A 53,606-nucleotide genomic window follows, 5' to 3' on the forward strand; every position below is an offset into this window, starting at 1 on the left:
TGGCCGGTGCCACCGACGACGCCGTAGAAGGCGGCCGCGACGGCCAGCCAGACCAGGCCCTTGGTGAGCGTCGACTTCTTCTCGGCCGCCGTCAGCGGCTTCGGGACGACGCTGCTCTTCGGGTCCAGGTGACGGGTGCCCCACAGGAAGAACGCCAGGCCGATCGCCATGCCGACGGCGGCGATGGTGAAGCCCAGGTGCCAGTTGACCTTCTGGCCGACGGTGCCGATGACCAGCGGGGAGAAGAAGGCGCCGAGGTTGATGCCCATGTAGAAGACGGTGAAGCCACCGTCACGGCGCGGGTCCTTCGGGCCGTCGTAGAGGTGGCCGACCATCGTCGAGATGTTGGCCTTCAGCAGACCGGAACCGAGTGCGACGAGCGCCAGACCCGCGAAGAACGAGGGCTTGCCGGGGATCGCCAGCGCCAGGTGGCCGACCATGATGGTGACGGCCGCGATGGTGACGGTCTTGCGCGGACCCCAGACGCGGTCGCCGAACCAGCCGCCGGGCATGGCGAGCAGGTACACCATCGCCACGTAGACGGAGTAGATCGCCACCGCGTTGGCCTCGGGCATCGCCAGACCGCCGCCCTGGCTGTCGGGCTTGGCGTCGGGGCCGCCGGCGATCAGATAGACGACGAGGAGGGCGCGCATTCCGTAGTAGCTGAAGCGCTCCCACATCTCCGTCATGAAGAGGGGGGCCAGGCCGCGGGGGTGGCCGAAGAACGTCTTGCCGGAGCCCGGAGAGGTCTTCTCCTGCTCGGCCGTGTCCTTCGTCAGGCTGGACGCCATGGTCAGTCCTTGTGTGCTCGGGACGCGCGTCGAGCTGCTGCGCGCCCGGGTGGGGGTTGGCCGGCACCGGGCACCGCACTGTCCGCCCCCACGCCCCAGGGGTTCGACGCACCTCTGTTGAGGACATCGGCAGGACAGCCGTGCACCGGGATCCACGCCCCCGCGCACCTTCGCGCGGCGGACCCGGCCGTCAGGTCATTCTCCGTGACGGGACTGGTGGCCCAGTCCCGCGCACAGCAGAGACCTCCGGCGTGTTGGACATGCCGAAGGCCCCCGGTAGTGCTACAGACTTCCCGTCACCATACGTCACACCCCGCCCGCAAAAGGAAGGAGTTGAGACATGGATCACAGGCGGGTGTGGAACTGTTTGCCCACATTCAATGGTCCAGACCGGGCGGCGGTGTTGTTGCCGCAGGTAGCCCCATCCCCCTCCTGACATGCGGTCGAGCGGACTACCATCACCCCATGACCCGAGTACTGCTCGCCGAGGATGACGCTTCGATCTCGGAGCCGCTCGCACGCGCGCTGCGCCGCGAGGGGTACGAGGTGGAGGTGCGAGAAGACGGCCCCACGGCGCTCGATGCCGGCCTCAAGGGAGGGGTGGACCTCCTCGTTCTCGACCTCGGCCTGCCCGGCATGGACGGCCTGGAGGTCTGCCGCCGGCTGCGCACGGAGGGTCACGGCTTCCCGGTGCTCGTGCTCACCGCCCGGGCCGACGAGGTGGACACCGTGGTCGGCCTGGACGCCGGCGCCGACGACTACGTCACCAAACCGTTCCGGCTGGCCGAGCTGCTCGCGCGGGTGCGGGCCCTGCTGCGCCGCGGCACGGTCGAGGCCCCGCAGCAGCCGCCCACCACCCACGGCGTGCGGATCGACGTCGAGTCGCACCGTGCCTGGATGGGTGACGACGAACTCCAGCTCACGGCGAAGGAGTTCGACCTGCTCCGGGTGCTCGTCCGGGACGCGGGCCGGGTCGTCACCCGCGACCAGCTGATGCGCGAGGTCTGGGACACCACTTGGTGGTCGTCCACCAAGACGCTCGACATGCACATCTCCTGGCTTCGCAAGAAGCTCGGGGACGACGCCGCGAACCCGCGTTACATCGCCACCGTCCGAGGCGTCGGCTTCCGCTTCGAAAAGAGCTGACCGGCCTCCGCCGGGCTGCGTTCGTACCACCCCGCCCGGAGGGCACCGTGCGCCGCCGACTGATCAACTCCACCCTCGCCGTCGTGCTCGTCGTGATCGCCGTGTTCGGGATCTCGCTCGTCATCGTCGAGACCCGCACGATCGAGAGCGGCGCGCGGGAGAGCGTGCAGTCCGAGGCCGTCCGGCTGGTGAGCATCCTCGACAGCCGCCTGATCGGCGGCGAGCGCGTGGAGTCGGGGGTGCTGAGCGAGCAGATCACCCCTGACCGGTACGCGCGGGTCGACATCCCCGGCCGGGCCGCCATCGAGATCGGCGAGCGCCCCGAGGGCGACGTCATCGCCTCGACGGAGCGGGGTGAGCAGGGCGAGACCGTACGGGTCGAGGAGTCCCGCTCCGCGATCAGCAGGGAGCTCGGCCGCACCCTGATGGTGATCCTCGCGGTGGCGCTGCTGGCCGTGATCGCGGCCGTCTTCCTCGCCGTGCGCCAGGCGAACCGGCTCACCGCGCCGCTGACCGACCTCGCCGAGACGGCCGAGCGGCTCGGCTCCGGCGACCCCCGCCCGCGCCACCGCCGCTACGGGGTGCCCGAGCTGGACCGGGTCGCGGACGTCCTGGACGCGAGCGCCGAGCGGATCGCCCGGATGCTCACCGCCGAGCGGCGCCTCGCCGCCGACGCCTCGCACCAGCTGCGCACGCCGCTGACCGCGCTGTCGATGCGGCTGGAGGAGATCACGCTGACCGACGACCCCGAGACGGTCAAGGACGAGGCGACGATCGCCCTCACCCAGGTGGAGCGGCTCACCGACGTCGTCCAGCGGCTGCTGACCAATTCCCGTGACCCGCAGTCGGGCTCGGCGGTCACCTTCGACCTCGACGAGGTCATCAAGCAGCAGCTCGAGGAATGGCGGCCCGCCACCCGCAGCGAGGGCCGGGCCCTGGTCCGCTCCGGCAAGCAGGGGCTGCGTGCCGTCGGCACGCCCGGGGCGGTCGCGCAGGTGCTCGCCACCCTCATCGAGAACTCGCTGATGCACGGCGACGGCACGGTCGCCCTGCGCACCCGCGTCACCGGCAACCAGGCGGTCGTGGAGGTCACCGACGAGGGGCCGGGGGTCTCGCCGGACCTCGGGTCCCGCGTCTTCGAGCGGACCGTCAGCGGCCGGAACTCCACGGGTCTGGGGCTGGCGGTCGCCCGTGACCTGGCCGAGGCGGACGGCGGGCGGCTCGAACTCCTCCAGCCGTATCCGCCGGTCTTCGCGCTGTTCCTGAGCCGCGAGGCGGGCGACCACGGGGAGTCCCCGGAGGACTGAGCGGAAGCCTCCGGCGGGCAGGGAGGTTTACCGGCTTGCTTCGCCGGCCCCGGCCCGCTGCGGCCGGTCGTCCAGGAACGATTCAGCAGTCTCCACGGCCTCGCGGGCGGGCAGCGCCCGGAACACCCAGGTGCGGTAGGACCAGAAGCGGAAGACCGTGCCGATGCCGAGGCCGACGACGTTCTTGGCGACGTTGTCCGCCAGCGGCGAGGTGAGCCCGAAGCCGTAGTGCGAGAGCGCCAGGATGCCGTTCTCGATCACGAGACCGACGCCGCTGAACAGAAGGAACAGGGTCAGCTCGCGGCTGCGCCGGTTCTTGTCGCCGCCCCGGTAGGTCCAGTAGCGGTTGCCCACGTAATTGGTGCCGATCGCGACGCCGGTCGCTATGACGCCCGAGCGCACCACCGCGAGGCCGAAGCCGTGCACGCAGATGTTGAAGACGATGAAGTTGACCACGAAGCCGACGGCGCCCACCGCCCCGAACTTCGCGATTTCGCGGGCCAGCCGCTCCAGCCGGGCGCGCACTGCGGACCGTTGACTCATAGTGATCGTCAGGCTCCGATGCTGGGCGAAACTGGGCGTAGGGCAGCCTTCATGCTAACCAGCGGGTCCCGTCCCCAACCGCGGACTCCGGTGAACGGCCGGCGAACGCGCTCCCTTCCGGCCGCCGGCTCGGACGCCCCGGAGTTTTGGATGATCCTCCAGGCGCGGTCGGAACGGTTCGTACGTACGGATACCCTGGGAGCGTGACGTTCCCGGTAGTCGGCATGGTCGGCGGCGGCCAGCTCGCCCGTATGACCCACGAGGCGGGCATCCCCCTCGGCATCAAGTTCAAGCTGCTCAGCGATACCCCGCAGGACTCGGCGGCTCAGGCGGTCGGGGAAGTCGTCATCGGCGACTACCGCGACCTGGACACCCTTCGTGCTTTCGCACAAGGCTGTGACGTGATCACCTTCGATCACGAGCATGTCCCCACCGAGCACCTACGGGCCCTGGAGGCAGACGGCATTCCCGTCCGCCCCGGGCCCGACGCGTTGGTGCACGCCCAGGACAAGGGCGTGATGCGAGCCAAGCTCATGGAGATCGGAGTGCCGTGTCCCCGGCACCGCATCGTGGAGGACCCCGCCGACGTGGCGCGGTTCGCGGAGGAGGGCGACGGTTTCCCCGTCGTGCTCAAGACGGTGCGCGGCGGCTACGACGGCAAGGGGGTGTGGATCGTCCGCAGCGCGGAAGAGGCGAGTGAGCCCTTCCACGCCGGCGTGCCCGTGCTGGCGGAGGAGAAGGTCGCCTTCACCCGCGAGCTGGCCGCCAACGTCGTCCGCTCCCCGCACGGCCAGGCCGTCTCGTACCCGGTCGTCGAGTCCATCCAGGTCGACGGGGTCTGCGACACCGTCATCGCCCCCGCGCCCGGCCTCTCCGCCGAGCTCTCCGCCCACGCGCAGCGGCTCGCCCTCAAGGTGGCCGCGGAGCTGGGCGTGGTCGGACACCTCGCCGTGGAGCTCTTCGAGATCCGCAAGGCCGACGGCTCCTTCGAGGTGCTCGTCAACGAGCTGGCGATGCGCCCGCACAACTCCGGCCACTGGACCCAGGACGGCGCGATCACCTCGCAGTTCGCCAACCACGTACGGGCGGTGCTGGACCTGCCGCTCGGCGACCCGCGCCCGCGCGCCAAGTGGACCGTCATGGCCAATGTGCTCGGCGGCGACTATCCGGACATGTATTCCGCGTACCTCCATTGCATGGCACGCGATCCGGGGTTGAAGATCCACATGTACGGCAAGGACGTCAAGCCCGGTCGCAAGGTCGGACACGTCAACACTTACGGCGACGACCTGGACGACGTGCGCGAGCGCGCCGCCCACGCCGCCGGATACCTGCGAGGAACGATCACGGAATGACTTCTCCTCTCATTGGCATCGTCATGGGCTCGGACTCCGACTGGTCCGTCATGGAGGCCGCGGCCCAGGCCCTGGACGAGTTCGAGGTCCCCTACGAGGTCGACGTGGTCTCCGCGCACCGCATGCCGCGCGAGATGATCGCGTACGGCGAGCAGGCCGCCGACCGTGGTCTCAAGGCGGTCATCGCGGGCGCGGGCGGCGCGGCCCACCTGCCCGGAATGCTGGCGTCCGTCACGCCGCTGCCGGTCATCGGCGTGCCCGTGCCGCTGAAGTACCTCGACGGCATGGACTCCCTGCTGTCCATCGTGCAGATGCCCGCCGGCGTGCCCGTCGCCACCGTCTCCGTCGCGGGCGCCCGCAACGCCGGGCTGCTCGCCGTCCGGATGCTCGCCGCCCACGACACCGAGCTGCTGGCCCGGATGCGGCACTTCCAGGACGAGCTGAACGAGCAGGCCACGGACAAGGGCAAGCGCCTGCGCGCCAAGGCCATGGGCACGGCCCACTTCGGGTTCGGGAAGTGACCGTGACCGCCACCACGGCTGCCGGTCACCTCGCCCGCGCTCACGAGCTGCTCGCCGCCCACCCCGTCGTCGACGGTCACAACGACCTCCCCTGGGCCCTGCGCCAGCAGGTCCGCTACGACCTGGACCGGCGCGACATCGCCACCGACCAGAGCGGCGCCGGCCTCCACACCGACCTGCCCCGGCTGCGGGCCGGCGGGGTCGGGGCCCAGTTCTGGTCCGTGTACGTACGCACCGACATGGCCGGCGACGAGGCGGTCAGTGCGACGCTCGAACAGATCGACGTCGTGCGGCAGCTGGTGAATCGTTACCCCGCCGAGCTGCGGCTCGCGCTCACCGCCGACGACATGGAGGCCGCCCGCGCCGAGGGCCGCATCGCCTCCCTGATGGGCGCCGAGGGCGGCCACAGCATCAACTGCTCCCTCGCCACCCTGCGCGCCCTGCACCGCCTCGGCGTCCGCTACATGACGCTGACCCACAACGACAACGTCCCGTGGGCGGACTCGGCGACCGACGAGCCCGTGGCGAACGGCCTGACCCGCTTCGGCGAGGAGGTCGTCCGCGAGATGAACCGCCTCGGCATGCTGGTCGACCTCTCGCACGTCTCGGCCGACACGATGCGGGACGCGCTGCGGGTCACCGAGGCGCCGGTGATCTTCTCGCACTCCTCCGCGCGCACCGTCTGCGACCACCCGCGCAACATCCCCGACGACGTGCTCGGCTCCCTCGCCGCGAACGGGGGCGTGGCCATGGCGACGTTCGTGCCGAAGTTCGTCCTGCCCGCCGCCGTCGAGTGGACCCGGCAGGCGGACGAGAACATGCGCGCCAACGGCCTGCACCACCTCGACACCACCCCCGCCGGGATGGCGGTGCACCGCGCCTTCGAGGAATCCCACCCCCGTCCGCTCGCCACGGCGGCCACGGTCGCCGACCACCTCGACCACATGCGCGAGGTCGCGGGCATCGACCACATCGGCATCGGCGGCGACTTCGACGGCACGGCGTTCACCCCGGAAGACCTCGCGGACGTGGCCGGCTATCCGAACCTGATCGCGGAACTCCTGCGCCGCGGCTGGTCGGACTCCGACCTCGCGAAGCTGACCTGGCAGAACGCGGTGCGGGTGCTGAGGGCTGCGGAGGACGCTGCGCGTCGGCTCCAGACGGTCCGTGCCCCGTCGATCGCGACGCTGGACCAGCTCGACGGCTGAGGTCCCTGTGTCCTCAATCGCCGGACGGGCTGGAAAATCCAGCCCGTCCGGCGTTTGAGGACAAATCTTTGACCAGCTGGGTGCCGCCGTCCGCGCACCTGCTGCCCAGGCGCGAAGAAGTTCTGGGCGCTTCACCAGAGGACGTCTTCGACGCGATGGGCCCGGGCGATGTTCTCCACCGTGTCAGTCGCGGAAGGCCAGTGCCGCGCCGAGGCTGACCAGGACTACCCCGGAGACCCCGGTGATGCCGCGCTCGACACGGCGGCGGCGCAGCAGGGTCTGGATGCGGCCGAGGACAGTGACGACTACGGCGTACCAGAGCAGGGCGAGTGCCCAGAAGAGGCCGGCCAGGACGATGTGCTGGGTGAGGGCGGGCATGCCCGGCAGGGCGAACTGCGGGAAGAGGGAGAGGTAGAAGGCGGCCACCTTGGGGTTGAGCAGGTTGCTGACCAGGCCTTGGCGGAAGGCCTTGGCGGTGGGGCGGTTCTGGTGGTCGGCGGACGCCAACGTTGGCTGTGCTGCCGGGGTGGGGGCGTCGCTGTGCTGCCTGTGGTGGCGGAAGAAGTCGATCAGGGCGCGTACGCCGAGGTAGGCGAGGTAGACGGCGCCGGCGGCGCGGATGGTTGTGTAGAGCATCTGGGAGCTGGTGAGCAGGGCGGTCAGGCCGGCCACCGCGGCGGCTGCCAGGACGGCGTTGCCGAGCATGATGCCGGCGGCGGTGGCTCCCGCGCCGCGGCGGCCGGCTGTCGCGGCGTTGCGCAGCAGCAATACGAGGTCGGGGCCGGGGACCACGATGATGGCGAGTGATGCGGCTATGAAGCCCATGAGCTGAGTGGTCATAGCACTTCATGATGTCACCGGTAAGGGCGAGTTGCGCCTGCGGGATGTTCAATCCCCGTGGCGCGTATACGTGTTGAGGCATCGCCTGTGGCTGATCTTCGTGGGTTGCGCAGATCACATTCTGTTCTCTCTGTGCTGCGATTGCCCTGGTTTACCCGGAAGGCGTCGGCAGTCGCGTTCGCGGCTGTTCGGAAACCGGATGCATGTCGGCTGATTTCCAGCACGTGATCAAGCCAAAGGGCCGGTGCAACAAAAATTTAATTTTTGACTCTTCGATATTCGATCCGTGTATCTTCAATGCAGTCGCTCGATCCGACTTGGATGACATGCGAACACTTAGCCGCTCGAAGGAGAGTTGACTGACGTGAAGTCTCGCCTCGACCGCTACGAAGAGTTTATCGAGAAGGAATACCGCGCCGGACTGACTAAGCCGGACGAATACTCTCTGGAGGCCATCACTCCAAAGCTCCGGTCCCGTTTCGCCAATGGGGAGTTCAAGCGTATCGTCTTTACCGGCATGGGCTGCTCCGCCATCGTCTCCGACATTGTCCGCGGATATTTCGCGGAAATCGGTTCGCCAATCGAAGTGCACGTCCTCAACGACTACGACTTCCGGTTTCTCGCCCCCTCGTCCGTCCTCGACGACGAGGGGACGCTGTACATCATCAGCTCCTACAGCGGTCATTCCCAGGAGCCCGTCCTCGCCTATCAGGGGCTCAAGTCCAAGCAGGACCGTGTTCTGCTGCTGACTTCCGGCGGCAAGCTCGCCGGGCTCGGCCAGGCAGACGGTGTATCGATCGCCTACTGGCGGCTGCGCGAGCCCGACCGCGAGTACCCGCTGTTCCACGTCTCCCAGTACTTCGCCATCCTGATGGACATGTTCCATAAGCTGGGCCTGCTCGACGACAACCATCACACACGGCTCGCCGAGCTGTCGGCCGAGCTGGAGGCGGACTACGACAACACGCGACGCGAGCTCGTCGAACGGGTCGCTCACGACAGCCAGGACGCGAACGTGATCATGATCGCGTCGCCGAAGTGGCACGAGAGCCTGCTCAAGCTCGCCAAGATGCACTTCAATGAGATGTCCATGGTGCCCGCTGCCCGGAACTACTTCCACGAGTTCTGCCACAGCGAGGTCGCCACCCTCTCGGACCCGGACCGGAAGCACAGCGTGATCTGGTTCGCCGACCCGGACGATGATGACTACACAATCGCCAAGGGTGAGAATCTGGTCCGGCTGCTCACCGAAGAGCGGCCCGAGAACCTCAATGTGCGGATTTCGCGGGTCGATCTCGGCGAGGGTGACTTCCTGCGCAAGTACTTCAACGCCCTGAATATCGTCCAGCACACCGCGCTCGCGCTCGGCCGGTACCACGAGACGAACTCCCGGGATCTGATTTCAGAATCAGCCGGAAACCCCTGGTATCACAGCACCACCATCGAGTCGGAACTGGCTGGCGCATAAACAACGGTGAAAGAATGAGCGGATATGAGTGACGAGAATCCGCTGCACCTGTTCGACCTCACAGGGAAGGTGGCTCTGGTGACCGGAGCCACCCGCGGGCTGGGCCGGGCGATCGCCGCCGGCCTGGCCCGCGCCGGGGCCCATGTGGTGGTCGCGGGCCGCAGCAAGGAAACCGCCGAAAAGGTCGCGGCCGAACTGGCCGCAGACGGGACGCGCACCTCCGCCCTCGAACTGGACGTCACGCGCCCGGAACAGGCCCGGCGCGCGCTCGTCCGGACAGCGGGGCAGCACGGCAGCCTCGACATCCTGGTGAACAACGCCGGTGTCATCGAACGTCACCCCGCCGAGGCGTACCCCGCGGACGCCTGGCACAAAGTGATCGACACCAACGTCAACGGCACCTTCTTCCTCACGCAGGAAGCAGGATCCCTCATGCTCACCCAGGGGCACGGACGCATCGTCAACATCGCCTCCGTGCTCGCCTACAGCGGCGGCCGTAATGTCGTCGCCTATGCAGCAAGCAAGGGCGCACTGGTCCAGGTGACCCGGGCGCTTGCTGCCGAATGGGCCGGGCGGGGCGTGCACGTCAACGCGATCGCGGCCGGGTACTTCGCCACCGACCTGACCCAGGACCTGCGCGACGACACCACCCGCAGCCAGGCCCTGCTGAGCCGGGTGCCCGCCGGACGGTTCGGCCGCCCCGAGGAACTCATCGGCGCGGTGATCTTCTTCGCCTCCCCGGCCGCTGACTACGTACACGGAGCCCTGCTCGAAGTCGACGGCGGCTGGACCGCCGCCTGACCCCGGACCACGAGCCACACAAGCCGCCGGGAGCGAACATGGAGAACGACAAGTGATCGCAAACGCACGCCGACTCGACGGAAAGCAGCAGTCCACCATCCGCGCCATGACCGAACGCTGCGTGGCCGTGGGCGGCATCAACCTGGGGCAGGGCCTCTCCCGTACGCCGCCGCCCGCCTCGCTCCTCGACACCGGCGCCGCCCACTTCAAGACGGCGGACCACTCCTACAGCCTCGCCCAGGGCGACCCGGCCCTACGCAAGGCCATCGCCCGCAAGCTGACCGCGTACAACGGCATCGACATCGACCCCGACGACGGCATCGTCGCCACCATCGGCGCATCCGGCGCGTACAACGCGGTCCTGCTCGCCTACCTGAACCCCGGGGACGGGATCCTGCTCCCCGAGCCGTTCTACGGCTACCACCGCGCCGCAGCCGAACTGTACGGGGTAATGCCGGAGCCGATCGGGCTCACAGCCCCCGAATTCCGCCTGACCAAGCAGGCGCTGGAGGCCTCGGCCTCCGAGCGCACCCGCGCCATCGTGCTGTGCACCCCCAACAACCCCTCCGGCCGACGCCTCACCGCTGACGAAATCACCGCGGTCGCACAGTTCGCGGAGGAGCGCGATCTGCTCGTCATCACCGACGAAATCTACGAGTACATCTACTACACCCCGGGCCGGCACCTGTCCCCAGCCGCCTTCACCCCCCTCACACACCGGACCATCACCATCTCCGGCCTGTCCAAGACCTACAGCATCCCCGGCTGGCGGATCGGATACGCCGCAGGGCCCGGCCACCTGATCCAGCCGGTACGCACAGCCGCCGACATCCTGTCCGTGTGCGCGCCCACACCACTTCAGCAACTGGCCGTCGATGCCCTGGAGCTGCCGGAAGCCTTCTACACCGGAATGCGCGACCAGTACCGCACCCAGCGCGACCGCGTGGCCTCCGCCTTCCGGTCGGCGGGCCTCGAACCCAACCATCCCGAGGGCGCCTACTACCTCCTGATCGACTGCTCGTCCCTTAGAGTCCAAGACGGCTTCGAAGCCGCCGAAGCGATCCTCACCACGGCCGGTGTCGCCACCATCCCCGGCGAAGCCTTCCACCACAACAAGCCGCCCTACACCTACGTCCGGGCCTGTTTCGCGGTATCCCAGGAGGACATCAGCCGTACGGAGAAGCAGTTGGCCACGGCTGACTTCTCAACGCTGATGGGGACGGGCGCCACCATCTGAGCCGCGACAGGGCGGTGCGCAGGCCGTGGACAGAAGACGCCGGCGAAGTCCCCTTGGCCGACACCGCGTAGCCCGGACCGGTCACCATGAACGCGCAGACGGGGGGGGCGGGCGACGGGCACGTGCCGGAAGGGACGCCGACACCGCAGATCTAGGCCGTTTCTTTTGGACCAGCGTGCTGACCAGAGGAAAATGCCTGCAAGGTGGAGTCCGGCCGGGACCGCATCCGGCCTGATGCGGGGTCTTCCGACGGGCCGTGGCACCCGGACCTTGGCCATGACCTGCTCGAAGGCGGGGGCGTCACCGGCCTGTCCGGGCGTGAGGACGAAGCACAGAGGGCGGCAGCGGCCGTCGGCGGCCAGGTGGATCTTGGTCGTCAGTCCGCCGCGGGACCGCCCGAGGGCATGATCGACTGGTTCGCCGGCCGGGTCCCCTTTTTGCGGGCCCCGGCCGCGTGCTGGTGCGCGCGCACGATGGTCGAGTCGACCGCGACCACCCACTCCAGGTCCTCATCCGCGTCGGGCTGGGCGAGCAGAGCGGTGAAGACACGTTCCCAGGTGCCGTTGATCGCCCAGTTCCGTAGCCGCGTGTAAGCGCCCTTCCACGAGCCGTACTTCTCCGGCAGATGGACTCACTGTGACCCGGTCTGGAACTTCCAGGCGATCGCGTCAATCACCTCACGATGATCACGCCACCGACCACCCCTCTTCGGCGCCCGGTCCGGCAGCAACGGCTCGATCCGCGCCCACTGCGCGTCCGTCAACGGCACACCAGACCAACGATCAGATGATCCGAAAGAAACGGCCTAGGCCTGGGGCCGTCCCATGGCCCGGTAGGACCATCCAGCCGACCGCCAAGCGCCGGCGTCAAGCGCATTGCGCCCGTCCAGTATCCGCCGCTCCGTCACGACCGCGGCCAGTGCCGCCGGGTCCAGCTCGCGGAACTCGCCCCACTCCGTGAGGTGCAGCACCACGTGCGCCCCCTGGCACGCCTCGAGCGCGGTCGGCGCGTAGCCGAGGGTCGGGAAGAGGCGGCGGGCGTTGTCCATGCCCTTGGGGTCGTAGACGGTGACCTGGCCGCCCTGGAGGTGGATCTGCCCGGCGACGTTCAGCGCGGGCGAGTCCCGTACGTCGTCGGAGTCCGGCTTGAAGGTCGCGCCCAGCACCGCCACGCGCTGCCCCAGGAAGCTGCCGCCCACCGTCTCGCGGGCCAGCTCGACCATGTGGCCGCGGCGGCGCATGTTGATGGAGTCGACCTCGCGGAGGAAGGTCAGCGCCTGGTCCGCGCCCAGCTCACCGGCGCGGGCCATGAAGGCGCGGATGTCCTTGGGCAGACAACCGCCGCCGAAGCCGATGCCGGCCCGCAGGAACTTCTTCCCGATCCGGTCGTCGTGGCCGATCGCCTCCGCCAGCTTCGCCACGTCGCCGTCGGCGGCCTCGCAGACCTCGGCCATGGCGTTGATGAAGGAGATCTTCGTGGCGAGGAAGGAGTTGGCGGCCGTCTTGACCAGCTCGGCCGTCGGATAGTCGGCGACGACGAACGGCGACCCCTCGCCGATCGGCGTCGCGTACACCTCGCGCAGCAGCTTCTCGCCGCGCTCGCCGGCGACGCCCACCACGATGCGGTCCGGGTGCAGGGTGTCCTGGACGGCGAAGCCCTCGCGCAGGAACTCCGGGTTCCAGGCCAGCTCGACGTCGGTGCCCGCCGGGGCCAGCTCGGTGAGCCGGGCCGCGAGCCGGGCCGCGCTGCCGACCGGGACGGTGGACTTGCCGACGACCAGCGCCGGGCGGTGCAGATGCGGGGCCAGGGCGTCGAAGGCGCTCTCGACGTAACTCATGTCGCACGCGTACTCGCCGTGCTTCTGCGGGGTGTTCACACAGACGAAGTGGACGTCGCCGAACTCGCCGGCCTCTTCCCACGACATCGTGAAGCGCAGCCGGCCGGTCGAGCCCTCGATCCCGGCGACGTGGCGGCGGAGCAGTTCCTCCAGCCCCGGCTCGTACATCGGTACCTTGCCGCGCCCGAGCATCTCGATCTTCTCGGGCACCACATCCAGGCCGAGCACCTCGAACCCGAGCTCGGCCATGGCCGCGGCGTGGGTGGCACCGAGGTAGCCGGTGCCGATCACGGTGATCTTGGGGGCCATGCGTGCTCCATGTGCTGACGGGCTGGACTGCGCCGAGCATAGTCGGGGCCCGGAGCGGGAAGGCCCCGGGGAGATCCCGGTGCCGTCCGGGCGCTGTCGGCAAGCTCACGTATCCCCGTGCGGGGGGCCGCCCCTAGAATCGGGTTACTAAACGGTAGTTAACTCTTTGGGGAGTGAATCCACCTTGGCGGGATCAAAGGACTTCGACCTGTACCGGCCGTCCGAGGAGCACGACGAGCTCCGCAAGGTCGTGCGCTCGCTCGCCGAGGCGAAGATCGCGCCGTTCGCCGCCGAGGTGGATGAGGAGGGCCGCTTCCCGCAGGAGGCGCTCGACGCGCTGGTCGCCTCCGACCTGCACGCGATCCACGTGCCCGAGGAGTTCGGCGGCGCCGGCGCCGACGCGCTCGCCACCGTCATCGTCATCGAAGAGGTCGCGCGGGTGTGCGCGTCCTCCTCCCTGATCCCGGCGGTCAACAAGCTCGGTTCGCTGCCGGTCGTGCTGTCCGGCTCCGAGGAGCTGAAGAAGCGCTACCTGGGCCCGCTCGCCAAGGGCGACGCGATGTTCTCGTACGCCCTCTCCGAGCCCGACGCGGGCTCGGACGCGGCCGGCATGAAGACCAAGGCCGTGCGCGACGGCGACTTCTGGGTCCTCAACGGCGTCAAGCGCTGGATCACCAACGCGGGCGTCAGCGAGTACTACACGGTCATGGCCGTCACCGACCCCGAGAAGCGCTCCAAGGGCATCTCGGCGTTCGTCGTCGAGAAGTCCGACGAGGGCGTCTCCTTCGGTGCCCCGGAGCGCAAGCTCGGCATCAAGGGCTCCCCGACGCGCGAGGTCTACCTCGACAACGTCCGCATCCCCGCCGACCGCATGATCGGCGAGGAGGGGACCGGCTTCGCCACGGCGATGAAGACCCTCGACCACACCCGCATCACCATCGCCGCCCAGGCGCTCGGCATCGCCCAGGGCGCCCTCGACTACGCCAAGGGCTACGTCCAGGAGCGCAAGCAGTTCGGCAAGCCGATCGGCGACTTCCAGGGCGTCCAGTTCATGCTCGCCGACATGGCCATGAAGATCGAGGCCGCCCGTCAGCTGACCTACGCGGCCGCCGCCAAGTCCGAGCGCGGCGACAGCGACCTCACCTTCCAGGGCGCGGCGGCGAAGTGCTTCGCGTCCGACGTGGCCATGGAGGTCACCGTGGACGCCGTCCAGCTCCTCGGCGGCTACGGCTACACCCGTGACTACCCGGTCGAGCGCATGATGCGCGACGCCAAGATCACGCAGATCTACGAGGGCACGAACCAGGTCCAGCGCATCGTCATGGCGCGCAACCTGCCGAAGTAACCCCTCCCGGGCGTTCATCGCGACGGCCCCCCGGCAGCCCGCCGGGGGGCCGTCGCGCGTACGGGTGAACGCCGGTGGCGGTATCGGGCCGGGGCGCCGAAGGTGGGGGCGGTGGGGGTCGTACTGCCCTGGAGGCTCATGACATGCCCGAGGTAACCGCTCCGTACAAGCCCGGCACCCCGTGCTGGATCGACCTCATGGTCCCCGACCAGCAGGCGGCGCTCGACTTCTACCGCGACCTGTTCGGGTGGCAGGGCGAGGTCGGCCCGCCGGAGACCGGCGGGTACGCGGTCTGCACCCTGAACGGGAAGCCCGTGGCCGGCATCATGACCTCGATGTCGCCCGACCCCGACCAGCCGACACCGCCGACGGTGTGGACCACCTACCTCGCCGTCTCCGACGTGGACGCCACCGAGAAGAAGATCGCCGACAACGGCGGCACCGTGGTGATGCCGGGCATGGACGTGCTCACGCTCGGCCGTATGTCGGTCGTCGCCGACCCCACGGGAGCCGTGTTCGGGCTCTGGCACGCCCGGGACTTCCTCGGCGCGCAGGTCGTCAACGAGCCCGGGGCGCTGATCTGGAACGAGCTGAACACCAGCGACCCCCAGGCCGCCGCGGCCTTCTACTCCACCGCGCTGGGCATCGAGGCGGTCCCCATGGAAGGGGCGCCCGACTACTCCGCCCTCCAGGTCGACGGCCGGGCCGTCGGCGGCACCCAGGGGCTGGACAAGCTGCCGCCCGGCACACCCTCGCACTGGCTGTGCTACTTCGCCGTCGAGGACACCGACAGCACCGTCGACGCCCTGACCCGGGGCGGCGGCAATGTGCTCGTACCGCCCTTCGACATGATGGCGGGCCGGATGGCCGTCGTGCAGGACCCGCAGGGCGGCACCTTCGCGGTGATCAACGCGACCGGGCCCGCGTCCTCCTGAGAACGCGGCAGGGCCCGCAGCCGAGGTCGGCTGCGGGCCCTGCCATGTTCGTCGCTCACTTGTCGGAGACGGTGACCTTCTCGTCCTTCTTGAGCTGGTCGAAGAGCTGCTTGGCCTTGGCCGTGTCCCACTTCACCGCGACGCCGTCGGAGCGGGTCGGGAAGTTCGCGCTCGCGATCGGCACGGTCATCTGCTTGCCGTCGCCGCCCGTCGCGCCCTTCATCGCCCAGAACATCGAGGCGAGGTCCCACAGCTCCATGTCCTTGTCGACGATGAGCGTGTCGAGACCGGAGCCGATGACGGGGTAGAGGCGGAACGGGTTGAGGATCGTCGAGGGCGAGGCCGCCTGGTTGGCGAGGGTGTTCAGGAACTTCTGCTGATTGCGCATCCGGCCCAGGTCCTGGTCCGCCTCCTGGTGGCGCTGGCGCACGAAGGCCAGCGACTGGGCGCCGCTCAGCTCCTGGCAGCCCGCCTTGAAGTCCGCACCCGAGTCCCGGTCTTTCAGCGGCTTGTCCAGGCACATCTCCACGCCGCCCAGCGCGTCCACGAGGTTGCGGAAGCCGCCGAAGCCGATCTCCGCGTAGTGGTCGATGCGCAGCCCGGTGTTGAACTCGATGGTCTGCGCCAGCAGCTCCGGGCCGCCGTCCGCGTACGCCTGGTTCAGCTTGTGCGTCGCGGCGGGGAAGTTCTTGCCGGACTCCTTCCCCTTGAAGGCGGGGATGGTGACGTAGGAGTCGCGCGGCAGGCTCAGCACCGTGGTGCCGTTGTCGCCCGTGTGCACGATCATCATCGAGTCGGTGCGCTTGCCGTCCGCCGACCCGGTGTGCAGTTCCTTCTTGTCGCTGTCCGAGAGGCCCTCGCGGCTGTCGGAGCCGACGATCAGGTAATTGGTGCCCTCGCCCGCCGCCGGGCGGTCCTTCACCTGGCCGAGGTCGACCTCGCGGCGCACCTTGGAGTCGGCCCAGAAGTACGTGCCGGCGGAGACGGCCAGCAGTGCCACGACGAAGGCTATGGAGCCGATCTTGAGGCGCTTGCGCCAATCCGGGGCGCCGGTGCGCGGGCCGCGCCCGCCCGGGCCGCCGCCGGTGGGGCCGTGCCGGTGGCCGCCGGGGCCGGCCGGGCCGCCGCGGCCGTAGACCTGTCCCGTGTTGTAGCCGTCGTCGTGGCCGCCGGCCGCGTGGGCCGCGCCGTCGCCGTAGCCGCCCTGGCCCGGCACGCCGCCGTGGCCACCGCCCGGACCCTGTGCACGGTCGTACCCGGGGGCCGGCTCGGCGGGGCGGCGCGGCGGGGGCGGGGCGGTGCGCCGGATCTGCGGCATGGCGCGCGCGCCCTCCGGCTCGGCGTCCGCGGCGCCGTTTCCGTACCGGTCCTGGCGGTCGCCGGTCCGACCATCGGCCCAATTGCTCATGACACGAGTGTGCCCGCTGTGACGACCCACCTCACAGGGGGGAGACGGGTTCGGGGCCGGGCTGTAGCAGAGCTGATGCAAAACCGCCCGTGCCCCCGGGCCCGCATACAGTGGTGGACATGACCAATCAGGACCGCAGCCCGGAAGCGGAAATACCGGGCAAGCCGACGTCCGCTTCCCGCACGACGCTCTCCCACATCATGACCGGCAGCGACACCAATCTGCTGGGTACCGTCCACGGCGGCGTGATCATGAAGCTGGTGGACGACGCCGCGGGCGCGGTCGCCGGGCGGCACTCCGGCGGCCCGGCCGTCACGGCCTCGATGGACGAGATGGCCTTCCTCGAACCGGTCAGGGTCGGCGACCTCGTGCATGTGAAGGCCCAGGTGAACTGGACCGGCCGGTCGTCCATGGAGGTCGGCGTGCGGGTGCTCGCCGAGCGCTGGAACGAGTCGACGCCCGCCACCCAGGTCGGCAGCGCCTACCTGGTCTTCGCCGCCGTCGACGAGGACGGCAAGCCCCGGCGTGTGCCGCCGGTGGTCCCGGAGACGGAGAAGGACAAGCGCCGCTACCAGGAGGCCCAGATCCGGCGCACCCACCGGCTCGCCCGCCGCCGCGCGATCATGGAGCTGCGCGAGAAGCGGATTGCCGAGGGCTTCGGCGACTGATCCCCACGGCGGGGGAGCCTCCTCCCCTGGCGGGGAGCCCCGCTGGTGGGGGCTGGCCCCTTGGCGGGGGCTGCCTGTCCCCTGGCGGGGGCTGCCTCCCCTGGCGGGGAATGGCCCCCTGGCGGGGACTGGCCCCCTTGGCGGGGATTGTCCCCAGGTGCGGGCTGATCCCCTCTGGCGGGAGAGCTTTGGCTGGGGGAGCCCCCTGGTGGGGCCTGCCACAGGCGGGAGAGCCCCCTGGCGGGGGCTGATCCCCGCGGCGGGGTCTGTTCCCGGGCAGGGATTGCCCCCCCGGTGGGACTCCTCGCCCCCTGGCGGGACTCCTCGCCCCCTGGCGGGACTCCCCCCGGCGGGACTGCCCCCTGGCGGGACTCCCCCCGGCGGGACTGCCCCCTGGCGGGACTCCCCCCGGCGGGACTGCCCCCCCGGCGGGACTGCCCCCCCCGGCGGGACTGCCCCCCGGCGGGGACTGATCCCCGCCCGCGAGGGCCGCGGATCTGTGGAGCTCCGCCCGGGCCGCGGCGGGCGGGACGGGCGCTCGCCGGGTCGTCGGGATCACCCGGGTGCGGCCCGTACAGGGGCGGCCCGGCCGCCGTGCGATCGAACGCCCGGGCGTAAGGCCTACGCGCCGTCCGGGCAGACCACCTGGTCCCCCCGGATTGCCGCCGGGGCGGCCCCGGCCTGCTGTGTCGGGTCCTGGGCCCGCACCGGGTGCACGCCCGTGAAGTCCGTGCCCAGCGTCACCTTCATCAGCGGACCCTGCCCCGGCGCCGGGCGCAGCTCCGCGCCCGGCAGCGCCGCCGCGACCGAGCGGACCGAGCGGTCCCAGCGCGGGTCGTAGGAGATCACCGTCCGCTGGACCAGCGGCCCGGGCGCGTCCATGGGCAGCCCGGTGGTGGCGAAGCCCGTCGCGTGCAGCGCGGTGTCGGTCTCGCGGGCCAGACCGGTGCGGCCGCTGCCGTTGAGGACCTGCACCCGGATCTGCCCGGGCGCCACGTCCACCGGCGTCGCGGGCTGGTCCGCCGGCCTGCCCTGCGGCTTCGCGTCCTGCGACCGCCGGGGGGCGTGCACGGTCAGCGGCCGGTCCTCGCGCAGGGCCTGGAACATCTTCCCGGCCGCCGCCTCGTCCCACTTCACCGTCGAGCCGACGCCGGGCACGGGGAAATTCGCGATGCCGATCGGCACCGAGGCGAACTCGGACGAGGCGGGCGTCAGGTTCTTCATCCCCTGGGCCAGCTCGACCAGCTCGGCGCTGCCGAAGCCCCGGTCGGCGCGGACCGAGCCGAGCAGCGTCGTCGAGACCTCGTGGAACTTCACCGGGTTCAGCAGGCCGTCGCCGCCGGCCGCCTTGTGGATCAGCGAGGCGAGGAACCGCTGCTGCCGCTGCATCCGGCCGAGGTCGGAGCCCCCGTCGAGATGCCGGGAGCGCACGTACTGGAGCGCCTGCCCGCCGTTGAGGTCGCTGGACCCCACCGGCAGGTCGAGACCCGTGTAGGCGTCCTTGAGCGGCCGCACCGTGCACACCCGGACCCCGCCCAGTACGTCGACCGTCTTCATGAAGCTGGCGAAGTCGACCTCCAGATAGTGATCGACGTGCACCCGGGTCAGCTGTTCCACCGCCCGTACGGTCAGGCTCGGCCCGCCCTCCGCGTACGCCGCGTTGAGCTTCTGCGGATGGGCGGGGCGGATCCGGCCCTGGGGGTCGGCGCGCTCGGGGATCTCGACGTAGGTGTCGCGGGGGAGGCTGATCACGCTGGCCCGGTCGTGCCGGGCGGAGAGGTGCACCAGCATCACCGTGTCGGTGCAGTGACAGGGCGCGCCGCCCAGCCGGTAGCGGGTCCGCTCCTCTTCCGTGATCTTGTCGCGGCCGTCCGTGCCGACGACGAGGATGTTCTTGCCCTGGCTGATCTGCGGCCGGTCCGACAGCCCCCCGAACGGGTCCACCCGCCCGATGCCGCCCTCGATCCCCGTGACCACCGCGTGTCCGATGCCGCCGGTGCCCAGCACGGCCACGGCGGCGCCGGTGGCGAGGCGCAGTCCCCAGCGCGGGCGGCGGGGGGCGCTGTGGCGGGGCCGGTTCGGGCGTGGTCTGGCCTGGCGGGGGGAGCGGGCCGGTGCGGTCACTTCGAACCTCCGCGACGGACTGGGTAGAACCGGGGAAACGGTAGGCCCATACGATCGTCGGTTCGCGGCCCCACGCCGTCCTGGCGGGGCCTGCCACCCGGGCGGGGCGCTTTCGGGTCCCCCATTGGCGTAACGTGACCGACGATCCGCCGTCCGCCGGGGGCACCCCCCGTACCGCCGAGGAACCATGCCCGATCAGCAGCCGCCCGCCGTTTCCGTCATCATGCCGGTGCTCAATGAGGAGCGGTATCTGCGCACCTCCGTGCGGCACATCCTGGAACAGGACTACGCCGGTGAACTCGAGGTCGTGATCGCCCTCGGTCCGTCCACGGACCGCACCGACGAAATCGCCGCCGACCTGGTGCGGGAGACCGCGAACCACCCCCGCGCCCGGGTCCACACCGTGCCGAACCCCACCGGCCGCACCCCGGCCGCGCTCAACGCCGCGATCAAGGCGTCACGCCACCCGATCGTGGTACGCGTCGACGGTCACGGAATGCTCTCGCCCAACTACATCGCGACCGCCGTGCGGCTGCTGGACGAGACCGGCGCCCAGAACGTCGGCGGCATCATGCACGCCGAGGGCGAGAACGACTGGGAGCGGGCCGTCGCCGCCGCCATGACCTCGAAGATCGGGGTGGGCAACGCGGCCTTCCATACGGGAGGCGCGGCCGGCGAGGCCGAAACCGTGTATCTGGGTGTCTTCCGGCGCGAGGCCCTGGAGCAGCAGGGCGGGTACAACGAGGAGTTCATCCGCGCCCAGGACTGGGAGCTGAACTTCCGGATCCGTGAGGCGGGCGGGCTGATCTGGTTCTCCCCGGAGCTCAAGGTCTCCTACCGGCCGCGGCCCAGCGTGAAGGCGCTCGCCAAGCAGTACAAGGACTACGGGCGTTGGCGGCACGTCGTCGCCCGCTTCCACCAGGGTTCGATCAACATGCGCTATCTGGCGCCGCCGACCGCTGTGGTCGCCATCGCGGCCGGTGTCGTGGTCGGCGCGGCCGTCACCCCCTGGGGCCTGCTGGTCCCGGCCGGGTACCTGGCGGCCATCACCGCCGGTTCGCTGCCCGCGGGCAAGGGCCTGTCGCCGGCCGCGCGCGTCCGGATCCCGGTGGCGCTCGCGACGATGCACATGTCGTGGGGGTTCGGCTTCCTGACCAGCCCGCGCTCGCTGGCGAAGCGGGTCATCGCCAGCCGTCGCCCGGCCGTCCGGGCCGACTAGCCGACCGGCCGACGAGTCGCGTGTGCCTCCGCCCCGGTCCGTACGGACCGGGGCGGACGGTCTTCAGAAACGATTCAGCGGATTGACGTTCATGCACGCCGAGGTGTCGCTGCCGCTCAGCGGGTCGGAACTCTTGGGCGCCTTGTTGTCGCCGTCCTTCTCGCCCTTGTCGTCCTTCTTGCCGTTCTCGCCGCTCTTGCCGTCGCCCGTCGCCCCGGCCGTCGGCTCCTCGGAGGAGTCGCTCTCCTCGGCTTCCCCGGTCTTCGGATACTTCGTGCCCGTACGCCAGTCACCGCCGATGACCAGCGTCACTTGGTCGACCGTGGGGGACATCCGCAGCGCGCTCTCCGGCAGCCCCAGGGCCTTGGCCACGGCCTCGGCGTCCGGTCGCTGGGCGGTCTTCGGATAGGTGATCGTCGTGTCCGCCTGCGCGCGGGGGGCGGAGTCCGACGTCGCCTTGGTGAAGCCCGCCTTCACCAGGAACTCGGCGATGTCCGAGGCCCGACGGGTGGCCGGCGGCTGGACGGCGGTGCCGGTGCCGTTGAACACGGTGAGGGCGATGGCGCCCTTCGGCGCGGCCGGCACGGTCGGCTTCGGGCCCTTGTCGGACTTCTTGTCCTTGCCGTCCAGCGCGATGTCGTTCCGGACGAGCGAGAAGAGCTTGTCGGCGTCGCCCGGCTTGGGTATCACGTGCGCGTCCGGGTCCAGCGGATCCGAGACCCACGGCATGGTGGTCATCGTGATCCGCCCGGACGGCACCCGCTTCATGTCGTTGCCGAGGTCGTAGAGCTTCTTGACCGAGCCGAGGTCCTTGTCGACGGTGAGCGCCTTGGTGGCGGCCTCGGCGAGGTCGGTGAGCTGGCCGGGGTCGGACAGCTTGGTGCCGGACTTGAGCTGGCGGACCATCGCGTTCATATAGATGTGCTGGGCGTGGGTACGGCCTATGTCGCTGCCGTCCTCGAAGCCGTGCCGGGTGCGCAGCCACTGCAGGGCCTGCTCGCCCTTGACCTTGTGCGAGCCCTTCGTCAGCCGCAGACCGGAGTCCTTGTCGTAGACGTTGGCGTCCACGCACACCGGAACGCCGCCGACCGCGTCGGCCATGCTCACCACACCGGCGAAGTCGATCATCATGAAGTGGTCGACGGGGATGCCGGTCAGCTCCTCCCAGGCGGCGACCGTGCAGCCCGGGCCGCCGTTCATCAGGCTGGTGTTGATGATCTGACGGTCGGTCTCCTTGTAGACCGTGCCGTCCTCCGGGTCGGTGCACTTGGGGATCGTCACCCGGGTGTCGCGCGGCACGCTGATCACCGACATGTTGCTGCGGTCGGCCGAGACGTGCACCAGCATCTGGACGTCGGCGAGCGGCTTGCGCCCGGCGTCCTCGCGGGCGCCGCCGAGCGCGACGTTCTCCTTGCTGTTCCGGCTGTCGGAGCCCAGGATCAGGATGTTCAGGGGGCGTTGGCCCGCCGCGTTGGCCGCGCTGCGGTCGAGCTGCTTGTCGCCGAGGTTGAGGTTGCTCTTTTTGAGGTTGCCGTTGAGGTGCTCGTAGTAGAAGTACCCGGCGGTCGCCGCGCCGAGGACGATGACCGCGAGGGTGAGCGCGGTCCAGCGGGCTATTCGCACGGTGCGCTTGCGCTTGGCCGCGCGGTCCTTGGGGTCGGCCTTCTTGGCGTGTGCGCCCTTGCGGGTGGCCTTGCGGCCGGACGTGCCGCTGGCGGCCTCGTTGCCCTCGGCCCCCGTCGTGCCGGCGGTGCCGGCGACGCGGGCACGGGGGATCGCCGCCTTGGCGGGACGTTCGCCTCCGGCGGTCGGACCGGACTCGGCGTCGTCGTCCTTGGAGTCCGTATCGGAGTCGGTGCGCCCTTTGCCCTTGGTGCCCTCGCCTCCGGCGGCCTTGTCGCCGGGGCCGGCTGTTCCGCTGCCACGGGGCTTGCGGCCGGAGGCCTTGGCGGGCGAAGGATTCTCACCCACAGCGGGTCCTTCACCGTCAGTGCCTCCGGCGCCGGTGGCCTCCATGGTCTCGGCAGCCCTGGCGTCGGAGGAACCCCCGGCACCTGCGCCCTCGGCACCTGCGCCCTCGGGGCCGGAGGGCCCTTGGGCGTCGGTGTCCGCGGCGCGGGGCCCCGTGGCGTCGGCCCCGGCGGCCTGGCCGCCGGTCGCGCCGGACTTCCTCGCCCGGCGGGCGGCCCGGCGCCCGGACTTCCCGGCGGCCGAAACCTCGCCGTCGGCTTGCGCGGCGCCGGCCGATTCGCCGGCCGAGGCGTCGGCCGATCCGGCCGACCCCCGCGCGCCGCTGCTCTGCCGCATCGGGCCTCCCCTGAATGAGCGTCCGGCCCGATGGGCAGGCGTGTTGTAGCTGATGTGACTCTAGTTACTGGCCTAGATGCGGCAGCGGGGGGCCAGGTTCATTTGGCGCAGATGTTCTTGTCGTCGGCTTCGATCTTTTGGATCTCTTTGGGTGCTTTCGCGGGGGCAGGCACGGAGATCGGGGTGCCGGCGGCCTTGAAGTCCGCGCCCAGGACGAGCGTCATCCCGGCCGTCGGTGCGGCATCCGACTTGGCCTCCTTGAGGGCCTCGACCGGCAGTCCCATGACCTCCGCGAGCCGACGCGCCTGGTCCGCCTGATTGGGGGCGAACTCCAGGATCGTCTTGTCCTTCTTGCCGCCGGTGGCGTTGCCACCGTTGGTCGTGAGGCGCATGCCCTTGGAGTTCTGCATCCAGGTGACGGCCTCCTGGGCGGCGCCGATCCGGCCACTGCCGTTCTGCACCTTCACCCGCACGGCCGCGGGCTCGGCCTTCGGACCCTTGAGCAGAGCGGCCTGCTTGGCGTCCGCCGCCTCGCTGGCCTTCTTCTCCTTCTCCTTCACCTCGGTGAGGGAGACGTCCTGCTGGACCATGGCGAACAGCGGATCGGCCCTGGGCTTGTCGAGGACGACCGTCCTGTGGTTCTTCCCCTCGGCGGGGTTGTCCTTGACGGGGACGGTCGCGAAGGTGATGTTCTCGAGGTTGACCTTGCTGAGCTCCTTGCCCAGGCTGGTCAGCTTGCTGACGGAACCTATGCCGGTGTCGACGGTCAGCGACTTGGTCGCCGCGTTGCCCAGGTCGTACAGCTTCTTGGGGTTGGAGAGCGTGTCGCCGGACTTCATCTTCCGGATCATCGAACTCAGGAACTGCTGCTGGAGCTTGATGCGGTCCAGGTCGCTCTCGAAGCCGACGCTGTGCCGGGTCCGTACGAACGCGAGGGCGTCCTCGCCCTCGATCTCGTGCCGGCCCTTGCTCAGCTTGAGGTGCGACTTGGGGTCGTTGATGTCCTTGGCCAGGCACACCTCGACACCGCCGACCGCCGACGACAGCTGCTTGACGGCGTTGAAGTCGGCCATCATGAAGTGCGTCACCTTCAGGCCGGTGAGCGACTCGACGGTCCGCCAGGTGCAGCCCGGGTCGCGCTCCTCCTGGCCCAGGCTCTCGTTGAAGCGGACGCCCTTCGAGCCCGGGATGACGGTGGTCTTGCCGTCCTTCTTGGTGGGGCAGTCCGGGATGTCGGTGATCATGTCGCGGGGGATGGAGAGCGCCGTGGCGTTCGTCCGGTCCTCCGAGACGTGGAAGAGCAGCGTGGTGTCGGCGTGGCCGACGCTGCCCTCGTCCCCGTACCCCTGGTTGCCCTTGCCGTCGCGCTTGTCGGTGCCGATGACCAGGATGTTCACCGGGCCGTCGATGACCGCGTCGTTGTTTATCCCGACATCGACCTTGTCGATGTTGTTGTTGAAGTGCTGGTAGACGAGATACGCCGCCACCGAGCCGCCGACGAGGATGAAGGCGAGCGTGCCGCCCGTCCACATCAGGGCTTTCTTCTTCTTGCTCTGTTTCGGCTTCGGCTTGCGCCGCCCCTGCGCCGGCTTGGCCCCGGCGCGACGGGGGTTGCCGCGCTGCCCGGGCACCGTACGGCGGCCGGGCTTGTCCTCCGTACCGACCCGCGACCTCGCGGGCGCCGGTACGGCAGGAGAGTCGGAACCTTCGGAAGCAGAAGATGACGCGGCTCGGGACGTGCCGCTCCCGGGAGTCGCCTCCGACTCCTCGGCATGGTCAAGGCGCAGCTCGTAGCTGCCTGTTTTCGGGTCGAAGACCCACTGGTCGGCGGGGTCGATGTCGCCCGCCCGCCCACGGCCCTGCGCGTCCACGGTCGCTTGAATCCTCCGTCGGTGCCACGCGGCGCCTACCCCCCCCGAGGCGCTCGGTCACGTCGTCTGTGCAGTGCGCGGTCAGCCCGGCCGTGCGCACCGGATCGCTCACACTATCCGCCCAGTTCAGCGTCAAGCGACGCCGGTGACAAATTGCACTCCCCTACAACTGGGCATTCTGCCCAATCCTTTCGTCCGAACGATCATCCGGAGGAAAAGTTGATCGTACCTTTCGGCAAAATCATCCACACATGCCACGTGCTGCGGTGGTTCCCTCGTACGTGGGCGGAGTGGTGGGCTTGAGCGATCCCGTGGGCGCGGCCGAAGGGCCGGGATCCGCCGGTGCGGCCGGCGCCTCCGAAGCCGTCCGCCCCTCGGTCGCCCCGGTTTCCCCCGCGCTCCCGGGAGCCGCGGGAGACGCCGGCTGCTCGTCCCGCCCGGGCTTGTTGTCGGCCGCCCGTACGTGCCTGCCGACCGCCACCCGCCGGTCGTTCCGCAGCTGCTCGAAGAGCTGGTCGGCATCCGGCTGCACCAGCTCGTCACGGGCGCTGTTGTAGACGTACGGGCGGCGCGGCACGGTGAGGAACTGAACCTGTTCGGAGGGGATGTCCCGTACGGTCCGCACCAGGTCGTACAGCTTGCGGAGGGTGTCCAGCCCGGCGTCCGTGGTCAGCGAGGACGTCGCCGCGTCGAGCACCGGGTAGAGCCGGGCGGGGTTGAGCAGCACACCGCTGCTCTGCATCTCCCGGAACAGCGAGCCCAGGAACTCCTGCTGGCGCCCCATCCGTTCGGTGTCGCTGCCGTTGCCCAGGCTGTAGCGGGCCCGTACGTACCCCAGCGCCGCCTCCCCGCGCAGCACCTGGCGGCCCGCGGGCAGCCGCAGCTTCGCCTCGTGGTCGTCCACGGGCTGCTTGAGGCAGACCTCGACGCCGTCGATGGCGTCGACCAGCCGCTTGAAGCCGTTGAAGTCCACGATCACGTGGTGGTCGACGCGGATCCGGGTGATGTTCTCGACCGTACGGATCGTGCAGGCCGCCCCCGCCAGCTCGTACGCCCAGTTGAACTGCGCGAACCGCTCGTTGGTCCGGGAGCCGTCGGGCTGCCGGCAGCTCGGGATCGTCGACATCAGGTCCCGGGGGAGGCTGACGGCGGTCGCGCTGCGCCGGTCGGCGGCCAGGTGCAGCAGGATCGTGGTGTCCGAGCGCTGGGTGCCGCTGTCGGTGCCGTACGCGCCGTTCCCGGCGCCGCGGGTGTCGGAGCCGATGATCAGGATGTTCTGCGCGCCGTGCACCAGTGCGACGGGGCGCTCCTTCTCCCAGCGCGCCAGCTCGTTCGCGGTGTCGGTGTCGGTGGTGATGTTGCTGTCGAGCCGTTGGTAGAGCGCCCAGCCGATCCCGGCCGCCGTGAGCACCAGCACCGTCACCCCCAGCGCCGCCCAGCGCAGCCATCGGCGCCGCCGCCGGGGCTCGGGGGAGGGCGTGGGGGCGCCCCACGCCCCGCCGGTGGGGCCGGCGGGCGTGCCGGGGCTGCCGGGGCTTCCAGGGCGGTCTGTCACGGCTGCGGCCCTCCCTCACGGAGTCGGCGGCCTCGCACCAGCGGGAGCCTTCGCGGAGGACCGGTATGCGGCCCTCCGCGCCTGGTGTGGCGCACGTACGTCGTGCGGCGTACATACGATCATTGCGCGATCCGGGCGCTCCGGCAGCGTCAGGGGGCCGTCACGGTGACGCGCTCGCTCTCCCGGCGCTTGTCCAGGGCCCCGGCGGAGAGCCGGTCGAGGTGGCGGCAGAGCACGACCGACCCACCGGCGGCGAGCGGTGCGTACAGCCCGGCGGACAGCCCGTGCCAGCCGCTGTACGGCAGGCCGGACAGCAGCCGGGAGCCCGTGCCGAGCCCGTGCTGGGAGGCGTCCGTCCGCGCCCGCTCCACGACCTGCGCACCGGTCAGCTCCGCGCCGTCCACGACGAGCGCGGGCGCGCCCGGGTCCACCGGGGCGAAGGGGGCGAAGCGGTCGCCCTGGCTGGGCACCTCGACGGCGTAGTCGGCGAAGCCCTGCGGGGCCTGCGGGAAGCGCCCGCCCAGGGGGCGCAGCGCGAGCGCGACGCGCTCACCGGAACAGGCGCGCGCCTCCTCCAGGGTGTCCGGGCCGCTGACGACCAGGTCCGCGTCGGCCGGGTCGCCGCCGATCTCGGCGACGACGCCGACCGAGGAGCAGGCGAGCAGCCAGACGGCGGTCTGCCAGTGGGCGGGCAGCAGGAGGGCGAGGCGGTCCCCGGGCCCGGCGGCGAGATCACCCTGGAGCAGGTTGGCGGTCTTCGCCACCCAATTGGCGAAGGTGGCCACGGAGAGTTCCACGCGCTCGCCGGTGGCGTCGTCGTAGAAGGTCACGAGCGGGCGGGCCGGATCCGCGGCGAGCGCGGAACGCAGCAGGTCGGCGGGGGTGCGATCGGTGGCGTTCATCGTCGTCAGCGTACGCGGCGAGGGCAGTGACGGTCAGTCGGACGGACGAGTGGCCGGTGCGTCCGGAGGGCCGATACGACCGACTGGCCGTCAACTTTCGAATGGACAGATATCTGGTGATATGCCCAAGGTGGTCACTATGCGTGGAACCTTCGTTACTTCTGCTGTCACCGTCTGTGCTGCCGCCCTCACCCTGCCGCTGCTCACCACCCCTACCGGCGCCGCCACCGCACCCGCCGTGCGGATCGCCCCCGCCGCCGACATGCGCGGGGTGCCGGGCTCGACCCGTTCATTGCCCCTGGTGCCGCTCACCGGCAGCGACCGCGCGCTCGGCGGCCCCTCCGCCGAGCGGGGGCTGCCACCCCAGGAGGTCGAGCCGTTCTCCCTCGTGGGCATCGTCTGGGACAACGCCGCCGCCGAGCTGCGCGGCCAGGCCCAGGTCCGTACCCGTGCGGTGGGTGCCCGCCAGTGGTCCGAGTGGCAGGAGGTGCAGATCCACGACGACGACCGCCCCGACCTCGACTCCGCCGAGGGCAGCAGCGGCCGCCGGCGGGGCGCCACCGCGCCGCTGTGGGTCGGCGCCTCCGACGCCGTCCAGGTCCGCGTCCGCGCCGAGACCGTGACCGACCGGACCCCCGAGGGGCCGGCCTTCCCCGTGGGCCTGCGCCTCGAACTCGTCGATCCGGGCAAGGACCCGGCCCCCGAGCCCGTCCGGCCTCAGGGCCAGGCGCCGGCGGTCCCGGCATCGGCACCGGCAGCCGCCCCGGCACCGGTCCCGGCTGCCGTCCCGGCCCGGGTGGCCGAGGACCCGGCCGTCGCCGTACCCCAGGCCCTCGGCGACGAGGAGGCCGCCACCTCGGCCACCAACACCCTCCTCGCCCCGCTGGGCGCCACCGAGATCCCCGCCCGCGAAAAGGCCGACTCCGGGGCCGACGTCGCCGCCACCGGCCCCGGCGACGCACCGGTCCAGAGCCCTCCCCAGGACCCGGCCACCGACGGTGCCGCGGACGTGGACACCACCGACGGCGACACCGCCGAAGAGGCCGACCAGGGATCGCGCTACGTCGAGGGCGGCGGCTACATCGGACCGCGCCCCCGCATCGTCACCCGCGCGGGCTGGGGCGCCGACGAATCCATCCGCGAGCGGGGCTTCGTCTACACCAAGACCGTGCGGGCCGCGTTCGTGCACCACACCGCCTCCGGCAACAAATACACCTGCTCCCAGTCCGCCTCCGTCATCCGGGGGATCTACCGCTACCACGTCCAGAGCAGCGGCTGGCGGGACATGGGCTACAACTTCCTCGTGGACAAATGCGGCACCATCTACGAAGGCCGATCGGGCGGTGTGGCGAAAGCCGTCATGGGTGCCCATACTCTCGGTTTCAACTCCAACAGCATGGGCATCGCCGTTCTCGGGACATTCGGAAGTTCCACCCCGCCCACCGCCGCGGTCGACGCCGTGGCCAAACTCACCGCTTGGAAGCTGGGACTGTTCGGCCGCAACCCCCTCGGCTCCACATCCCTGGTGTCAGCCGGCGGGAACCTGTTCAAGAAGGGGACCAAGGTCAGGCTCAAGGTCATCTCAGGTCACCGCGACGGCTACGCCACCGAATGCCCCGGCGACCTCCTCTACAAGAAGCTCGGCAAGGCCCGCAGCACCGCGGCCCGCCTCCAGGGACGCTGACCGGGGCGGGCCGGGCCGCAGGGTCTGCATACACTGGCCGCCGATCACGGCCCGGCCCCAGCAGGAAGCAGAGACGACAAGGTGACAGAAGCGATCCTCCTGGTCGGGGGCAAGGGCACCAGGCTGCGCCCGCTCACGGTGCACACGCCCAAGCCCATGGTCCCGGCGGCCGGAGTCCCCTTCCTCACGCACCAACTGGCGCGGGCGCGCGCGGCGGGGATCGAGCACATCGTGCTCGCCACGTCCTATCTGGCCGAGGTCTTCGAGCCGTACTTCGGCGACGGCTCCGCGCTGGGCCTGCACCTGGAGTACGTCACCGAGGAGGAACCGCTCGGCACCGGCGGAGCCATCCGCAACGTCGCCTCCAAGCTGCACTCCGCCCCGGACGACCCCGTCCTGATCTTCAACGGCGACATCCTCACGGGCCTCGACATCGAGGCGCTGGTCGGCACGCACCGCACGACGGGCGCGGACGTCTCCCTGCACCTGACGCGGGTCGAGGACCCCCGGGCCTTCGGCCTCGTGCCCACCGACGCCGACGGCCGGGTCACCGCCTTCCTGGAGAAGCCGCAGACGCCCGAGGAGATCGTCACCGACCAGATCAACGCCGGCGCGTACGTCTTCAACCGGTCGGTCATCGACTCCATCCCGGCCGGCCGGCCGGTCTCCGTCGAGCGCGAGACCTTCCCCGGACTGCTCGCCTCGGGCGCGCACCTCCAGGGCATGGTCGACTCCACGTACTGGCTCGACCTCGGCACCCCGCAGGCCTTCGTCCGCGGCTCCGCCGACCTGGTCCTCGGCCGCGCCCCGTCCCCGGCCGTGCCCGGCCGCTGCGGCGACCGGCTGATCCTCGACAGCGCCGACGTCGCCCCGGACGCCAAGGTCACCGGCGGCTCGGTCATCGGCGCGGGGGCCCGCGTCGAGCCCGGCGCGCGCGTCGACGGCAGCACGGTCCTCGACGGCGCGGTCATCGAGGCGGGCGCGGACGTCCGCGACTCGCTCATCGGCGCAGGGGCGCACGTGGGCGCGCGTACGGTCCTCGCAGGCGCCGTCATCGGCGACGGTGCGCGCATCGGCGCCGACAACGAACTGCGCGACGGGGTCCGCGTCTGGTGCGGCGCGGTCCTGCCGGACGGCGCGGTGCGGTTCTCGTCCGACCAGTAGTTCCCCCAGTAGCCGGCGGGAGCCCTCGCCGCGTGTCCGAGGGTGCGCCTACGCTCGTAGGTGCACCCGAACCCCAGGACACCCCGTGGAATCAGCCGACAGCCTCACCAGAACCACTGTGCGCGGTGGTCGCACGGCCGTGCCCGCGAGCAGACCCCGCCCGGTGACCGTCGGCTCCCGCACCCGCCGCTGGACCCCGCCGGGCCCGCTGCACCTGGGCACCACGCTCGGCCCCCTGCGCCGCGGCCCGGGCGACCCGACGTTCCGGGTCACCCCGGACGGCTCGGTATGGCGCGCGTCCTGCACCCCCGCCGGCCCCGGCACCCTGCGGGTCGCGCGCAGCGGGGAGACGATCGAGGCCGAGGCCTGGGGCCCCGGCGGCGACTGGCTCCTGGACGGCCTCCCGGCCCTCCTCGGCGCCGAGGACGACCCGGCGGGCTTCACCCCCCGCCACCGCGTCGTCCACGAGGCCCACCGCCGCAACCCGGGACTGCGCCTCACCCGTACGGGCCTGGTCCTGGAATCCCTGATCCCCTCGATCCTGGAACAGAAGGTCACCGCCGACGAGGCCTACCGCGCCTGGCGCCTGCTCGTACGGCGGTACGGCCCCCCGGCCCCCGGCCCGGCGGACCGGATGCACACGCCCCCGGACCCCCGCACCTGGGCCCGTATCCCGTCCTGGGACTGGCACAAGGCGGGAGTGGACGGCAAGAGATCGGCCGCGATCGTCCGGGCCGCGAAAGTCTTCCACCGCATGGAGGAGGCGGCGACGATGGACGCGGAACAGGCCGCCCGCCGTCTGTGCGCCGTCGACGGCATCGGCCCCTGGACGGCGGCCGAGACCCTCCAGCGCAGCAACGGCGCGCCCGACGCGGTCACGGTCGGCGACCTCCATCTACCGAAGATCATCGGCTATGCCCTCACGGGCCTCCGCGACACGGACGACGCGACGATGCTCGACCTCCTGACCCCCTACGAGGGCCACCGCCACCGAGCCGCCCGCCTGATCCTCCTGAGCGGCCACACACCACCCAGAAGGGCACCGAGACTGTCGGTGAACGACATCAGGGGCTTGTAGAGCCCACCCAGGCACCCGGAGGGACAGCGGAGGGCGACGGGCCCCCGCAGGCCCCACTCCACCCAGTCACCCGGAGAGGCGGCCGGGGACGGCGGGGAGGGCGACGGGGTCGCAGGGGCGGGGCCCGCACCACGACGGATGCGGTACCGGCTGCCGAACCGTCATGGATGCGGCACCGGAGGCCCCGGCGCCCGCACCACGACGAAAGCGGTACCGGCTACCGAACCGTCACGAACGCGCCAGCGTCCCGCGCAGCCCGCTCCGGCGGCGGAGCCGCAGGCCGCCCGATGGCCACCGCACCCATCGGATCCCAATCGGCCGGCAGCCCGAGAACGTCCCGCACCACATCGCGGCAGAACATCGTCGACGACACCCACGCCGAGCCCAGCCGCTCACCCGCCAGCGCCACCAGGAAGTTCTGCACGCCCGCACCCGCCGCGACGACGAACATCTCCCGCTCGGAGGCGTTGCGCCGAGCGTCGGGGTACGTGTGCGAACCGTCCATGACCAGGCACGGCACGACCAGGTACGGCGCCTTGCGCAGCACGTCGCCGCGCCGCACCCGGCGGGCGATGTTCTCCTCGGTGAAGCCGTCGCCGCGCAGGTCGGCGACCCACGCGTCGCGCATCGCGTCGAGCAGCCGCACCCGCGACTCCGCCGACTCCAGCAGCACGAACCGCCACGGCGTCGTGTGATGCGGCGCGGGCGCCGTGACCGCCGCGGCGACGGCCCGGCGCACGGCGCCGCCGTCCACCGGCTCGTCCGTGAACTCCCGGACCGTACGCCGCAGCGTCACCGCTTCGCGGACGGCCTCGGACGTCCCCAGCCGGAACATGTCGTCGGCCGCGTTGCGCACGAGCACCCGCGCACCCTCGTCGGCCCCACCGGCCCCGGCGCCCCCTTCGGCATCGAACACGACGCCATCAGGCACGACGCCATCAGGCACGGCACCATCGGACACGACGACGTGCGACAGCCCCCGCACCACGGCGACCGGCAGCCCCTCCGCCTTGCCCTTGACCAGGTCACCCGCGGCCGCCAGCTCGTCCGCGGTGGCCACGACGGTCGCGCTCAGCGGGTTGCCGTGCGCGTCCGTGCCGCCGCGCAGGTCATCGAGGACCCGCACGCCGGCCGCCCCGATCGCGACGTCCGTCAACCCGCTGCGCCACGGTCGCCCGAAGGTGTCCGTGACGACGACCCCGACGTTCACGCCGAGCGTGTCCCGCAGGCCGGCCCGGATCCGCCGGGCCGAGGCGTCGGGGTCCTCGGGCAGGAGCAGGACCGTGCCCGCGGGGGTGTTGGAGGCGTCGACGCCGGCCGCGGCCATGACCAGCCCGAGCCGGTTCTCGACGATGCGCAGCGCGCCGCGCCGGGCCACGACCCGCACGGCCTCGGCGTCGATCGCGGCCTCGCGGTCCTCGGCCTGGACCACGCGGCCCTCGGCCTTGCTGACGATCTTCGAGGTGACCATCAGGACGTCGCCGTCGGCCAGGCCCGGCAGCCCCTCGGCGGTCGCCGCCGAGACGATGAGCTTGGCGAGGTCGTCCCCGGTCCGCACCTCGGGGATGCCGGGCAGCGCCCAGACCCGGTACGCGGGCAGGCCGGTCACGCGCGGACCTCCTCGGCCAGGGCGAGGGCCTCGGCGGCCATCCGCGCCGTGGCGTCGACGTCGGTCATCATCAGCGGCACGGCGCGGCAGCGGATGCCCGCGGCCTCCACGTCGGGCACCGCGCCCGCGTCGACCGTGTCGACCAGCCAGCCGTCGATGAGGTCCGGGCCGTAGTGCCGGGCGACCGCGGCGGCCGTGGACTCCACGCCGACGGCCGCGAGGACCTTGTCGGCCATGCCGCGCACGGGCGCGTCGCCGACGATGGGGGACAGACCGACGACGGGCGCCTTCGAGGCCGCGACGGCCTCACGCACGCCGGGCACCGCCAGGATCGTGCCGACGCTGACGACGGGGTTGGACGGCGGGAAGAGCACGACATCGGCGGCGGCGAGGGCCTCCAGGACACCCGGGGCCGGCTTCGCCTCCTCCGCGCCGACGGGGATGATCGCGTGGGCGGGCACGGAGGCCCGCAGCCGCACCCAGTACTCCTGGAAGTGCACGGCCTTGCGCCCGCCCCCGTCGGCGTCGTCGACGAGGACGTGGGTCTCGACGCGGTCGTCGGTCATCGGCAGCAGCCGGACGCCCGGCTGCCACCGGTCGCACAGCGCCTCGGTGACCGCGCTGAGCGGATAGCCCGCGCCGATCATCTGCGTACGGACGATGTGCGTGGCGAAGTCGCGGTCGCCGAGCCCGAACCACTCGGGCCCCACCCCGTAGGCCGCCAACTCCTCCTTCACCGCGAAGGACTCGTCGGACCGGCCCCACCCCTGCTCCTCGTGGATGCCGCCGCCGAGGGTGTACATCACGGTGTCGAGGTCGGGACAGACCTTGAGGCCGAAGAGGTGGATGTCGTCTCCGGTGTTCCCGATGACGGTGATCTCCGCGTCGGGGACTGCTGACTTGAGGCCGCGGAGGAAGCGGGCGCCCCCGATCCCGCCGGCCAGAACCACAATGCGCTGCATGAGCGCAGTCTGTCAGCCGGGGGCGGGTGCGCTGAAGAGTGGTGGGCGCGTGACGGGCCCGTCCGCCGCCCACCCACGGAACTCACTCGTACGAGGGATCATCGAGGGGGCGCCGAGGGGGCGCCGAGGGATCTCCGAGAGGCCAGGGCGGGCTGTCAGCGGGCGACGGCACCCTGGGCGACGGGCGGGACGACGGTCGCGGCGGGCGCCGCGTGGTGCATCGGCATCTCGGTCAGACCGGGGGAGTAGATGTGCAGGCTGACGGCCGGTTCGAGGGAGTCGTTGACGACCTCGTGGGCGTAGCCGGGGGCGAAGACGCGCTGGTCGCCGGTGCGCAGGCGGCGGCGGGCACCGCCGGTGGGCCCGGTCACCTCCGTCAGCTCGCCGCTCAGGACGGTCAGCACACCGGAGGAGGGGCCGTGGTCGTGCTGGCCGCTGCCCTGGCCGGGCACCCAGCTCAGCAGCCACACCTCGTAGCCGGGGCCGGTGCGCAGCCGGTGGTACCAGCGGCTGGCGGCGTCGTAGCGGACGAGGTGGGCCCAGCTGTCGCGGTCGGCCGCGATGCCGCGGGCCAAGCCGGCGAATTCGGCGACGGTGGAGGGGTGGGCGGGCACGGGCGGCATGAGGTGCGGGACGGCGAGCGGGTCGCCGGCGATCTGGACGTCGCTGTTCATGTGCGGGAGTTCCTCGGCAGGGATGCGGGCGGCATGCGGGCGGCGCGGAGACAGGCGAGCACGGAGCGTACGCGCCCGGAGGCACGGCGCCATGCGGGGAAAGATCAGCTGGAGCTCGTGGGCGTCAACAGCTGGAACAGCGACAGCGAGCCTGCACAGCGCAGCGGGACCCGTAGGCACGGGTCAGGCGGAGCGCGGAGGTTGCTGGCATGGCAACAAGGAGACCGGTTCGGACGCGCTCTGTCAACCACGTGTCTGGTTTGAGGTAAATCTTTCACCTCATCCGGTTACTGTGCGCGATGAAAGGTTTGTGGGGATGGGGTCGCGGACAGGTGGCGCTCCGACCGGTTCCGTAAACATCGTTCGGCCGGAGCGGTGCAACGGGATGGGCGCGAGTGTCGTCCTCTTTTGAAAGAGAGAGACGGGATGACTGCGGCAGGCGGGTGGAAGTGTCCAGTCTTGTGACATTTTGGCCACTTTCCGCTTAGCCTTGGTTCCGCAGAGTGAATATGGGGCCCAATAGCAGATCTCGGCTTGACTGGCCTGGATCGGCACACTTGTAATTTCACTCGTGTCGTTCTGCCGCACCCGATGGCGGCAGCACCACGGGGACGCAAATGACAGACGAGGGGCGCACATGACCGAGCTGTTCCAGCAACTGCTGGTCGAGGAGGCGGACGAGGAGCTCGGCTGGCAGGAGCGCGCGTTGTGCGCCCAGACCGATCCTGAGTCCTTCTTCCCCGAAAAGGGCGGATCCACGCGAGAGGCGAAGAAAGTCTGCCTCGCCTGTGAAGTCCGTTCCGAGTGCCTTGAATACGCCCTTGCGAACGACGAACGCTTCGGTATTTGGGGCGGTTTGTCCGAGCGTGAGCGCCGCCGCCTGAAGAAGGCCGCGGTCTGAGGCACCAGAGCCGACGGGGCCCTCGGGCCCGAGAGCTTCAGCCACCCGTCCCGGGCCCCGCCCCCGACGCGTGTTCCGCCGCCGGGACCCGGCGCGCGACCTGACGATATGTCTTATCCAGGGCCCGCTCGACGGGCTGACGGACAGTCCGGCCCGCACATCTCCGTGGCGCTGTCCATGTCCAGGCCATCCCCGACGGTCCGCCCTCTGCGCCCGCCCGCAGGAGGCGGACCGCATGCGTGCGCAGCCATTAGTGTGGGGGCCCGTCCGCGACGTACCGACGCCCCACAGGGGCGCTCACGTCCAGCGCAGTCCAGCACAGCGTCTTCCGGGGGCGACCCCCGGACCCCGGCCGGAGGGCCCGTACCCCGATGTCCGTGCACAGCAATACGGCGGCCCCCTACCCGGCTGCCTCGTTCGACCAGCCCGCCGGCCCCCCGGCGTTCCCCCGCCACGTCGTCACCGCCGTGCTCGTCGCCCACGACGGCGCCCGCTGGCTGCCCGACGCCCTCGCCGGACTGCTCGGCCAGGAACGGCCCGTGCAGAACGCGGTCGCCGCCGACACCGGCAGCGCCGACGACTCCGCCCGGCTGCTCACCGACGCCCTCGGCGCGGACCGCGTCCTGCACCTCGCCCGCCGCGCGGGCTTCGGCACCGCCGTCGACGAGGCGGTCCGCGCGGCCCCCGCACCCACCACCGACGAGCTGCCGTACCTCAAGAGCTCCAGCGGCTGGGACCCCGTCAGCCGCACCTGGCGCGACGACGCCTACGACGCGTACGGCCGGGACGACACGCCGCACCGTGACCGCGACCTCGAACCCGTCCACTGGCTGTGGCTGCTGCACGACGACTGCGCACCCGAACCCGGCGCCCTCCACGAACTGCTGCGCGTCGCCGAGTCCGAACCCCACGCCGCCGTCATCGGCCCCAAGCTGCGCAGCTGGTACGACCGCAGGCAGCTGCTGGAGGTCGGCGTCTCCATCGCCCGCAGCGGCCGCCGCTGGACCGGCCTGGAGCGCCGCGAACAGGACCAGGGACAGCACGACCAGGTACGGCCCGTGCTGTCGGTGTCCACCGCCGGCATGCTCGTCCGCCGCGACGTCTTCGAACAGCTCGGCGGCTTCGACCCGCGGCTGCCCCTCATGCGCGACGACGTCGACCTGTGCTGGCGCGCCCACGCCGCCGGCCACCGGGTCGTCGTCGCGCCCGACGCCGTGCTCCGGCACGCCGAGGCCGCCGCCCGCGAGCGCCGCCCCGTCGACTGCGCCGGCCGCAAGGCCGCGGGCCCGCACCGCGTCGACAAGGCCGGCGCCGTCTACACCCTGCTCGCCAACACCCGCGGCGCGCTGCTGCCCTACGTCATGCTCCGGCTCGTCCTCGGCACCCTGCTGCGCACCCTCGCCTACCTCGTCGGCAAGGTCCCCGGCCAGGCGCTGGACGAGTTCACCGGCCTCGTCGGCACCCTGCTGCGCCCCGGCCGGATCCGCGCGGCCCGCAAACGGCGCGGCACACCGGCCGTCGCCGGGAGCGAGCTGCGGCACCTCTTCCCGCCGCCCGGCGCGACCGTCCGCGCCACCGTGGAGCAGGTCGCGAGCAACTTCGGCGGCGCCTCGGAGGCCGAACTCTCCTCCGCCGGCCGGCACGGCGCCGTCGAGTCCGGGCCCGGCGGTGACGACGCCGACTTCCTGGAGGTCGAACAGTTCGCCCGGCTCAAGCGCGTCGCGCGCAAACCCGGGCCCGTCCTCTTCGCCCTGCTGCTGCTCGTCTCCGTCGTCGCCTGCCGGGGCCTGTTCGGCGGCGGCGCCCTGTCCGGCGGCGCGCTGCTGCCCGCACCCGACACCGTCTCCGCCCTGTGGGCGCGCTACACCGACGACTGGCACCCGGTCGGTGTGGGCACCACCGGCAGCGCGCCCCCCTACCTGGCGATCCTCGCGGGGCTGGCCACGCTCTTCCTCGGCTCCACGTCCTTCACGCTCACCCTGCTGCTCGTCTGCTCGGTGCCGCTCGCCGGACTCACCGCCTACTTCGCCTCCCGCCCGCTCGTCGACTCCCGGCTGCTGCGGGCCTGGGCGAGCGTCGCGTACGCCTTCCTGCCCGCCGCCACCGGCGCTCTGGCCACCGGCAGACTGGGCACCGCCGTCCTCGCGGTCCTGCTGCCCCTGATGGCCCGCGCGGCCGTCACGGCCGGCGGACTGCGCACCCCGGCGGCCCGGCCGCCGTGGCGCGCCACCTGGACGTACGCGCTGCTGCTCGCCGTCACCACCGCCTTCACCCCCGTCGTCTGGCCGCTCGCGCTCGCCCTCGGGCTCGGCGTGCTGGTGCTGCGCTGCGTACGGGGCGGCGGGGCGGCGCTCGCCGCACACGGGCCGCGCTTCCTGGCCGCGCTCGGCACCCCGCTCGTCGTGCTCGCCCCCTGGTCGTTCGGGCTGCTCACCCACCCGAGCCGGTTCCTCGCCGAGGCCGGGCTCGACCTCGGCGGCACGGCGCCCGGCCCCCTGAACCTGCTCACCGCCGACCCCGGCGGCCCCAAGACCCTCGGCCTTCTGCTGCTGACCGGCGTCGTCCTGGCCGCGCTGGCCGCCCTGCTGCGCGAGGACCGGCGGCTCGCGGTCGGCACCGCCTGGGTCACCGCGCTCGCCGCGCTGCTGTGCGCGGGGCTCACGGCCGGGTCCGCGTGGGCGGGCCCCGCCACCCTCGTCCAGGGGCTGGCCCTGATCGCCGCGGCCGTCGTCGGCGCCGAGGGCGCGCGCGAGCGCGTCGCGGCGCTCAGCTTCGGCTGGCGGCAGCCCGTCGCGGCCCTGATCGCCGTCGCCGCCGGCGCCGCCCCGCTGGTCGCCGCCGTCGCCTGGATGGCGGGCGGCGCGGCCGGGCCGCTCCAGCGGCGTGACCCGGTGCAGGTCCCCGCGTTCGTCGCGGAGGAGGCGGGCACGCGCGACCAGGCCCGCACCCTCGTGCTCAGCGGCTACACCGGCCGCGTCACCTACACCCTCGTGCGCGGCTCCGGGGCGCGCCTCGGCGACGCCGAGGCGGCCGCGGCCGCAGGCCGGGACAAGAAGCTCGACGACGTCGTCGCCCACCTCGTCGCGGGCTCCGGCGCCGACCAGACGGGCCGCCTCGGCGAGTACGCGGTCGGCTATGTGCTCGTCGGCGGCGACGCCCCGAAGACGATGAGCCGGGTCCTCGACGCCACCCCCGGCCTCACCCGGCTCAGCCAGGAGGGCCGCAGCGCCCTGTGGCGGGTCGACCGGCGCACCGCCCGCGTGACGATCGTCAGCGGCGCGTCCCAGGGCGGCGGCACCGAGCCGGTGCCCGTCGCCGCCGGGCCGGTCTCGGCGCACACCACGATCCCGGACGGCCCCGAGGGCCGCGTGCTGCGGCTCGCCGACAAGGCGGCCCCCGGCTGGCGGGCCACCCTCGACGGCAAGGCACTCAAGAGCACCACCGTCGACGGCTGGGCCCAGGGCTTCGGCCTGCCCACCACCGGCGGCAGGCTGGCCCTGACCTACGAGCCGCCGACGGCGCGGGCGGCCTGGCTGTGGGCCCAGGGCGCCCTCGCGATCGTCCTCGTCGTGCTCGCCCTGCCCGGCCGGCGGCGCGAGATCGACGACGACCTGCCGGAGGACGGCGGCACGGCGTCGCCCGCGCCGGCTCTGTCCAAGACCCCGGCCCCGTCCGTACCCGCGCAGGCCGGGGCGGGGGAGGGCCGCCGGGCCCGCAGGCTGCGTGCCGCCGCCGAGGCGGAGCGGCCCGCGGACACCCCGGCCCCGGCCGTCGTGGACCACGCGCCCCCGACCGCCGACCCCTACGCGCAGCCGACGGCCGACCCGTACGCGGCCGTGCCGCACCAGCAGTACGGGGACGGGGCGTCCCCCGGCGGTGGCTGGGGGAGCGACGCGGCCCCCGCCCCGGGCTACGGGCAGCAGCCGTACCCGCAGGACCCGTACGCGGGCCCGTACCAGCAGGCGCACTTCCCGCAGGGGCAGCACCCGGACGGCTCGTACCCCCAGCAGTACCCGGCCGACCCCTACGCGGGCGGTGCCTACGACCCGTACGACCCGTACGGCTATGGACAGCAGCAGCCCTACGACACGACGTACGGCGGCGGTACCGAGCCCCACCGTGACGGGAGCGAGCAGCAGTGAAGCGCACCACCCTGTCCCTGTTCGCCGCCGCCGCGGCGCTCGCCGCCGTCACGGGCGTCGCCGCGCTGGGGGGCGCGTCGCCCGCCGCCGAGACGGGCGCCAAGGCTCCCACCCGGCTGCCCGTGCAGCGCTCGACCGCGCTGTGCCCGGCGCCCACCTCGTCCGACGTCGCCGAGACGACGTACACCTCCTTCACCCCGCAGGCCAAGGCCCAGGCGGGCGGGAAGACGTCCGCGGCCCAACTGCTGTCGGCGGCGGGCCCCGCGGCGAAGAGCGACGCCAAGGCCGACGCCAAGGCCGACGCCAAGGCCGATCCCAAGAAGGCCGGCAAGGGCGCCAAGGCCCCCCAGGCGGCGGGCAAGCCCGTCCTGTCGCTCAAGGAGCCCGGCAAGCCGGCCACCGCCACCACGAGCAGTTCCGACGCCCCCGCCCTGGTCGGAACCGCCGACGGGGCGCTCGCCCCGGGCTGGACCACCCAGCAGACCACGGTGATCGCGGCGGGCGCCGGGCGCGGGCTGCACGGTGTGACCTGCGCTGCCCCCGACACGTCGTTCTGGTTCCCCGGCGTCAGTACCGTCAAGGGCCGCCAGGACTACGTCCACGTGACCAACCCGGATCCGACGGCGGCCGTCGTCGACCTGGAGCTCTACGGCAAGGACGGCCGGATCAAGGCGCCCACCGGCGAGGCCGTGAACGTCCCGCCCCGCTCGACCGTGCCGGTGCTGCTGTCGACCTTGACGGACGCGCCCACCGAGGACCTGACGCTCCACGTGGCGGCCCGCAACGGCCGTGTGGGGGCGGGCGTGCAGGCGTCCGACGAGAAGCTCGGCGGCGACTGGCTCGCCCCGTCCGGCGACGCCTCCCCCAGCGTCGTCCTCCCCGGCATCCCGGCCGACGCGACCTCCGTGCGGCTCGTCGCCCACGTGCCCGGTGACGACGACGCCGACCTCAAGGTGCGCCTCGCCGGGCCGACCGGCTCGATCAGCCCGGCGGGCCACGAGACGCTGCACATCAAGAGCGGGATGACCACCGCCGTCGACCTCGGGGACGTCACCAAGGGCCAGGCCGGGTCGCTGCTGCTCACGGCGGAGGGCGACAGCGCCCCGGTCGTCGCCGCCCTGCGGGTCACGCGCGGCAAGGGCGACAAGCAGGAGACGGCCTTCATCCCCGCGACACCGGCCCTCGACGGGCGCGGGACCGTCGCCGACAACCGCCCCAAGGGCAGCACCCTCGCCCTGGTGGCCCCCGGCAAGGAGGCCCAGGTGAAGGTCACGTCCTCGGCGGGCGCGGACGGCGGCAGCCCGGTGAGCAAGACCTACACCGTCAAGGCGGGGACCACGCTGGCCGTGGAGCCGCCGCAGCCGGGCGGAACGAAGGGGCCGTACGCCGTGACCGTCGAGAAGGTCTCAGGCGGCCCGGTGCACGCCTCGCGGACGCTCGCGCTGCCCAAGGACGGGCTGCCCATGTTCACGATCCAGCCGCTGCCCGACGACCGCTCCACGGTGGCGGTCCCGGAGGCGGAGCAGGACCTGTCGATGCTGAACCGCTGACGGGCGGCGGGGTCAGTCCTGGCCGTAGCGCGGGTCCACCGACTCCGGCGCGAGTCCGAGGAGTTCGGCGACCTGCTCGACCACCACTTCGTGGACGAGCAGGGCGCGCTCGTCGCGGCTCTTGGTGCGGATCTCCACGGGGCGGCGGTAGACCACGATCCGGTCCGGGCTGTCGCCGTGCGCCTCGACGTAGCGGCCGAGCGGCACGACGTCGCCGTCGAGGCCGAAGGGGGCAGGGCCGTCCGGGTCGTCCGGACCGCCCGCACCGCCGGTGGCCGGCACCTCGCGGACGATGAAGTCGACGGCGGCCAGCTGCGGCCAGCGCCGCTCGAGCCGTTCGGCGGAGTCGTGCACGAGGTCAATGAAGGCCTCGCCCCGGCTGACGGACAGCGGCACCTGGGGCGGTGCGATCGGTCCGCGCATGCCGCGTCCGTGTCGGTCGCGGCGGCGTGGGCGCGGTTCGGCCTGGCGGGGCGGTACGGGGCTGTCCATCACCTCCGAGAGTATCCGCCACCCGGCCGCGCGCACGCGGTACCCGCGCATCTCATCGCATGTCGCCTGATGAGCGTTCTGGTCATCTATGCGATCAATTACAGCCATCTACGGGACCGGCGAGCGCATGCCGAATGACACTATGTATGCCGGGTGATGACAGATTTCTTTATCCGTGGACCTACGGCCACGGCCTTCCGACACAGGTCGACCAGGAGCTTCGACGGCGGTGCCCACGGGGCGATCCGGGGCGACACGGAGGAGTGAGGCGGGGGTGAGTCGTCGCGGCCCGCTCAAGAGTGCGGTACCGTCCAACCTCGTGAGCCCTGTACGTCGCTGTTCGCGCACCGCGTGCGGCCGCCCGGCCGTCGCGACGCTGACGTACGTCTACGCCGATTCGACCGCCGTTCTCGGACCGCTCGCCACCTATGCCGAACCCCATTGCTACGACCTGTGTGCCGAGCACTCGGAGCGCCTGACCGCGCCCCGCGGCTGGGAGGTCGTCCGTCTCGCCATCGACAGCGGTCCCGCCCGCCCCAGCGGCGATGACCTCGAAGCACTGGCCAACGCCGTGCGCGAGGCGGGCCGTCCGCCGGAGCGCGCACCCGGGCCGATCGCCACGCCCGGCCCCGTCGGCCCGAGCGCCCGTGAGGCCAATCCCATGGAGGTCGCCCGCCGGGGCCACCTCAGGGTGCTGCGCTCGCCCGATTCCTGACGGCTCGTACGCTGCCCGAAATGCCGACCTAGGCACCGCCTTTGCGTGTTCTGTCGGTTTCTGACGCGTTCGGTAGGTCTTCTTCGGCCGTGACGGAATCCTCTTCCCGTCCGGCGTCCGGATTGTTCGGAGCCTCCGGGTAGGTTTGTCTTCCCGTACCGGACTCCAGGAGGGGTTGGCTGTGGCTGATCTGTCGCAGATCGTGAAGGCGTACGACGTGCGCGGTGTGGTCCCCGACCAGTGGGACGAATCCCTGGCCGAGCTGTTCGGTGCGGCCTTCGCCCAGGTGACGGGCGCGAGCGCGATCGTGGTCGGCCACGACATGCGGCCCTCGTCGCCCGGCCTGTCGTCCGCCTTCGCGCGCGGCGCCGCGGCGCGTGGCGTGGACGTCACCGAGATCGGGCTCTGCTCGACCGACCAGCTGTACTTCGCCAGCGGCCAACTGGGCCTGCCCGGCGCGATGTTCACCGCCAGCCACAACCCCGCCCAGTACAACGGCATCAAGCTGTGCCGCGCGGGCGCGGCCCCGGTCGGCCAGGACACCGGCCTCGCCGAGATCCGCACCCTCGTGGAGGGCTGGGCCGACGGCGGCGCGCCCGAGGCCGCGGGCAGCGCCGGGGCCGTCACCCGGCGGGACGTCCTCGCGGACTACGCCACGCACCTGCGCTCCCTGGTGGACCTGAGCAAGAGCCGGCCTCTCAAGGTCGTCGTGGACGCGGGCAACGGCATGGGCGGCCACACCGTCCCGACCGTCTTCGACGGCCTGCCGATCGACCTCGTCCCCATGTACTTCGAGCTGGACGGCACGTTCCCCAACCACGAGGCCAACCCGCTCGACCCGAAGAACCTGGTCGACCTCCAGGCCAAGGTCCGCGAGACGGGCGCCGACATCGGCCTCGCCTTCGACGGCGACGCCGACCGCTGCTTCGCCGTGGACGAGCGCGGCGAGCCCGTCTCCCCGTCCGCGATCACCGCCCTGGTCGCCGCCCGCGAGCTGGCCAAGCACCCCGGCGGCACGGTCATCCACAACCTGATCACCTCCTGGTCCGTGCCGGAGGTCGTCAAGGAGCACGGCGGCAAGCCCGTCCGCACGCGGGTTGGGCACTCCTTCATCAAGGAGGAGATGGCCCGCACCGGCGCGATCTTCGGCGGCGAGCACTCCGCGCACTACTACTTCCGCGACTTCTGGAACGCGGACACCGGCATGCTCGCCGCGCTCCACGTGCTGGCGGCGCTCGGCGGCCAGGACGGCCCGCTCTCGGAGCTGGTGCGGCAGTACGACCGCTACGCCGCCTCCGGCGAGATCAACAGCACCGTCGCCGACCAGGCCGACCGCGCCGCCGCGGTCAAGGCCGCGTACGAGGGCACCGACGGCGCGGAGCTGGACGAGCTGGACGGCCTGACCGTCACGACCGCCGACTGGTGGTTCAACCTCCGCGCCTCCAACACGGAGCCGCTGCTGCGGCTGAACGTCGAGGCACGCGACGCCGCCACGGTTGCGCGCGTGCGCGACGAGGTCCTGGCGATCGTCCGCGCGTAGCGGTTTCCGCTGCGCGGGGCTTTGACGGTTGTCGGTCCCGCCGTTTCCGCTGGCGCGGTGCCGGTTGCCGCTGGCGCGGTGCCGGTGTCCGCTGCGCGGGGCTGTTCAGGTGCGGTGCCGGGCCTCCGCGGGCCCCTTGTCGGGCTGCTTCGCTTTACGCCCGACAAGGGGCCTGCTCCGACCCGCCACCTCCCGTGGGTGGGTGGGAAAAAACCATCTGTGGTCCCGGGCGTCTGTCGGGTGCGGGCCGCCCACTGCTCTTTTCTTCCCCCACCGGCAGGAGGGGGCGGGTCGGAGGGGGCCTTGTGTGGGGCGTAAAGCGAAGCAGCCCCACACAAGGCCCCCGGAGGCCCGGCACCGACCTGTCACAGCCCCGCGCAGCGGATTCGGCTCCGCGCCAGCGGAAACGGCGCCGCACCCGGCAAAGGTCAAAGCCCCCGCACAGCGGCATCGGTCAAAGCCCCCGCGCAGCGGATAGGCTTGCCGCACAGAAACGCACATTCCGAAGGGAACCCCATGCCGCTCGAAGCCGGTCTCCTGGAGATCCTCGCCTGCCCGGCGTGCCACGCCCCCCTCCGCGAGGAATCCGACGCCGAGCCGAACCCCGAGCTGGTGTGCGAGAGCCAGAGCTGTGGGCTGGCCTACCCCGTCCGCGACGGCATTCCCGTCCTGCTCGTGGACGAGGCCCGCCGCCCCGCCTGATCCCCGCACGGCCTGACTCCGTCACCCTGACCCCGTCAGGCACACCGCATGGCTTATCCCACGGCGACCGGAGGCTGATCAACGGTGTTCGACGAGACCCTTCTCGATGACCCCGAAGCTCTGTCCCGCGCCGACACCCACGGTCTGCTCCGCGGTGCCGCCGAGTGCGGCGCCCGGGTCCGTACGGCCGCGCGCAACGCGACCGAGGCCGGCGTCGACGCCCTCAAACCGGACGGGCGGCCGCGCGCCGTCCTGGTCGCCGGTCCCGGCCCCACCGCCGGTTGCACCGCCGACCTGCTCACCGCGCTCGCGGGCGGCGGCTGTCCCGTCGCCCTGATCCGCCCGGCAGGGGTCGCCCCCGCGCCGGGCGCCCTGCGCTGGACGCTGCCCGGCTGGGCCGGGCCGCTCGACCTGCTGATCGTCGCCAGCCCGGACGGCTCGGAGCCGGGCCTCGCCCTTCTCATCGAGCAGGCCTACCGGCGCGGCTGTTCCGTCGCCTGCGTGACGCCCGTGGGCGCCCCGCTCGCCGACGCCACCGTCCAGGCCCGCGGCCTCGCGATCCCGCTGGCCACCACCCCGTACGAGACCGTGGCGGGCGGTGCCCCGGCGGAGGGCGCCCCCGCCCTTCCCGTCGGGCCCGGCACCCTCTGGTCCCTGCTCACCCCGATGCTCGCCCTCCTCGGGCGCATCGGCCTGATCGACGTGCCCTCGACCGCCCTGGAGGCGCTCGCGGACCGCCTCGACCAGACCGCCGAGCGCTGCGGCCCCGCCATCGCCACCTACAGCAACCCCGCGAAAACCCTCGCGGCCGAGCTGTCGGACACCCTCCCGCTCATCTGGACCGAGGGCGAGCTGTCCGCCGCCGTGGGCCGTCACTTCTCGACCGTCCTCGCCGCGCTCGCCGGGCGCCCCGCCCTCGCCGCCGAGCTGCCCGAGGCGCTGACCGCGCACGGCACCCTGCTCGCCGGGGCCTTCGCCGCCGGGGCGGACCCCGAGGACTTCTTCCGCGACCGGGTCGAGGACTCCCAGGAACTGCACGCCCGCGTCGTCCTGCTCCGCGACCGGGAAGAGGAGATCACCTCACCCTCACCCGCCGCCCGCGCGCTGGCCCTGCAACGCGAGACGCCCGTCAGCGAGCTGGAGGCCGCCGAGGGCAGCAGCCCCCTGGAGACCGCCGCGGAACTCCTCGCCATCACGGATTTCGCCTCCGTCTACCTGACGCTCGCCTGCACTCCGTAGCGGCGTTCCCCAGGCCCAGTAGAAGCGATTCAGGCCGTGGGCGCTCGCCTCCCGCCCGCAGCCGGGTCCCAGCCGTACGAACAGTCAGGAACCGCCGCATGGACCGCCTCGACAACACCGCGCGCCCCTACGCCTGGGGCTCCACCACCGCGATCCCCGATCTGCTCGGCACCCCGCCCACCGGCGAGCCCCGGGCCGAGCTGTGGATGGGCGCGCACCCCGGCGCCCCCTCCCGTGTCGACCGCGGCGACGGCCCCCACGCGCTCTCCGACACGATCGCCGCCGACCCCGAGGGCGAGCTGGGCACCGCGGCCGTCCGACGCTTCGGGCCGCGGCTGCCGTTCCTCCTCAAGGTCCTCGCCGCCGCCGCCCCGCTCTCCCTCCAGGTCCACCCCGACCTCGCCCAGGCCCGCGACGGCTTCGCCGCCGAAGAGGAGCGCGGCATCCCCCTCGACGCCCCGGACCGCAACTACAAGGACGCCAACCACAAACCCGAGCTGATCTGCGCGCTCACGCCCTTCAACGGCTTCTGCGGCTTCCGCGACCCCGCCGCCACCGCCGACCTGCTCGCCGCCCTCGACGTCGACTCCCTCAAGCCGTACGTCGACCTCCTGCACGCCCACCCCGAGGCGGACGCCCTGCGCGAGGTCCTCACCGCCGTCCTGACCGCCGACCGCGCCGTCATGGCCGAGACCGTCGCCCAGGCCGCCGACGCCGCCGAACGGCTCGCCGAGGAGGACGGCCCGCACCGGGACGCGTACGCCGCGTACGCCGACGTGGCCCGGCACTTCCCCGGCGACCCGGGCGTCATCGCCGCCATGCTCCTCAACCACGTGTGCCTCCAGCCCGGCGAGGCCCTCTACCTCGGCGCCGGCGTCCCGCACGCCTACCTCGACGGCCTCGGGGTCGAAATCATGGCCAACTCGGACAACGTGCTGCGCTGCGGTCTGACGCCCAAGCACGTCGACGTGCCCGAACTGCTGCGCGTCGTCCGCTTCGAGAGCGGCGATCCCGGTGTCCTGCGCCCGGAAGCCGACGCGGCGGGCGAAGAGGTCTACGAAACGCCGATCGACGAGTTCCGGCTCTCCCGGTACGTCCTCGCTCCCGGTGCCGAGGCGGGGGCCGTCCTGCCGTCCGGCGCCGCGCAGATCCTGCTGTGCACCGCCGGCTCCGCCGTACTGCGGGACGCCGAGGGCGCCGAACTGCGCCTCGACCGGGGCCAGTCCGTCTTCGTACGGGCCGACGAGCGCATCGCCCTGCACGGCGAGGCCACCGTCTTCCGCGCCACAGTGGTGGCCTGACGCGCACTGCCGCCCTACGGCTGCAACAATGACCCGCCGTAAAGGAAAAGCAAAGCAATTCCAGGGGCGGAAGGGACAAAAGGCACACATGAGTGCATCAGGCGGAACCAAGGCCATCGTCGCCGCGCTGGGCGCGAATCTGGCCATCGCCGTGGCGAAGTTCGTCGCGTTCGCGTTCAGCGGCTCGTCGTCGATGCTCGCCGAAGGCGTGCACTCGGTGGCCGACTCGGGCAACCAGGCGCTGCTCCTGCTCGGGGGCAAGAAGGCACAGAAGCAGGCGAACGAGGAACACCCCTTCGGCTACGGCCGCGAGCGGTACATCTACGGATTCCTCGTCTCCATCGTCCTGTTCACCATCGGTGGCGTCTTCGCCCTCTACGAGGGCTACGAGAAGATCCAGCACCCGCACGACCTGGACAACTGGTACTGGCCGGTCGGTGTGCTCGTCTTCGCGATCATCGCCGAGGGCTTCTCGTTCCGCACGGCCATCAAGGAGTCGAACGAGCTGCGCGGCAAGCAGTCGTGGAGCTCCTTCATCCGTACGGCCAAGGCCCCCGAGCTGCCCGTCGTCCTCCTGGAGGACTTCGGCGCCCTCGTCGGCCTCGTGCTCGCGCTCGGCGGCGTGCTGCTGACCATGGGCACCGGCGACGGCGTCTGGGACGGCATCGGAACGCTGTGCATCGGCGCCCTGCTCGTCCTGATCGCGCTGGTCCTGGCCGCCGAGACGAAGTCGCTGCTGCTCGGTGAGGCGGCCGGCGCCGAAGACGTCGCCAAGATCCGCACCGCGGCCGTCGACGGCGAGTCCGTGACCCGGGTCATCCACATGCGCACGCTCCACCTGGGACCGGAGGAGCTGCTGGTCGCCGCCAAGATCGCGGTACCGGCCGAGTCCTCGGCCGCCCAGGTCGCCGCGGCGATCGACGCGGCCGAGGCACGGATCCGCGAGGCCGTCCCGATCGCCCGGGTGATCTACCTGGAGCCGGACATCTACGACGCGGACGCCGCTGCCGCGGGCGCGGACCCCGCCACCACCCCCGGCGGCCCGGCCCTCCACTGAGCCCCGGCCCTCCCCCCCGGGGGAGGCGCTCGACGCATGAACGAAGGCCCCCGCGGCATCCGCGGGGGCCTTCGCGCGCTACGGGACCTACTGGATCTCGCCCAGCACCCGCATGATCGCCTCGGTGTCCGGAGCCGCCAGCAGCCGCTCCCGGAAGCCCGGGTCCATCAGCCTCCGGGACAGCAGCGCGAGGATCCGCAGGTGCACATCGCCCGCGGCCGCCTCCGGCACCGCGATCATGAAGATGAGCCGGGCCCTCGTCCCGTCCGGGGCGCCCCACTCGACGCCCTCGGCGGACCGGGCGAAGCCCACGATCGGAGCCGAGACGGCATCCGTCTTGGCGTGCGGAATGGCGATCTCCTCGCCGAGCCCGGTCGTGCCCAGGGCCTCCCGGGCGAGGGCCGTGGCCACGAGCGCGTCGGTGTTCGTCACCTTGCCGGTGGCGGCGAGCAGTTCGGCCATCTCACGGATCGCCGCTTCCTTCTCGTCCGCCACGAGGCGCTGCCGCACCGTCAGCTCGGTGAGACAGCCGGAGAGCACCTCGCCGACGCCCGGGACCGGCAGCGCCCCGGCCGCCACCGGGGCGGGCGTGGAGGTTGTGGGGGGCGCGCTCGAAGCGGCGCCTCCGACGGGCATGCCGCTTCCCACGGTCGTGCCGCTTCCCACGGACATCAGGGTGACCGTCGTCAGCGCGGTCGCCGCCGCGCCGACGGCGATGGCGATGAAGAACATCGGCACCCCACCGACCGCGCCCAGCACGGCCACGATCGGACCGCCGTGCGGCACGCTGTCCGTGACCGCCGCGAGCCCCGCGATGGCGCCCGCCACCGCGCCGCCCACCATGTTCGCCGGAATCACCCGGGCGGGCCGTGCGGCAGCGAACGGAATGGCACCTTCCGTAATGCCGAAGAACCCCATGAACAGCGCCGCCAGACCGGTCTCCCGCTCCTGTTCGCTGAACAGCTTCCGGTGCATCAGCGTCGCCAGGCCCTGACCGAGCGGCGGCACCGGGATGGCCGCCGCGCACATGCCCATGATCTCCGGGTTCTTGGAGACCAGGCCCGCGCCGAAGAGGAACGCCGTCTTGTTGACCGGCCCGCCCATGTCGAACGCGATCATGAGGCCGAGGATCACCCCGAGCAGCGCCGCGCTCGTCCCCGTCAGACCGGCGAGCCAGTCCGTCAGATGCTCGAAGACCCACGCGATCGGTTTGCCGAGGACGTAGATGAAGAACAGACCGAGCGCCGAGGTCGCCACGACCGGGATGACGATGATCGGCATGATCGGCCGGACGAACCGGGGGACCTCGACCTTCTTGATCCACACGACCAGATAGCCGGCCAGGAAGCCCGTGACGATCGCACCGATGAAGCCCGCGCCCGATTCCGAGCCGTACAGCGCGCCGGTATTGGCGATCCAGCCGCCGATCATGCCGGGGACGAGCGCGGGCCGGTCGCCGATGGCGTACGCGATGTAGCCGGACAGGATCGGGATCATCAGCGTGAAGCCGATGACGCCGATGTCGTTGACGTGCTTCCAGAAGGAGCCCTCCGGGATCACCAGACCGCCGTCGGGCTGCGCGTGCCCGCCCAGCGCGAGCGACACCGCGATCAGCAGCCCGCCGACGACGACGAACGGAATCATGTACGAGACGCCGTTCATCAACGCCTTGTAGCCGACGCCGCGCTGCTTCCCGCCGCCCCCGCCCGGCCCGCCGACCGTCGCCGTGGGCCCCGCTCCGCCGCCCGTCCCGTCGCCTCGGTGGACCGGCGCGCTGCGGACCCGCTCGATCAGCCGCTCCGGGTGGTGAATGCCCTCGGCGACACCGACCGACAGCACCCGCTTGCCGGCGAAGCGGCTCAGATCGACGTCCTTGTCGGCGGCGACGATGATGCCGTCCGCCTGTATGACATCGTTGTCAGACAGTACGTTCTCGGCGCCGATGGACCCCTGGGTCTCCACCTTCATCTCGTGACCGAGCGCCTGTGCGGCCTGCACCAGCTTCTCGGCGGCCATGTATGTATGGGCGATCCCGGTGGGGCAGGCGGTCACGGCGAGGAGCTTGAGCCTCGGCCCGCCCGTCCCCGCGCCGTCGGGGGGATCGGCTGGACTGGTCACATGGATCTCCTCACCACTTGTTGCACGGGAGGGCGCTGTGTCCCCCCGCGTTCACCGCATCCTGCAACACGCGACCGGCCGGGCAAAGCGATACGGCTCTCAAATCCCGCCGCCGACAGGGTCGCTGAGCGGCCGGAACCTGTCGCTCCGCCCGACGGAGGCCGAACGGGGCTGGGGTTCACCGGGCAGCCCGGTGTAGATTCGTGACCAGAGCCAGACGTCGCTGCTGATGGCGGTCGGGCGGCCCGCACGACGGACCGGCCGAGGGAGAGAGGGCCTCCGACGGACTGCGCTGCGGCCAGGGGACGAGTGTGTCCACAATGTCCAGCAGCCTGACCGCGTGCACGGCCGTACCCACCCTCGCTCGCCCCTCAGGAGGAGCAGCCCGTATGACCACCACCTCCACCGGCCAGGACTTCAAGGTCGCGGACCTGTCGCTGGCAGCTTTCGGTCGCAAGGAGATCACCCTCGCCGAGCACGAGATGCCCGGTCTGATGGCGATCCGCAAGGAGTACGCGGAGGCGCAGCCGCTGGCCGGCGCCCGTGTCACCGGTTCGCTGCACATGACCGTGCAGACGGCCGTGCTCATCGAGACGCTGGTGGCGCTGGGCGCCGAGGTGCGCTGGGCGTCCTGCAACATCTTCTCCACCCAGGACCACGCCGCCGCGGCCATCGCCGTCGGCCCGAACGGCACCCCCGAGAACCCGCAGGGTGTCCCGGTCTTCGCCTGGAAGGGCGAGACCCTGGAGGAGTACTGGTGGTGCACGGAGCAGGCGCTGACCTGGCCGAACACCCCCACCGGCGGCCCGAACATGATCCTGGACGACGGCGGTGACGCCACCCTCCTGGTGCACAAGGGTGTCGAGTTCGAGAAGGCCGGTGCCGCTCCGGACCCGTCCACGGCGGACAGCGAGGAGTACGCGCAGATCCTCACCGTCCTGAACCGCACGCTGGGCGAGAACCCCCAGAAGTGGACCCAGCTGGCGTCGGAGATCCGCGGCGTCACCGAGGAGACCACCACCGGTGTCCACCGCCTGTACGAGATGCAGCGCGACGGCAACCTCCTCTTCCCGGCGATCAACGTCAACGACGCCGTGACGAAGTCGAAGTTCGACAACAAGTACGGCTGCCGCCACTCGCTGATCGACGGCATCAACCGCGCCACCGACGTCCTCATCGGCGGCAAGGTCGCGGTCGTCTGCGGCTACGGCGACGTCGGCAAGGGCTGCGCGGAGTCCCTGCGCGGCCAGGGCGCCCGGGTCATCATCACCGAGATCGACCCGATCAACGCCCTGCAGGCGGCGATGGACGGCTTCCAGGTCACCACCCTGGACGACGTCGTCGAGATCGCCGACATCTTCGTCACCACGACGGGCAACAAGGACATCATCATGGCCGCCGACATGGCCAAGATGAAGCACCAGGCCATCGTGGGCAACATCGGTCACTTCGACAACGAGATCGACATGGCCGGCCTGGCCAGGATCCCGGGCATCGTCAAGGACGAGGTCAAGCCGCAGGTCCACACCTGGACCTTCTCCGACGGCAAGGTCCTCATCGTGCTGTCCGAGGGCCGCCTGCTGAACCTGGGCAACGCGACCGGACACCCCTCCTTCGTGATGTCGAACTCGTTCGCGGACCAGACCCTGGCCCAGATCGAGCTCTTCACGAAGCCCGAGTCCTACCCGACCGACGTCTACGTGCTGCCGAAGCACCTGGACGAGAAGGTCGCCCGTCTCCACCTCGACGCCCTCGGCGTCAAGCTCACGACGCTCCGCCCGGAGCAGGCCGCCTACATCGGCGTCCCGGTCGAGGGCCCGTACAAGCCGGACCACTACCGCTACTGATCGCACCCGCGCCAGAAGCCGGTAGCCCCACAGCCGGTACCAGGCCCCCGCCCTCGGCGGGGGCCTGTCCCGTTCCCCGTCAAGGACCCCACCATGCCCCGCGGCCGCTACTCCCTCCACGACCCGCACGATCACACCCCCCTCGGTGAAGAGCACTTCCACTGCGCCACTGGCCCGTCCGGCTGGCGCTACGTCTCCCAGACCACCGCCCCCTCCGGCGACCACTCCGGTTCCGTCGACCTCACCCTCGACGAACTCGGCCGCCCGATCCGCCTCCAGCTCCATGCCGCGAGCTGGCAGGTGCGCGGCGCCGCGCTCGACGGGGTGACCTGGGTCCGCACGGACCCGAGCGGCGAGCACGCGACAGAGGGCAACGTCGCCGCCCACACCTTCACCGGCACCTCCCCGGCCTTCTACGTAGCCGTCTCCCGCCTCCTCCGGCTGTCCCCCGGCGGGGGAGCCACCCGGGTCCGACTCGTCGCCTTCACCGCCCCCGTCCTCGCCCCGCGCACCCTCGACCAGTCGTGGGCGCTGATCAGCAGGACAGCACACGCCACTGACAACGGCCCGCTGGAGGTGGACGAGTACCAGGTCAGCGCCCTGGACACCGGTGAGCAACACACGGTCCACCTGGCCGGCGACGTGGTTCTCTCGGCCCCGGGCATCGAGCTCGAGGAGCTGGAAAGCCCGCCCTCGTCGTTCAGCTGACGGCCCGGTTCGGGCGGAGGCGCCGTCGTCCACACCGATGGGTGTGCCGCCGGATGTGCATCGACCCCCGCTGACCTGCTACTGTCCTCTTCGCCCCAGAAAACCTGTTGACACAGGATGACTGGGGAGGTAGATTCGAGCAGTTGCAACGAACTGGACAGGTTCACTCGCAACCGTTAGTATCTGAATCGCTTCGGACTGTGAATTGAATTCACACCGAGCATCTTCGACTCCTTGTTGGAAGCGGAAAGGCCGATTAGCTCGGCCGGAACGAATCTGATAAAGTCGGAATCGCCGGAAAGCGAAAGCAAGAAGGCGAAACCCCTCCGATGGGGATCGGAAACGAAATTCGAGCCGGGAACGGCACGGAAAAGGATCTGATAGAGTCGGAACACGAAATACCGAAGGGAAGCGCCCGGAGGAAAG

At 71.6% G+C, this 53,606-nt stretch carries 41 protein-coding genes and 1 pseudogene (1 of these 42 cut by a window edge); 26 read left to right on the plus strand and 16 right to left on the minus strand.

Features of this window, described 5'->3' with window-relative positions; genetic code table 11:
- Window positions 1-791, minus strand: the 5' portion of a protein-coding gene (locus FHS38_RS15610) for a peptide MFS transporter (protein WP_184734122.1). The gene continues 742 nt to the left of window position 1, outside the view; the window shows 791 of its 1,533 coding nt (coding positions 1-791); its start codon is at window positions 789-791; its stop codon lies off the left edge, out of view.
- Between the two features lie 465 nt (window positions 792-1,256).
- Here FHS38_RS15610 and FHS38_RS15615 point away from each other — a divergent pair, with 465 nt between their 5' ends.
- Entirely contained in the window at window positions 1,257-1,937 is a 681-nt protein-coding gene (locus FHS38_RS15615; protein WP_130878187.1) for a response regulator transcription factor, read from the plus strand.
- A gap of 47 nt (window positions 1,938-1,984) precedes the next feature.
- Window positions 1,985-3,244, plus strand: a complete 1,260-nt coding sequence (locus FHS38_RS15620; protein ID WP_184734123.1) for a sensor histidine kinase — start codon at window positions 1,985-1,987, stop codon at window positions 3,242-3,244.
- Window positions 3,245-3,271: 27 nt separating this feature from the next.
- Here FHS38_RS15620 and FHS38_RS15625 read toward each other — a convergent pair whose 3' ends face one another.
- Window positions 3,272-3,787 carry a GtrA family protein gene (locus FHS38_RS15625; protein ID WP_184734124.1) on the minus strand — a complete coding sequence of 172 codons (516 nt, stop codon included), beginning with the start codon at window positions 3,785-3,787 and terminating at the stop codon, window positions 3,272-3,274.
- Window positions 3,788-3,990: 203 nt separating this feature from the next.
- Between FHS38_RS15625 and FHS38_RS15630 the strand changes: the two genes are divergently transcribed.
- The 3 genes from FHS38_RS15630 to FHS38_RS15640 are packed head-to-tail and all read left to right on the plus strand — an operon-like array spanning window position 3,991 to window position 6,871.
- The gene (locus FHS38_RS15630; RefSeq protein WP_184734125.1) at window positions 3,991-5,142 is read left to right on the plus strand and encodes a 5-(carboxyamino)imidazole ribonucleotide synthase; all 1,152 of its coding nucleotides are present in this window, start codon (window positions 3,991-3,993) and stop codon (window positions 5,140-5,142) included.
- Complete coding sequence (gene purE / locus FHS38_RS15635) at window positions 5,139-5,663, plus strand: 5-(carboxyamino)imidazole ribonucleotide mutase (RefSeq protein ID WP_184734126.1); 525 nt, start codon at window positions 5,139-5,141, stop codon at window positions 5,661-5,663. Before FHS38_RS15630 ends, purE begins: the two co-directional genes overlap by 4 nt.
- 2 nt (window positions 5,664-5,665) lie before the next feature.
- Window positions 5,666-6,871 (plus strand): dipeptidase, encoded by a 1,206-nt coding sequence (locus tag FHS38_RS15640; RefSeq protein WP_184734127.1) that lies wholly within the window; start codon window positions 5,666-5,668, stop codon window positions 6,869-6,871.
- 183 nt (window positions 6,872-7,054) lie between these two features.
- On the opposite strand, the gene FHS38_RS15645 is transcribed toward FHS38_RS15640, so the two are convergent.
- Window positions 7,055-7,711, minus strand: a complete 657-nt coding sequence (locus FHS38_RS15645; protein ID WP_184734128.1) for a LysE family translocator — start codon at window positions 7,709-7,711, stop codon at window positions 7,055-7,057.
- A 364-nt stretch (window positions 7,712-8,075) separates the two neighbouring features.
- Between FHS38_RS15645 and FHS38_RS36065 the strand changes: the two genes are divergently transcribed.
- Genes FHS38_RS36065 through FHS38_RS15660 form a run of 3 tightly spaced genes read left to right on the plus strand, consistent with a single transcriptional unit; the run spans window position 8,076 to window position 11,217 of the window.
- Window positions 8,076-9,179 carry an SIS domain-containing protein gene (locus FHS38_RS36065; protein WP_184734129.1) on the plus strand — a complete coding sequence of 368 codons (1,104 nt, stop codon included), beginning with the start codon at window positions 8,076-8,078 and terminating at the stop codon, window positions 9,177-9,179.
- Window positions 9,180-9,203: 24 nt separating this feature from the next.
- Window positions 9,204-9,980 (plus strand): glucose 1-dehydrogenase, encoded by a 777-nt coding sequence (locus FHS38_RS15655; RefSeq protein ID WP_184734130.1) that lies wholly within the window; start codon window positions 9,204-9,206, stop codon window positions 9,978-9,980.
- Between the two features lie 52 nt (window positions 9,981-10,032).
- Window positions 10,033-11,217: a pyridoxal phosphate-dependent aminotransferase gene (locus FHS38_RS15660; protein ID WP_184734131.1), complete on the plus strand. Its 1,185-nt coding sequence runs from the start codon at window positions 10,033-10,035 to the stop codon at window positions 11,215-11,217.
- A gap of 212 nt (window positions 11,218-11,429) precedes the next feature.
- Here the strand turns inward: FHS38_RS15660 and FHS38_RS35340 are convergent.
- Window positions 11,430-11,986, minus strand: a pseudogene (locus FHS38_RS35340) (IS5 family transposase); the annotation flags it as partial.
- 36 nt (window positions 11,987-12,022) lie between these two features.
- Window positions 12,023-13,363, minus strand: a complete 1,341-nt coding sequence (locus FHS38_RS15670) for a UDP-glucose dehydrogenase family protein (protein WP_184734133.1) — start codon at window positions 13,361-13,363, stop codon at window positions 12,023-12,025.
- A gap of 184 nt (window positions 13,364-13,547) precedes the next feature.
- On the opposite strand from FHS38_RS15670, the gene FHS38_RS15675 reads away from it, so the two are divergent.
- Window positions 13,548-14,708, plus strand: coding sequence for an acyl-CoA dehydrogenase (locus tag FHS38_RS15675; RefSeq protein WP_130878176.1), 1,161 nt, complete (start codon window positions 13,548-13,550; stop codon window positions 14,706-14,708).
- 143 nt (window positions 14,709-14,851) lie between these two features.
- Window positions 14,852-15,643, plus strand: coding sequence for a VOC family protein (locus FHS38_RS15680; protein ID WP_184734134.1), 792 nt, complete (start codon window positions 14,852-14,854; stop codon window positions 15,641-15,643).
- 55 nt (window positions 15,644-15,698) lie between these two features.
- Here FHS38_RS15680 and FHS38_RS15685 read toward each other — a convergent pair whose 3' ends face one another.
- Window positions 15,699-17,051 (minus strand): LCP family protein, encoded by a 1,353-nt coding sequence (locus FHS38_RS15685; protein ID WP_184734135.1) that lies wholly within the window; start codon window positions 17,049-17,051, stop codon window positions 15,699-15,701.
- A gap of 119 nt (window positions 17,052-17,170) precedes the next feature.
- On the opposite strand from FHS38_RS15685, the gene FHS38_RS15690 reads away from it, so the two are divergent.
- Complete coding sequence (locus FHS38_RS15690; RefSeq protein WP_130878173.1) at window positions 17,171-17,719, plus strand: acyl-CoA thioesterase; 549 nt, start codon at window positions 17,171-17,173, stop codon at window positions 17,717-17,719.
- Between the two features lie 621 nt (window positions 17,720-18,340).
- Here FHS38_RS15690 and FHS38_RS15695 read toward each other — a convergent pair.
- Complete coding sequence (locus FHS38_RS15695) at window positions 18,341-19,843, minus strand: LCP family protein (protein WP_229822484.1); 1,503 nt, start codon at window positions 19,841-19,843, stop codon at window positions 18,341-18,343.
- 187 nt (window positions 19,844-20,030) lie between these two features.
- Here FHS38_RS15695 and FHS38_RS15700 point away from each other — a divergent pair, with 187 nt between their 5' ends.
- The gene (locus FHS38_RS15700) at window positions 20,031-21,062 is read left to right on the plus strand and encodes a glycosyltransferase family 2 protein (RefSeq protein WP_184734137.1); all 1,032 of its coding nucleotides are present in this window, start codon (window positions 20,031-20,033) and stop codon (window positions 21,060-21,062) included.
- Between the two features lie 63 nt (window positions 21,063-21,125).
- On the opposite strand, the gene FHS38_RS15705 is transcribed toward FHS38_RS15700, so the two are convergent.
- From FHS38_RS15705 to FHS38_RS15720, 4 genes are all read right to left on the minus strand, one after another.
- Window positions 21,126-23,369 (minus strand): LCP family protein, encoded by a 2,244-nt coding sequence (locus FHS38_RS15705; protein ID WP_260420744.1) that lies wholly within the window; start codon window positions 23,367-23,369, stop codon window positions 21,126-21,128.
- Window positions 23,370-23,467: 98 nt separating this feature from the next.
- On the minus strand, window positions 23,468-25,240 hold the full coding sequence (locus FHS38_RS15710) for an LCP family protein (RefSeq protein ID WP_184734138.1): 1,773 nt from the start codon (window positions 25,238-25,240) through the stop codon (window positions 23,468-23,470).
- A gap of 241 nt (window positions 25,241-25,481) precedes the next feature.
- On the minus strand, window positions 25,482-26,795 hold the full coding sequence (locus tag FHS38_RS15715) for an LCP family protein (protein WP_229822487.1): 1,314 nt from the start codon (window positions 26,793-26,795) through the stop codon (window positions 25,482-25,484).
- A gap of 149 nt (window positions 26,796-26,944) precedes the next feature.
- A complete protein-coding gene (locus FHS38_RS15720) occupies window positions 26,945-27,697 on the minus strand; it encodes a TIGR03089 family protein (protein ID WP_184734139.1) in 753 nt (250 codons plus the stop codon).
- Window positions 27,698-27,836: 139 nt separating this feature from the next.
- On the opposite strand from FHS38_RS15720, the gene FHS38_RS15725 reads away from it, so the two are divergent.
- From FHS38_RS15725 to FHS38_RS15735, 3 genes are all read left to right on the plus strand, one after another.
- On the plus strand, window positions 27,837-29,381 hold the full coding sequence (locus tag FHS38_RS15725; protein WP_229822490.1) for a peptidoglycan recognition protein family protein: 1,545 nt from the start codon (window positions 27,837-27,839) through the stop codon (window positions 29,379-29,381).
- A gap of 81 nt (window positions 29,382-29,462) precedes the next feature.
- A complete protein-coding gene (gene manB / locus FHS38_RS15730; protein WP_184734141.1) occupies window positions 29,463-30,545 on the plus strand; it encodes a mannose-1-phosphate guanylyltransferase in 1,083 nt (360 codons plus the stop codon).
- Between the two features lie 85 nt (window positions 30,546-30,630).
- Window positions 30,631-31,623 carry a DNA-3-methyladenine glycosylase family protein gene (locus tag FHS38_RS15735; protein ID WP_184734142.1) on the plus strand — a complete coding sequence of 331 codons (993 nt, stop codon included), beginning with the start codon at window positions 30,631-30,633 and terminating at the stop codon, window positions 31,621-31,623.
- A gap of 217 nt (window positions 31,624-31,840) precedes the next feature.
- On the opposite strand, the gene FHS38_RS15740 is transcribed toward FHS38_RS15735, so the two are convergent.
- The 3 genes from FHS38_RS15740 to FHS38_RS15750 form a co-directional block, all read right to left on the minus strand.
- A complete protein-coding gene (locus FHS38_RS15740) occupies window positions 31,841-33,232 on the minus strand; it encodes a coenzyme F420-0:L-glutamate ligase (RefSeq protein ID WP_184734143.1) in 1,392 nt (463 codons plus the stop codon).
- Entirely contained in the window at window positions 33,229-34,194 is a 966-nt protein-coding gene (gene cofD / locus FHS38_RS15745) for a 2-phospho-L-lactate transferase (RefSeq protein WP_184734144.1), read from the minus strand. Before cofD ends, FHS38_RS15740 begins: the two co-directional genes overlap by 4 nt.
- Window positions 34,195-34,349: 155 nt before the next feature.
- Window positions 34,350-34,868 (minus strand): cysteine dioxygenase, encoded by a 519-nt coding sequence (locus tag FHS38_RS15750; protein ID WP_184734145.1) that lies wholly within the window; start codon window positions 34,866-34,868, stop codon window positions 34,350-34,352.
- 637 nt (window positions 34,869-35,505) lie between these two features.
- On the opposite strand from FHS38_RS15750, the gene FHS38_RS15755 reads away from it, so the two are divergent.
- From FHS38_RS15755 to FHS38_RS15765, 3 genes are all read left to right on the plus strand, one after another.
- A complete protein-coding gene (locus FHS38_RS15755; protein ID WP_004952403.1) occupies window positions 35,506-35,769 on the plus strand; it encodes a WhiB family transcriptional regulator in 264 nt (87 codons plus the stop codon).
- A gap of 371 nt (window positions 35,770-36,140) precedes the next feature.
- Window positions 36,141-39,911, plus strand: coding sequence for a glycosyltransferase family 2 protein (locus tag FHS38_RS15760; RefSeq protein ID WP_184734146.1), 3,771 nt, complete (start codon window positions 36,141-36,143; stop codon window positions 39,909-39,911).
- Window positions 39,908-41,461: a DUF5719 family protein gene (locus FHS38_RS15765; RefSeq protein ID WP_184734147.1), complete on the plus strand. Its 1,554-nt coding sequence runs from the start codon at window positions 39,908-39,910 to the stop codon at window positions 41,459-41,461. The genes FHS38_RS15760 and FHS38_RS15765 overlap by 4 nt, the downstream gene beginning before the upstream one ends.
- A 12-nt stretch (window positions 41,462-41,473) precedes the next feature.
- On the opposite strand, the gene FHS38_RS15770 is transcribed toward FHS38_RS15765, so the two are convergent.
- Window positions 41,474-41,953: a metallopeptidase family protein gene (locus FHS38_RS15770; protein WP_184734148.1), complete on the minus strand. Its 480-nt coding sequence runs from the start codon at window positions 41,951-41,953 to the stop codon at window positions 41,474-41,476.
- A 274-nt stretch (window positions 41,954-42,227) separates the two neighbouring features.
- Here FHS38_RS15770 and FHS38_RS15775 point away from each other — a divergent pair, with 274 nt between their 5' ends.
- The 6 genes from FHS38_RS15775 (at window position 42,228) to FHS38_RS15800 (ending at window position 48,507) form a co-directional block, all read left to right on the plus strand.
- Window positions 42,228-42,668 (plus strand): DUF3499 domain-containing protein, encoded by a 441-nt coding sequence (locus tag FHS38_RS15775; protein ID WP_184734149.1) that lies wholly within the window; start codon window positions 42,228-42,230, stop codon window positions 42,666-42,668.
- Window positions 42,669-42,849: 181 nt separating this feature from the next.
- Complete coding sequence (locus FHS38_RS15780; protein WP_184734150.1) at window positions 42,850-44,208, plus strand: phosphomannomutase/phosphoglucomutase; 1,359 nt, start codon at window positions 42,850-42,852, stop codon at window positions 44,206-44,208.
- A 516-nt stretch (window positions 44,209-44,724) separates the two neighbouring features.
- Window positions 44,725-44,910 (plus strand): Trm112 family protein, encoded by a 186-nt coding sequence (locus FHS38_RS15785; protein WP_184734151.1) that lies wholly within the window; start codon window positions 44,725-44,727, stop codon window positions 44,908-44,910.
- 84 nt (window positions 44,911-44,994) lie between these two features.
- The gene (locus FHS38_RS15790; RefSeq protein ID WP_184734152.1) at window positions 44,995-46,149 is read left to right on the plus strand and encodes an SIS domain-containing protein; all 1,155 of its coding nucleotides are present in this window, start codon (window positions 44,995-44,997) and stop codon (window positions 46,147-46,149) included.
- Between the two features lie 98 nt (window positions 46,150-46,247).
- Window positions 46,248-47,450 (plus strand): mannose-6-phosphate isomerase, class I, encoded by a 1,203-nt coding sequence (gene manA, locus FHS38_RS15795; protein ID WP_184734153.1) that lies wholly within the window; start codon window positions 46,248-46,250, stop codon window positions 47,448-47,450.
- A gap of 88 nt (window positions 47,451-47,538) precedes the next feature.
- A complete protein-coding gene (locus tag FHS38_RS15800) occupies window positions 47,539-48,507 on the plus strand; it encodes a cation diffusion facilitator family transporter (RefSeq protein WP_184734154.1) in 969 nt (322 codons plus the stop codon).
- An 87-nt stretch (window positions 48,508-48,594) separates the two neighbouring features.
- Here FHS38_RS15800 and FHS38_RS15805 read toward each other — a convergent pair whose 3' ends face one another.
- Complete coding sequence (locus FHS38_RS15805; RefSeq protein ID WP_184734155.1) at window positions 48,595-50,625, minus strand: fructose-specific PTS transporter subunit EIIC; 2,031 nt, start codon at window positions 50,623-50,625, stop codon at window positions 48,595-48,597.
- 389 nt (window positions 50,626-51,014) lie between these two features.
- On the opposite strand from FHS38_RS15805, the gene ahcY reads away from it, so the two are divergent.
- Entirely contained in the window at window positions 51,015-52,472 is a 1,458-nt protein-coding gene (ahcY, locus tag FHS38_RS15810) for an adenosylhomocysteinase (RefSeq protein ID WP_184734156.1), read from the plus strand.
- 93 nt (window positions 52,473-52,565) lie between these two features.
- Window positions 52,566-53,180: a hypothetical protein gene (locus FHS38_RS15815; RefSeq protein WP_184734157.1), complete on the plus strand. Its 615-nt coding sequence runs from the start codon at window positions 52,566-52,568 to the stop codon at window positions 53,178-53,180.
- Window positions 53,181-53,606: the final 426 nt, after the last annotated feature.

Origin of the sequence: Streptomyces netropsis, from assembly GCF_014203545.1 — a bacterium.
Classification (GTDB): domain Bacteria; phylum Actinomycetota; class Actinomycetes; order Streptomycetales; family Streptomycetaceae; genus Streptomyces; species Streptomyces netropsis.

What these genes read in the sequence shown, in the direction of transcription:
- FHS38_RS15615 (WP_130878187.1), top strand. Translation starts at nt 1,257, where the DNA reads ATGACCCGAGTACTGCTCGCCGAGGATGACGCTTCGATCTCGGAGCCG.
- FHS38_RS15625 (WP_184734124.1), bottom strand. Translation starts at nt 3,787, where the DNA reads ATGAGTCAACGGTCCGCAGTGCGCGCCCGGCTGGAGCGGCTGGCCCGC.
- purE (WP_184734126.1), top strand. Translation starts at nt 5,139, where the DNA reads ATGACTTCTCCTCTCATTGGCATCGTCATGGGCTCGGACTCCGACTGG.
- FHS38_RS15645 (WP_184734128.1), bottom strand. Translation starts at nt 7,711, where the DNA reads ATGACCACTCAGCTCATGGGCTTCATAGCCGCATCACTCGCCATCATC.
- FHS38_RS15655 (WP_184734130.1), top strand. Translation starts at nt 9,204, where the DNA reads ATGAGTGACGAGAATCCGCTGCACCTGTTCGACCTCACAGGGAAGGTG.
- FHS38_RS15670 (WP_184734133.1), bottom strand. Translation starts at nt 13,363, where the DNA reads ATGGCCCCCAAGATCACCGTGATCGGCACCGGCTACCTCGGTGCCACC.
- FHS38_RS15680 (WP_184734134.1), top strand. Translation starts at nt 14,852, where the DNA reads ATGCCCGAGGTAACCGCTCCGTACAAGCCCGGCACCCCGTGCTGGATC.
- FHS38_RS15685 (WP_184734135.1), bottom strand. Translation starts at nt 17,051, where the DNA reads ATGAGCAATTGGGCCGATGGTCGGACCGGCGACCGCCAGGACCGGTAC.
- FHS38_RS15690 (WP_130878173.1), top strand. Translation starts at nt 17,171, where the DNA reads ATGACCAATCAGGACCGCAGCCCGGAAGCGGAAATACCGGGCAAGCCG.
- FHS38_RS15700 (WP_184734137.1), top strand. Translation starts at nt 20,031, where the DNA reads ATGCCCGATCAGCAGCCGCCCGCCGTTTCCGTCATCATGCCGGTGCTC.
- FHS38_RS15705 (WP_260420744.1), bottom strand. Translation starts at nt 23,369, where the DNA reads ATGCGGCAGAGCAGCGGCGCGCGGGGGTCGGCCGGATCGGCCGACGCC.
- FHS38_RS15720 (WP_184734139.1), bottom strand. Translation starts at nt 27,697, where the DNA reads ATGAACGCCACCGATCGCACCCCCGCCGACCTGCTGCGTTCCGCGCTC.
- FHS38_RS15725 (WP_229822490.1), top strand. Translation starts at nt 27,837, where the DNA reads ATGCGTGGAACCTTCGTTACTTCTGCTGTCACCGTCTGTGCTGCCGCC.
- cofD (WP_184734144.1), bottom strand. Translation starts at nt 34,194, where the DNA reads ATGCAGCGCATTGTGGTTCTGGCCGGCGGGATCGGGGGCGCCCGCTTC.
- FHS38_RS15750 (WP_184734145.1), bottom strand. Translation starts at nt 34,868, where the DNA reads ATGAACAGCGACGTCCAGATCGCCGGCGACCCGCTCGCCGTCCCGCAC.
- FHS38_RS15755 (WP_004952403.1), top strand. Translation starts at nt 35,506, where the DNA reads ATGACCGAGCTGTTCCAGCAACTGCTGGTCGAGGAGGCGGACGAGGAG.
- FHS38_RS15760 (WP_184734146.1), top strand. Translation starts at nt 36,141, where the DNA reads ATGTCCGTGCACAGCAATACGGCGGCCCCCTACCCGGCTGCCTCGTTC.
- FHS38_RS15770 (WP_184734148.1), bottom strand. Translation starts at nt 41,953, where the DNA reads ATGGACAGCCCCGTACCGCCCCGCCAGGCCGAACCGCGCCCACGCCGC.
- FHS38_RS15785 (WP_184734151.1), top strand. Translation starts at nt 44,725, where the DNA reads ATGCCGCTCGAAGCCGGTCTCCTGGAGATCCTCGCCTGCCCGGCGTGC.
- manA (WP_184734153.1), top strand. Translation starts at nt 46,248, where the DNA reads ATGGACCGCCTCGACAACACCGCGCGCCCCTACGCCTGGGGCTCCACC.
- FHS38_RS15800 (WP_184734154.1), top strand. Translation starts at nt 47,539, where the DNA reads ATGAGTGCATCAGGCGGAACCAAGGCCATCGTCGCCGCGCTGGGCGCG.
- ahcY (WP_184734156.1), top strand. Translation starts at nt 51,015, where the DNA reads ATGACCACCACCTCCACCGGCCAGGACTTCAAGGTCGCGGACCTGTCG.
- FHS38_RS15815 (WP_184734157.1), top strand. Translation starts at nt 52,566, where the DNA reads ATGCCCCGCGGCCGCTACTCCCTCCACGACCCGCACGATCACACCCCC.